The sequence below is a fragment of the Clostridium sp. 16K-1-R1 genome (assembly GCF_023921145.1).
In the GTDB taxonomy this organism is placed as follows: domain Bacteria; phylum Bacillota; class Clostridia; order Clostridiales; family Clostridiaceae; genus Sarcina; species Sarcina perfringens.
In genome coordinates this window covers 2,018,499-2,076,169 of sequence record NZ_CP046515.1, presented here as the reverse complement: position 1 = coordinate 2,076,169, position 57,671 = coordinate 2,018,499, and the positions used below count along the sequence as shown (strand labels likewise).

General features: G+C 27.6%; 50 protein-coding genes (1 of these 50 only partly in view). 44 read left to right on the top strand and 6 right to left on the bottom strand.

Annotated features, from left to right (window positions below):
• From GOM42_RS09025 to gshAB, 12 genes are all read left to right on the top strand, one after another.
• Positions 1-134, top strand: the end of a protein-coding gene (locus tag GOM42_RS09025; protein WP_003449529.1) for an ECF-type riboflavin transporter substrate-binding protein. Its footprint begins 424 nt before the window's first position; the window shows 134 of its 558 coding nt (coding positions 425-558); the start codon falls outside the window, past its left edge; it ends in the stop codon at positions 132-134.
• Positions 135-278: 144 nt separating this feature from the next.
• Positions 279-1,985, top strand: coding sequence for an ABC transporter ATP-binding protein (locus tag GOM42_RS09020; RefSeq protein WP_110016173.1), 1,707 nt, complete (start codon positions 279-281; stop codon positions 1,983-1,985).
• The gene (locus tag GOM42_RS09015; protein WP_110016174.1) at positions 1,985-2,815 is read left to right on the top strand and encodes an energy-coupling factor transporter transmembrane component T; all 831 of its coding nucleotides are present in this window, start codon (positions 1,985-1,987) and stop codon (positions 2,813-2,815) included. Before GOM42_RS09020 ends, GOM42_RS09015 begins: the two co-directional genes overlap by 1 nt.
• A 258-nt stretch (positions 2,816-3,073) precedes the next feature.
• Positions 3,074-3,895 carry an alpha/beta hydrolase gene (locus tag GOM42_RS09010; protein ID WP_025648312.1) on the top strand — a complete coding sequence of 274 codons (822 nt, stop codon included), beginning with the start codon at positions 3,074-3,076 and terminating at the stop codon, positions 3,893-3,895.
• A 554-nt stretch (positions 3,896-4,449) separates the two neighbouring features.
• Positions 4,450-5,562 (top strand): BMP family ABC transporter substrate-binding protein, encoded by a 1,113-nt coding sequence (locus GOM42_RS09005; RefSeq protein WP_003449596.1) that lies wholly within the window; start codon positions 4,450-4,452, stop codon positions 5,560-5,562.
• A 140-nt stretch (positions 5,563-5,702) separates the two neighbouring features.
• Positions 5,703-7,238, top strand: a complete 1,536-nt coding sequence (locus GOM42_RS09000) for an ABC transporter ATP-binding protein (protein ID WP_003449708.1) — start codon at positions 5,703-5,705, stop codon at positions 7,236-7,238.
• Positions 7,228-8,325, top strand: coding sequence for an ABC transporter permease (locus GOM42_RS08995; RefSeq protein ID WP_003449685.1), 1,098 nt, complete (start codon positions 7,228-7,230; stop codon positions 8,323-8,325). Before GOM42_RS09000 ends, GOM42_RS08995 begins: the two co-directional genes overlap by 11 nt.
• Positions 8,325-9,278, top strand: coding sequence for an ABC transporter permease (locus GOM42_RS08990; protein WP_003449510.1), 954 nt, complete (start codon positions 8,325-8,327; stop codon positions 9,276-9,278). The genes GOM42_RS08995 and GOM42_RS08990 overlap by 1 nt, the downstream gene beginning before the upstream one ends.
• A 201-nt stretch (positions 9,279-9,479) precedes the next feature.
• Positions 9,480-9,848, top strand: a complete 369-nt coding sequence (locus tag GOM42_RS08985) for a CoA-binding protein (RefSeq protein ID WP_003455912.1) — start codon at positions 9,480-9,482, stop codon at positions 9,846-9,848.
• 251 nt (positions 9,849-10,099) lie between these two features.
• A complete protein-coding gene (locus GOM42_RS08980) occupies positions 10,100-11,389 on the top strand; it encodes an NCS2 family permease (protein ID WP_025648311.1) in 1,290 nt (429 codons plus the stop codon).
• 146 nt (positions 11,390-11,535) lie between these two features.
• Positions 11,536-12,453 (top strand): patatin-like phospholipase family protein, encoded by a 918-nt coding sequence (locus tag GOM42_RS08975; protein ID WP_003449737.1) that lies wholly within the window; start codon positions 11,536-11,538, stop codon positions 12,451-12,453.
• A gap of 405 nt (positions 12,454-12,858) precedes the next feature.
• Complete coding sequence (gene gshAB, locus GOM42_RS08970) at positions 12,859-15,195, top strand: bifunctional glutamate--cysteine ligase GshA/glutathione synthetase GshB (protein WP_252597648.1); 2,337 nt, start codon at positions 12,859-12,861, stop codon at positions 15,193-15,195.
• A 243-nt stretch (positions 15,196-15,438) separates the two neighbouring features.
• Here gshAB and GOM42_RS08965 read toward each other — a convergent pair whose 3' ends face one another.
• Positions 15,439-16,104, bottom strand: a complete 666-nt coding sequence (locus tag GOM42_RS08965; protein WP_003464547.1) for a hypothetical protein — start codon at positions 16,102-16,104, stop codon at positions 15,439-15,441.
• A 147-nt stretch (positions 16,105-16,251) separates the two neighbouring features.
• Here GOM42_RS08965 and GOM42_RS08960 point away from each other — a divergent pair, with 147 nt between their 5' ends.
• The 13 genes from GOM42_RS08960 to GOM42_RS08900 all read left to right on the top strand — a co-directional run bounded on the left by GOM42_RS08960 (position 16,252) and on the right by GOM42_RS08900 (position 27,121).
• Positions 16,252-16,953, top strand: a complete 702-nt coding sequence (locus tag GOM42_RS08960; protein WP_003455926.1) for a hypothetical protein — start codon at positions 16,252-16,254, stop codon at positions 16,951-16,953.
• A gap of 85 nt (positions 16,954-17,038) precedes the next feature.
• Positions 17,039-17,752, top strand: a complete 714-nt coding sequence (locus GOM42_RS08955; RefSeq protein ID WP_110016176.1) for a PspA/IM30 family protein — start codon at positions 17,039-17,041, stop codon at positions 17,750-17,752.
• 295 nt (positions 17,753-18,047) lie between these two features.
• Positions 18,048-18,878, top strand: a complete 831-nt coding sequence (locus GOM42_RS08950; RefSeq protein WP_003455945.1) for a Cof-type HAD-IIB family hydrolase — start codon at positions 18,048-18,050, stop codon at positions 18,876-18,878.
• A gap of 116 nt (positions 18,879-18,994) precedes the next feature.
• Positions 18,995-19,399, top strand: a complete 405-nt coding sequence (locus tag GOM42_RS08945; RefSeq protein ID WP_025648309.1) for a DUF3785 family protein — start codon at positions 18,995-18,997, stop codon at positions 19,397-19,399.
• Positions 19,400-19,576: 177 nt separating this feature from the next.
• Entirely contained in the window at positions 19,577-20,209 is a 633-nt protein-coding gene (locus GOM42_RS08940; RefSeq protein ID WP_003455975.1) for a peptidylprolyl isomerase, read from the top strand.
• Between the two features lie 141 nt (positions 20,210-20,350).
• Complete coding sequence (dinB, locus tag GOM42_RS08935) at positions 20,351-21,430, top strand: DNA polymerase IV (RefSeq protein ID WP_252597647.1); 1,080 nt, start codon at positions 20,351-20,353, stop codon at positions 21,428-21,430.
• Positions 21,431-21,559: 129 nt separating this feature from the next.
• Positions 21,560-22,555, top strand: a complete 996-nt coding sequence (locus GOM42_RS08930; RefSeq protein WP_003476386.1) for a calcium/sodium antiporter — start codon at positions 21,560-21,562, stop codon at positions 22,553-22,555.
• A gap of 314 nt (positions 22,556-22,869) precedes the next feature.
• On the top strand, positions 22,870-23,373 hold the full coding sequence (locus tag GOM42_RS08925; protein WP_003455962.1) for a VTT domain-containing protein: 504 nt from the start codon (positions 22,870-22,872) through the stop codon (positions 23,371-23,373).
• Positions 23,374-23,524: 151 nt separating this feature from the next.
• Positions 23,525-24,091, top strand: coding sequence for a DUF5317 domain-containing protein (locus GOM42_RS08920; protein ID WP_003472492.1), 567 nt, complete (start codon positions 23,525-23,527; stop codon positions 24,089-24,091).
• A gap of 16 nt (positions 24,092-24,107) precedes the next feature.
• Entirely contained in the window at positions 24,108-24,569 is a 462-nt protein-coding gene (locus GOM42_RS08915; protein WP_110077279.1) for a hypothetical protein, read from the top strand.
• Position 24,570: 1 nt separating this feature from the next.
• Positions 24,571-25,215 carry an accessory gene regulator AgrB gene (locus GOM42_RS08910; RefSeq protein WP_003476387.1) on the top strand — a complete coding sequence of 215 codons (645 nt, stop codon included), beginning with the start codon at positions 24,571-24,573 and terminating at the stop codon, positions 25,213-25,215.
• Between the two features lie 20 nt (positions 25,216-25,235).
• Positions 25,236-25,370 carry a cyclic lactone autoinducer peptide gene (locus GOM42_RS08905; protein WP_003449588.1) on the top strand — a complete coding sequence of 45 codons (135 nt, stop codon included), beginning with the start codon at positions 25,236-25,238 and terminating at the stop codon, positions 25,368-25,370.
• A 59-nt stretch (positions 25,371-25,429) separates the two neighbouring features.
• Entirely contained in the window at positions 25,430-27,121 is a 1,692-nt protein-coding gene (locus GOM42_RS08900) for a diguanylate cyclase (protein ID WP_025648307.1), read from the top strand.
• Positions 27,122-27,152: 31 nt separating this feature from the next.
• On the opposite strand, the gene crtI is transcribed toward GOM42_RS08900, so the two are convergent.
• Both crtI and GOM42_RS08890 read right to left on the bottom strand, forming a co-directional pair.
• Positions 27,153-28,652, bottom strand: a complete 1,500-nt coding sequence (gene crtI / locus GOM42_RS08895; protein WP_003476382.1) for a phytoene desaturase family protein — start codon at positions 28,650-28,652, stop codon at positions 27,153-27,155.
• Between the two features lie 4 nt (positions 28,653-28,656).
• Positions 28,657-29,298 carry an undecaprenyl diphosphate synthase family protein gene (locus GOM42_RS08890; RefSeq protein WP_003476384.1) on the bottom strand — a complete coding sequence of 214 codons (642 nt, stop codon included), beginning with the start codon at positions 29,296-29,298 and terminating at the stop codon, positions 28,657-28,659.
• Positions 29,299-29,445: 147 nt separating this feature from the next.
• Here GOM42_RS08890 and GOM42_RS08885 point away from each other — a divergent pair, with 147 nt between their 5' ends.
• The 4 genes from GOM42_RS08885 (at position 29,446) to GOM42_RS08870 (ending at position 34,131) form a co-directional block, all read left to right on the top strand.
• Positions 29,446-30,396 carry an aromatic acid exporter family protein gene (locus GOM42_RS08885; protein WP_003449684.1) on the top strand — a complete coding sequence of 317 codons (951 nt, stop codon included), beginning with the start codon at positions 29,446-29,448 and terminating at the stop codon, positions 30,394-30,396.
• Between the two features lie 301 nt (positions 30,397-30,697).
• Positions 30,698-32,713 (top strand): LTA synthase family protein, encoded by a 2,016-nt coding sequence (locus GOM42_RS08880; RefSeq protein ID WP_110016177.1) that lies wholly within the window; start codon positions 30,698-30,700, stop codon positions 32,711-32,713.
• A 194-nt stretch (positions 32,714-32,907) separates the two neighbouring features.
• On the top strand, positions 32,908-33,177 hold the full coding sequence (locus GOM42_RS08875; protein ID WP_110016178.1) for an ATP cone domain-containing protein: 270 nt from the start codon (positions 32,908-32,910) through the stop codon (positions 33,175-33,177).
• Between the two features lie 108 nt (positions 33,178-33,285).
• Positions 33,286-34,131 (top strand): hypothetical protein, encoded by an 846-nt coding sequence (locus tag GOM42_RS08870; RefSeq protein ID WP_003455868.1) that lies wholly within the window; start codon positions 33,286-33,288, stop codon positions 34,129-34,131.
• 55 nt (positions 34,132-34,186) lie between these two features.
• On the opposite strand, the gene lepB is transcribed toward GOM42_RS08870, so the two are convergent.
• A complete protein-coding gene (gene lepB / locus GOM42_RS08865; RefSeq protein ID WP_003456000.1) occupies positions 34,187-34,723 on the bottom strand; it encodes a signal peptidase I in 537 nt (178 codons plus the stop codon).
• A 175-nt stretch (positions 34,724-34,898) separates the two neighbouring features.
• Between lepB and pulA the strand changes: the two genes are divergently transcribed.
• From pulA to GOM42_RS08850, 3 genes are all read left to right on the top strand, one after another.
• Positions 34,899-36,866, top strand: coding sequence for a type I pullulanase (gene pulA, locus GOM42_RS08860; protein ID WP_011010505.1), 1,968 nt, complete (start codon positions 34,899-34,901; stop codon positions 36,864-36,866).
• A 220-nt stretch (positions 36,867-37,086) separates the two neighbouring features.
• Positions 37,087-38,076: a polysaccharide deacetylase family protein gene (locus GOM42_RS08855; RefSeq protein WP_110016179.1), complete on the top strand. Its 990-nt coding sequence runs from the start codon at positions 37,087-37,089 to the stop codon at positions 38,074-38,076.
• Between the two features lie 210 nt (positions 38,077-38,286).
• Positions 38,287-39,348 (top strand): PRK06851 family protein, encoded by a 1,062-nt coding sequence (locus GOM42_RS08850; RefSeq protein WP_003468071.1) that lies wholly within the window; start codon positions 38,287-38,289, stop codon positions 39,346-39,348.
• A 49-nt stretch (positions 39,349-39,397) separates the two neighbouring features.
• Here GOM42_RS08850 and GOM42_RS08845 read toward each other — a convergent pair whose 3' ends face one another.
• Positions 39,398-40,492, bottom strand: a complete 1,095-nt coding sequence (locus GOM42_RS08845; RefSeq protein WP_003468084.1) for a ribose-phosphate pyrophosphokinase — start codon at positions 40,490-40,492, stop codon at positions 39,398-39,400.
• Positions 40,493-40,902: 410 nt separating this feature from the next.
• Between GOM42_RS08845 and GOM42_RS08840 the strand changes: the two genes are divergently transcribed.
• From GOM42_RS08840 to GOM42_RS08800, 9 genes are all read left to right on the top strand, one after another.
• A complete protein-coding gene (locus GOM42_RS08840; protein WP_011010502.1) occupies positions 40,903-42,891 on the top strand; it encodes a molybdopterin-dependent oxidoreductase in 1,989 nt (662 codons plus the stop codon).
• A gap of 90 nt (positions 42,892-42,981) precedes the next feature.
• Positions 42,982-46,383 (top strand): AAA family ATPase, encoded by a 3,402-nt coding sequence (locus tag GOM42_RS08835; RefSeq protein WP_057257562.1) that lies wholly within the window; start codon positions 42,982-42,984, stop codon positions 46,381-46,383.
• 355 nt (positions 46,384-46,738) lie between these two features.
• The gene (locus GOM42_RS08830; protein WP_003456048.1) at positions 46,739-47,830 is read left to right on the top strand and encodes a DUF1002 domain-containing protein; all 1,092 of its coding nucleotides are present in this window, start codon (positions 46,739-46,741) and stop codon (positions 47,828-47,830) included.
• A gap of 385 nt (positions 47,831-48,215) precedes the next feature.
• Positions 48,216-48,770 carry a biotin transporter BioY gene (locus tag GOM42_RS08825; RefSeq protein ID WP_003456046.1) on the top strand — a complete coding sequence of 185 codons (555 nt, stop codon included), beginning with the start codon at positions 48,216-48,218 and terminating at the stop codon, positions 48,768-48,770.
• Positions 48,771-48,788: 18 nt separating this feature from the next.
• A complete protein-coding gene (bioB, locus tag GOM42_RS08820; RefSeq protein ID WP_003456111.1) occupies positions 48,789-49,748 on the top strand; it encodes a biotin synthase BioB in 960 nt (319 codons plus the stop codon).
• Positions 49,749-49,750: 2 nt separating this feature from the next.
• Positions 49,751-50,437: a dethiobiotin synthase gene (gene bioD, locus GOM42_RS08815; RefSeq protein ID WP_003455985.1), complete on the top strand. Its 687-nt coding sequence runs from the start codon at positions 49,751-49,753 to the stop codon at positions 50,435-50,437.
• A 226-nt stretch (positions 50,438-50,663) separates the two neighbouring features.
• Positions 50,664-51,794, top strand: a complete 1,131-nt coding sequence (locus GOM42_RS08810) for an efflux RND transporter periplasmic adaptor subunit (RefSeq protein WP_003455896.1) — start codon at positions 50,664-50,666, stop codon at positions 51,792-51,794.
• A complete protein-coding gene (locus tag GOM42_RS08805) occupies positions 51,784-52,485 on the top strand; it encodes an ABC transporter ATP-binding protein (protein WP_011590885.1) in 702 nt (233 codons plus the stop codon). The genes GOM42_RS08810 and GOM42_RS08805 overlap by 11 nt, the downstream gene beginning before the upstream one ends.
• Positions 52,472-53,656: an ABC transporter permease gene (locus GOM42_RS08800; RefSeq protein ID WP_003481653.1), complete on the top strand. Its 1,185-nt coding sequence runs from the start codon at positions 52,472-52,474 to the stop codon at positions 53,654-53,656. Before GOM42_RS08805 ends, GOM42_RS08800 begins: the two co-directional genes overlap by 14 nt.
• Before the next feature lie 97 nt (positions 53,657-53,753).
• Here the strand turns inward: GOM42_RS08800 and GOM42_RS08795 are convergent, their stop codons facing one another.
• Entirely contained in the window at positions 53,754-54,164 is a 411-nt protein-coding gene (locus GOM42_RS08795; RefSeq protein WP_110016180.1) for a hypothetical protein, read from the bottom strand.
• A gap of 259 nt (positions 54,165-54,423) precedes the next feature.
• Between GOM42_RS08795 and asrA the strand changes: the two genes are divergently transcribed.
• Genes asrA through asrC form a run of 3 tightly spaced genes read left to right on the top strand, consistent with a single transcriptional unit; the run spans position 54,424 to position 57,306 of the window.
• Positions 54,424-55,455 (top strand): anaerobic sulfite reductase subunit AsrA, encoded by a 1,032-nt coding sequence (asrA, locus tag GOM42_RS08790; protein WP_003455904.1) that lies wholly within the window; start codon positions 54,424-54,426, stop codon positions 55,453-55,455.
• Positions 55,456-56,247, top strand: a complete 792-nt coding sequence (gene asrB, locus GOM42_RS08785) for an anaerobic sulfite reductase subunit AsrB (RefSeq protein WP_011590881.1) — start codon at positions 55,456-55,458, stop codon at positions 56,245-56,247.
• Between the two features lie 12 nt (positions 56,248-56,259).
• Positions 56,260-57,306: a sulfite reductase subunit C gene (gene asrC, locus GOM42_RS08780; protein WP_003455983.1), complete on the top strand. Its 1,047-nt coding sequence runs from the start codon at positions 56,260-56,262 to the stop codon at positions 57,304-57,306.
• The last annotated feature ends 365 nt before the right edge of the window (positions 57,307-57,671 follow it).

The window sequence follows — 57,671 nt, the reverse complement described above, 5'->3', positions numbered from 1 at the left end:
CAAATAAGGTTTATCTACAAGGGGTAATTGGTGGAATTTCTAATATGGTTACTGTTGGAGTTTTAGGAACTATTTTAATAGCTAATTATGCTAAGACAAGAATACAAAAAGGTAGCTTAAGAAAAGAATATTAGAAGTATATGAGGTTGTGGGAAAGATATTTTCAGACAACCTTTTTTTGAAGTTTAATTTAGGAGATGTATAAAACTTAAATATAGAGTTAAAAAATAATATATACAATTCCTTAACTTAAAATGATTATTTGAAAGGAAATTGATATGGAAAGAAAAGCAATAATAGAGTTTAAAGATTTTACTGCTCATTATACAGTTCAATCAAAGCCAACTTTAAATAACATAAATTTAACTATATATGAAGGAGAAAAAGTTCTTATAGCTGGGCCTTCAGGGTCAGGAAAAAGTACATTAGCTAACTGTATAAATGGATTAATACCATTTTCAACTGATATTGAAATTTCAGGAAGTCTTAAAATAAAGGGAAAAGAAACTAAAGATTTAAGCGTTTTTGAAATATCTAAAATGGTAGGAACTGTACTTCAAGATCCAGATAGTCAATTTATAGGATTAACTGTAGCTGAGGATATAGCTTTTAAACTAGAAAATAACTGTGTATCTCAAGAAGAGATGAAGAAAAAAGTTAATTATGTATCAAAAATAGTTGATATAGAAAATAGATTAGACTTAGCTCCATATAGTCTTTCAGGTGGACAAAAACAGAGGGTAACCTTAGCTGGAACTATTGTTGATGATGTTGATATACTTCTTTTTGATGAACCTTTAGCAAGCTTAGATCCAGCAGCAGGAAAAGCTTCTATAGAACTTATAGATAAAATACAAAAGGAAGAAAAAAAGACAGTAATAATAATAGAACATAGATTAGAAGAAGTTTTAAATTGTGATGTAGACAGAATAATACTTATGAATGAAGGAGAAATTATTGCTGATACAAATCCAAATGAAATATTAGCTTCTAATAAATTAAAAGAGTGTGGAATAAGAGAACCTTTATACATAACAGCTCTTAAGTATAGTGGATATGAATTAAATAAGGAAATGAACCTTGAGAATATAGACAAGTTAAAGCTTAGTGATGATGGAGAGAAATTAAAAACTTGGTATAAGAGTTTAAATTTTAATAAGAAAGAAAGAGAAGAAGACACACTATTAGAATTTAAAAATGTATCTTTTTCTTACGATAAGAAAAAAGATATATTAAGTGATATTAATTTTAAAATTAATAGGGGAGACATAGTAAGTGTAGTTGGGAAAAATGGTGCTGGTAAATCAACTATATCTAAGCTTATATGTGGTTTTTTCAAAGAATCAAAGGGAGATATAATATTTGAAGGGAAAAGTTTAGATGGAAAGACTATTAAGGAAAGAGGAGAAGAAATAGGAGTTGTTCTTCAAAATCCAAATCAAATGATATCTAAAACAATGATCTTTGATGAGGTTGCATTAGGCTTAAGAGTTAGAGGAATTGATGAAAAAGAAGTTAAGGAAAGAGTACTTGAAACCCTAAAGACCTGTGGTTTATATCCATATAGAAATTGGCCAGTTTCTGCACTTAGTTTTGGACAGAAAAAGAGGGTTACTATAGCTTCAATACTAGTTTTAAATCCTAAGGTTATAATACTTGATGAACCAACAGCAGGACAAGACTATAAACATTATAATGAAATAATGGAGTTTCTTCTAAAACTTAATAAAAAGGGAGTTACAATAATTTTAATAACTCACGATATGCATTTAATGCTTGAATATACAGACAAGGCTATTGTAATTTCAAATGGACGTAAAATAGCCGATACAACATCAGCAGAAATACTTACAGATAAAGAAGTAATAGAAAAGGCAAGCTTAAAAGAAACATCATTATATGATTTAGCCTTGAAATTTAAGGTGGAAGACCCTAAGGATTTTGTTTGTAAATTTATTGATTTTGACAGGGGGGCAAGAAATTAGTGGATGCAATGCTTACATATATAAAAAAGGATTCTCCTATTGATAAACTTACTGGAGCAACTAAGCTTATTTGCTTTATATTTTGGACATTAGCTGCCATGCTTACATATGATACAAGAGTATTAATTGGCATGCTTATATTTAGTTTAATTATATTTAAGGTCTCAAAAATAGATTTTAAAGAAGTTTCTTTTATAGTTTACTTTATATTATTCTTTTTACTTTTAAATGATTTAGCTATTTTTATATTTTCACCTTATGAAGGAGTTAATATATATGGAACAAGACATGATATATTTCATATAGTTGGGCCATACACACTAACATGGGAACAATTATTTTATGAGTTTAACGTTACATTAAAATATTTATCAGTTATACCTATGGCACTTTTATTTATACTTGCAACAAATCCAAGTGAGTTTGCTGCATCTTTAAATAAAATAGGTGTTAGTTACAAAATATCATATTCTGTATCAATAGCTTTAAGATACATACCAGATATTCAAAGGGAGTATCATGATATATCCTTTGCTCAACAAGCAAGAGGAATTGATATGTCTAAAAAAGAAAAGTTAGGAAAAAGAATAAAGAATATATCTTCAGTTTTAATGCCACTTATTTTTTCAAGTTTAGATAGAATAGAAAATATAAGTACAGCAATGGAGCTTAGAGCCTTTGGAAAGAATAAAAAAAGAACTTGGTATAACGAAAGAAAATTTTCTAAGGGTGATTACTTAGCTATTATTGTAGTCATATTAATATTTGTTTTATCATTATACTTTACATTTAATAATGGAAGTAGATTTTATAATCCTTTTATAAAATAGTAAATAAAAATATAATTTAATAGTTAATATAAAGTTTAAGTAAGGGCGTGTATCAAAATAACTTTTGATACAGCCCTTTTATTTTATTACAATCAAAAGCGTTCTTTGTTGATTATTTTAGGGTAATAGAAAAATAAAAGATGAAAATGAAATAAATATTAATAAATTTTAAACAAAGTGTTGAAATTGTTAATAAATATAAGGTATATTTGTATTTGAGAAATTTAAATGTAATTTTAAAGTTTAAGGAGATTATAAATGTATGATAGTCAGAAAGAAGAGAAAAAATTAAAGAGAAAATTGTTTTTTAAAATCTTTAACTACAATTTCTTAAAGGATAGAAATATAGAATATAAAGAGTTTAGATATGGTGATAATAAAAGAGATTACTATAGAGTATATAAAGGCTATGATAAAAGAAAGCCTACCATATTCTTTATATATAGTGGAGGTTTATGGAAGGGCAGCCCTAAAGGCTGTGCGGCTATAGGTAAGTTTTTCTATAAGTATGGTTTTACTGTAGTAATTCCATCCTATGAGTTAGCTCCAGAACATAAATATCCAGTGCAAATGGAAAATATATTTTCATCATTTAAGCATTATGTAGAAAATAATAACTTTAATAGAATAGTAGTTATGGGATATTCTTCAGGAGCAGATTTAGCTGCAAATTTAGTTTACAATGAAGACATGAAAGAAAAATTCAATATAGATACAAGCATAATATCTTCTTTTATAACACTAGGAGGAACCTTAGATTTTAGCCAATGTAATTCTAAAGAATATAAAAAGTATATAAAAAAATATTTATATGGAAAAGAACAGATTTTTGATGTTAATCCAATAAATTTACTAAAGGAAGATTCGCCTAAAATTCCAGTACTGTGCGTTCATGGAGCTAGGGATTCTATAGTAAGTTATGAAAATTCTAAAAGATTTGTAGAAAAGGTAAATAAATTTAAAGGAAATGGACAATTTTTAAAATTAGAAGGATATCAACATTTAGATTTGTTAAATTTATTTATAGGAGTAGGCAATGAAAAAACTGGAGATATAATGAGTTTTATTAATAGATTTTAATTTATTTAGATCATAGTAATTTTACTATGATCTTTTTTATTTAAGATTAAAAATTCTTTGAATATTAATTTAGACCAAGTACTAATGGAAAGTAAATTTAGGTCAACAGAATGAAAACCTTAACTACTTAATATATTAAAGTATAAAAAAAATAATGTTTAATTTGTGAAAGCGCTTTCCTGACTTTTTTTGAAAATATTAATAAATTTAAAATAAATTATATATAAAGTATTAATAATAAATGAATGAAAAAGAGAGAGAGAATCTAAAGGATAATACAGGATAAAAAAGAATAATTTATAAAGAGTAATTTTGTATAAAGTATAAATTATATAACTAATTACTATAAAATTGAAAATAAAATATTAAAATAAAAAAAACACATGGAAAGATAGCGCTTTCACGGTTTAATATTATGTTGTAAACTCGAATATTAAGTTAAAAATATCTTATGAATATTAGTTTATTACATTTGATTATTAATTTAATTTTAGTTTATTACATAATCTTTAAAGTAAGAATTATTTTAATAGGTATTAAGGAGGAATATTAAAATGAAAAAGAAATTTCTTTCTGCTGTGTTAGCAGTACTTACAACAGCTACTTTACTTGCAGGGTGTGGAGGTTCAAGTGATGGACAAGCATCATCAGGTGATACTGGTTCTAAGGGAGACAAAATGAAGGTTGGAATGGTTACTGATGCCGGAACAATAGATGATAAGTCATTTAACCAAGGAACTTGGGAAGGAATACAAAAAGCTGAAAAAGACTTAGGAGTAGAAGCTAAGTATTTAAAACCAAGTGGAACAACAGAAGCTGATTACTTAAAAGAAATAGGAAATCTTTACGATGCAGGATTCAAATTTATAGTAACTCCAGGATTTAAATTTGAGACAGCTATATATAAAGGACAAGAAAAATATAAAGATGCTAAATTTGTATTATTAGATGGTGCTCCTCATTCAGGTGCTAAGGATGCAAAGCCAGAAGTAGGTCCGAATACGGTTTCAATATTCTTTGCTGAAGAGCAAGCAGGTTTTATGGCAGGTGTTGCTACAGCATTACAACTTAAAGAAGGTCAATTAGGATTTATAGGTGGTATGGAAATTCCACCAGTACAAAAATTTAACTGGGGATTCCAACAAGGGGTAGCCTTTGCTAATGAAAAATTAGGAACTCACATGTCTCTTGAAGCAAAAAATGTTATATATCAAGGATCATTTGATGACTCAGCTGCAGGTGGACAAATAGCTGCTCAAATGTATGACAATGGAGTAAAAGCTATATTCTGTGCTGCTGGTGGTGTTGGTGTAGGAGCTATACAAGAAGCTAAAAATAGAGCTGCTTCAGGAAAAGAAGCTTGGATAATAGGTGTTGACGTTGACCAATACGACGATGGTATATATGAAGGAGATAAATCTGTAATACTTACTTCAGCAGTTAAGAGAATAGATCACGCTTCTTATGACATGATAAAGAAAGAATTAGATGGAACTTTCCCAGGTGGACAAACTTTATTATATGATGCAAAAAATGATGGTGTAGGTTTACCTGATAAGAATCCAAACTTAAGTGAAGAAACTATGACTGAAGTAAATAAAGTATTTGAACAGTTAAAAAATGGAGAAATAAAAGTTTCTAACGAGCAAGGAGACTTAATAAATTAATTCAAAATTCAAGGAAGTTTTTATTAAGGGGATGGAGCTTCCATCTCCTTTTATTATCTAATCCAATAATAAAATAAATTTATGATATAAAAATTAGAATTATAAGTAATATAGAATTTGAGTGTTAAGGAGGATAACTTATGGAATATGTAGTAGAAATGCTTAATATCCGTAAAGAATTTCCTGGTATAGTAGCAAATGATAATATAACTTTGCAACTTAGAAAAGGAGAGATACATGCTTTACTTGGAGAAAATGGAGCTGGTAAATCTACTTTAATGGGAATTCTTTTTGGAATGAACCAACCAGATAAAGGGGTTATAAAGGTTAGAGGTAAAGAAGTAAAAATTACTAATCCCAATGTTGCAAATGATCTTGGAATAGGAATGGTACACCAACATTTTAAATTAGTTGAAAATTTTACAGTAACTCAAAATATAGTTTTAGGATGCGAGCCTAAGATTCTTTTTGGATTAGGAATGGATTTAAACAAGGCAGCTAAAAGAATTGAAGAATTATCAAAGCAATATGGATTAAATGTTGACCCTAATGCAAAGATTGAAAATATATCTGTTGGTATGCAACAAAGGGTTGAAATATTAAAAATGCTTTATAGAGATGCTGACGTTCTTATATTAGATGAACCTACTGCAGTTTTAACCCCTCAAGAAATTGATGAACTTATAAAAATAATGAAAAATCTTATAAATGAGGGAAAATCAATAATAATTATAACTCATAAACTTAAGGAGATAAAAGCTGCTGCAGATAGATGTACAGTTATAAGAAGAGGTAGATACATTGGTACTGTAGATGTAAAAACTACTAGTGAAGCTGAAATGGCTAAAATGATGGTAGGAAGAGAAGTATCCTTTAAAGTTAATAAAAAGCCTGCTAAGCCTGGTGATGTAGTATTAGATATTAAAAATCTTTCAGTTAAGAATAATAAGAAAGTATTAGGATTAAAGGACTTTTCTATTGATGTTAGAGCAGGAGAAATAGTAGGTATAGCAGGGGTAGAAGGTAATGGTCAAAGTGAACTTATTGAGGCTATTACAGGACTTAGAAAAAGTGAAAGTGGAACTATAAACTTCAAAAACAAGGATATAACTAGAGAATCTATAAGAAATAGAATAAACTCAGGTATTGCACATATTCCAGAAGATAGACACAAGAGAGGACTAGTTTTAGATTACACAATTGAAGAGAATATGGTTCTAGAAGTATATGATAAAAAACCATTTTCAAATAAAGGTTTATTAAACAAAAAAGAAATAAAAAAATATGCAGAAAAAATAATAGATGAATTTGATGTAAGATCTGGAGAAGGGGCTGAATCTATAGCAAGATCTCTTTCAGGAGGAAATCAGCAAAAAGCAATTATAGGCCGTGAAATAGAATTAAATCCAGAACTTTTAATAGCAGCACAACCTACTAGAGGACTTGATGTAGGATCTATAGAGTATATTCATAAAAGACTTGTAGAGCAAAGAGATAGCGGAAAAGCAGTGCTTTTAGTTTCTCTTGAATTAGATGAAATCTTAAATGTTTCAGATAGAATTGCAATAATAAATAACGGAGAACTTATAGGTGTTGTAAATGCAGATGAAACTAATGAAAATGAAGTAGGTCTTATGATGGCTGGTATAAAAGGAGGAGAAAAGCATGAAGTTTAAACAGTTTATTATATCTTTAATGGCTATTATATTAGGACTTATTGCTGGTGCTATTTTAATGGCTATTATGGGACATAATCCAATAGATGGTTATTCTTTCTTATTCAAAGGTGGACTTATGAACATAGAAAGAATAGGAAATACTTTAGCTACGGCTACTCCTTTAATATTAACAGGACTTTCCTTAGCCTTTGCATTTAAAACTGGACTATTTAATATTGGTGCTCCAGGACAAATGCTTATGGGTGGATTTTTTGCTACAGCAGTAGGATTAACAGTGAAATTACCAGCTCCAGTCTTAATACCATTAATGATTCTTGCTGGTATTCTTGGAGGAGCTATATGGGCATTTATTCCTGGTGTTTTAAAGGCTAAGTTTAATGTTCATGAGGTTGTTTCAACAATAATGATGAACTGGATAGCATATTGGATAGTGTATTACATGGTTCCTATGTACTTTAAAGGAGAATTCTTAGAAACTGAATCAGCACAGCTTCCAGCGGCAGCTACTTTAAGAATACAAGCACTTACAGACTTTTTCCAAGGATCATTTATAAATATAGGAATATTAATTGCACTTATTTCTGTATTTGCAGTTTGGTTTATATTAAATAAAACAGTTTTAGGATATGAATTAAAGGCTGTTGGATTTAATAGAGATGCTGCAGAATATGCAGGTATTTCAGTAAATAGAAATATATTATTATCAATGATGATAGCTGGTGCTTTAGCAGGGCTTGCAGGTGTTGTTCAATACACAGGAAATGCTGTGAGCATACAAATAGGTGTTATGCCTACACAAGGATTTGATGGTATCGCAGTAGCTTTACTTGGTGCAAATACTCCTATAGGAGTTTTATTCTCAGCTTTATTCTTTGGTCTTCTATATACAGGAAAAGGATTTATGAATGCTATGACAAGCATACCTCCAGAAATAGCAGATACTATAATGGCTACAATAATATATTTCTCTGCTACAAGTGTAATAATGGAGAGAGTGCTTAATAAATTCCAAAAAAGAAAGAAAGATAAATTAAATAAAAATACTAATCAAGAAACAACTAAAGAAAGGGTGGTGAGCAAATAATGTGGGAAACAATTCAACAAATATTTCCTTATGCAATAGCTTTTACTATACCTCTTTTAATAACCGCATTAGGTGCTTTATTTTCTGAAAGAAGCGGTGTAGTAAATATAGGACTTGATGGTCTTATGATCGTAGGATCTTTTAGTGGGGCATTTACAGTATCAAAGCTTCAAGAGGCTATGCCAGGTAGCTCACTTCCTTTATGGATTGGTTTAGGAGTTGCAGTTTTAGTAGGAATATTATTCTCCTTATTACATGCATTTGCAAGTATAAATTTAAATGCAGATCAGGTAATAAGTGGTACAGCTATAAATATGATAGCTGGAGCTTTAACTGTATTCTTAGCTAGAAATATGACAGGTAGTGGTAATATAAGAATTATGCAAGGTTTTATACCGAAGGATGTTCCAGTATTATCTTCAATACCAATAATAGGAGATTTATTCTTTTCAAAAACTTATGCAACTACATGGTTAGTTATTTTAATACTTGCTATAAGTACATTCTTATTATATAAGACAAGTTTTGGATTAAGACTTAGAGCTTGTGGAGAACATCCTCAAGCTGCTGATGCTGCAGGTATAAATGTTTATAAAATGAGATATATAGGTGTTATGATATCAGGAGCATTTTCATCTCTTGGTGGAGCTATAATACTTGTAACTTACGGTGGAGAATTTACAGGAAGTGTTGCAGGACTTGGATTCCTAGCCTTAGCTGCTTTAATCTTTGGTCAATGGAAGCCATGGGGAGTATTAGGAGCAACATTCTTCTTTGGATTTGCTACAACTATAGCAAACGTATCTCAAATAATACCATCACTTTCAACTATACCTCCAGTATTACTTAAGATATTCCCATATGTGGTTACTTTAATCGCATTAATAGTATTCTCTAAAACATCTCAAGCGCCTAAGGCTGCTGGAGAGCCATATCAAAAGGATAAGAGATAGTAAATTTTAAAAACTTATCTCTGGATGGTATTTTATTATATCCAGAGGTAGGTTTTTTATTTTGAAATATATTTTTAGAGAGAATTAATTTAAAGATAAGATAAAATTGTAAAAACAAGATTAATTTATTTTATATACTTTATATTTTAAAGATAATTAGCCATAATAGAGTTAAATAAAGTTTAAATGGAGGAATGAATTATGTTAGCTAAAGACTTTTTGGATTTTAAAAATTGGTGTGTTGTTGGTGATGTAGGAAATGAAAAAAAGTATGCATATAGAATTTTAAATAAGCTTAAAGAAAATGGATATAATGCTTTTGGAGTTAGCTTAAAAGATGGAGAAAACATATTTAAAAGCTTAAAAGAAGTTCCTTGTAATATTGAGGTTATAGATCTATGTATAAACCCTATTAAGGGAATAGAATTTATTAAAGAGGCTAAAACTTTAGGAATAAATAAGGTTTTAATTCAACCAGGTGCTGAAAGCGAAGAAGTTTTAAATTTTTGTAAGGAGAATGGTATCTGTGCTATAGAAGGATGTGCACTAGTTGAACTAAGTAGAAGGTAATATTTAAAAAGTTCGCATGTTTAATAAAAAAGTATTTATTGAATAGGTTTAAATTATAAAAATATGTTTTTATGCGTATTATATAGAGATAAAAAGTCTTCAATGTACGTATTTATTTAAAGATAATTACAAAAAAACTTATTAATTTCACTTTTTCGACAAAAATATTCGTAAAAGTATTGATAAATATAAAAAATCTGATAATATATTAAAGGTGATTTAGAAAAACAAATGAAGGAAAGAGTGAGATTATGGAAAAGTTCTTTAAGCTTAAAGAAAATAACACTGATGCAAAAACAGAATTTATTGCTGGATTAACTACTTTTATGACAATGGCTTATATACTTATAGTAAATCCATCAATATTATCAGCAGCAGGAATGGATCAAGGAGCTGTATTTACAGCAACGGCTTTATCAGCAGTAATAGCAACTTTAATAATGGGACTTTACGCTAAGTTACCATTTGCACAAGCTCCAGGAATGGGACTAAATGCATTTTTTGCTTATACAATAGTTATTCAAATGGGATATTCATTTGAATTTGCTTTAACTGCAGTTTTATTAGAAGGAATAATATTTATACTTTTAACTATATTTAACGTACGTGAAGCAATAGTAGACTCAATACCAAAGGGAATAAAAAATGCTATATCAGTAGGTATAGGATTACTTATTGCCTTAATAGGATTAGAGGGTGCAGGAATCGTAGTACATACAGATGGAGGAACTATAGTTTCTTTAGGAAACATAGTTTCAGGATCAGGACTTTTAGCAATAATAGGTCTTTTAATAACAAGTGTTTTAATAGCTAAAAATGTTAAGGGAGCATTATTTATCGGTATGATTGTTACAGCAATAATAGGAATACCTATGGGAATAACTCCTATGCCAAGTAAGATTATTAGTATGCCACCTTCAATAGCGCCTACTTTCTTCAAGTTCGATTTCCATAACATATTCTCTTTAGATATGGTAATAGCATTATTTACATTATTATTCATGGATATGTTTGATACAATAGGAACTTTAGTTGGTGTTGCAACTAAGGCTAAAATGTTAGATAAGGATGGAAAAGTACCTAACATAAAGAAAGCTTTATTTTCTGATGCAGTAGGTACAACATTAGGAGCTTGTTTAGGAACAAGTACAGTAAGTACTTTCGTAGAGAGTGCTTCAGGAGTTGCAGAAGGAGGAAGAACTGGATTAACAGCAGTTTCAACTGCATTTATGTTCTTCTTAGCTTTATTCTTTGCTCCATTATTTGCAGTTATAACTCCAGCGGTTACAGCATCAGCTTTAGTTTTAGTTGGATTATTTATGATAGAACCAATAAAAGAAATAGACTTACATGATTTTACAGAAGCTATACCAGCTTTCTTAACAATAATCATGATGCCATTTGCTTACTCAATATCAGATGGTATAGTATTTGGAGTTATATCATACATAATATTAAAATTATTCACTGGAAAAAGAAAAGAGATAAGTTTAACTACTGTTATTTTAGGATTAGTATTTTTACTTAAGTTTTTAATATAATCATTAAGAAAATAGACTATGTGATTTATCATATAGTCTATTTTTATATAATTTATTATCAATTTTTTGCATAATGTAGTAAAATAATATAATGGATATCTTATTGGTATAAAACGATTCATTTAATAATGAATGGAGGAAATATTATGAAAGTTGGATTAGTTTTATCAGGTGGGGGAGGAAAAGGAGCATATGAACTAGGTGTTTGGAAAGCTTTAGTTGAAATGAAATTGGACAAGTACATAGAAGTTATATCAGGAACTTCTATTGGTGCATTTAATGCTGCCCTATTTGCTCAAGGGGATATGGACAATGCTCAAGCCTTATGGGATGAAGTTACTATGGAGAAATTAGTTCCTATGACTAAAATGGATTTGTTGAAAAAAGGTGTAGCTTTAGCCTTAGGGGTAAAAAGTATTAACTTTGTTAAAAAACATATGTCAGATAGATTAGAAAATGGAGATTTTCCTAAGGATGGAGCTTATGAAGTTGTAAATAAATTTATAGATATAAATAAGGTTAAAGAATCAGGGAAAATTTGTTATGCTGCCTGTACGGAATTACCAGATTGTAAGGTTAAATATTTTAGAATTAATGATTATGATGAAGAGGTAGGAAGAGAAATAATAATGGCCTCAGCATCACTTCCTTTAATATATGATAGTTCAGAGGTAGATGGTAAAAAGTATTTAGATGGAGGAATGGTTGATAATACACCAATTCAACCTGTTTATGGAGAAGGCTGTGATTTAATTATTGTAGTACATTTATCTAAAGAAGGAACTGTAGATAGAAGCCTTTATCCAAATGCTCAGATAATAGAAATAGTACCTAAGAGCTTAGATGATAGCATGATAAATGGAACATTAAATTTAGATATAGATGCAAAAAGATTAAGAGCACAGCAAGGTTATGAGGATACTATGAATCTTATGAGTCCTATAATGAGTTTAGCAAAAACTAGCTTTGAATTTGAAATGAATGAAAAAAATCCAATATTATATAGGTTGTTTAATAGTTTTAAAGAAATTAAAGAAAAATGTTCTAAAAGACACTATAGTTAAAAAGCTATGGTGTTTTTTTATTTATAAAATAAAAATTAAAGAAAAAGGTTACTATAAGAAATAAAAGATTTTTAATTATAAAAATAAAACGTATTAACTAATAGAGATTTTTAGAGTGTTTAGAAATATGGAGAAAAAGAAAGTAATTTTGAAAAAATAAAAGAAATAAATACAATAAATACAATAACACCTTTGACTATATAAGGAATTTCTTATATATTTATAATAAAGCCTAGAATTCCTATAAGAATTAAGGTGATTAATAAATATTATATTATTTTTATCGATTAATATAATTTAAAAGAAAAATAGGTTAGTTCATAAATAATACATAAGTAGATGTTTTATTATAAATGGTTAAATAGAACTGGTTAGTATAGATAAGAGAATTCCAGGAGGAGAGAAATGGTGAATTTAGATAAAGGTTTATTAAAAATTATAAAAGATGAAAGTTTAGAAGATTACTTTATAAAGGCTAATTTTGGTTTAGAAAAAGAAAATGTTAGGGTTACAGAAAGCGGAAACTTAGCTTTAACACTTCATCCAAAGGCCTTTGGAGATAGGGAAAAGAATCCATATATAAAAACAGATTTTTCTGAGAGTCAGTTAGAAATGGTAACACCTGTCTGTAATACTTTAGAGGAAGTTTATAGTTTTATATGTAATTTAAATAAGGTTGTATCTTTAGAGATTATGAAAAATGGAGAGTTTTTATGGCCACAGAGTAATCCTCCTATATTACCAAGGGAAGAAGAGATTCCAATTGCTAAGCTTTCTAATAGAGAAGATGAATTATATAGAGAAAATCTTAGTTATAAATACGGCAAAAAGAAACAAGTTATAAGTGGAATACATTATAATTTTTCATTTAAAGAGGAATTTATTAAGTTACTTTATAAAGAACTTAAAGTGGAAAAGGATTTTAGAGAATTTAAAGATGATATTTATCTTAGAATGGCTAGAAACTTTCAAAAATATCATTGGTTATTAATATACTTAACTGGAGCAAGTCCTGTTTTCCATGAAAGTTATATAGAGGAAATTAAAGAAGAGGGTGAAATTTTAGGGGAGGATTCTTATTATATAAAAGATGATACTTCTTTAAGAAATAGTTCTTATGGATATAAAAATAAAAAGGACTATTATGTTTCATATAATAGTATAGGAGAATATGCTAGTGATATAAAGAATTTAGTTAAGGATAAGGAAATACAAAGTATAAAAGAATATTATAATCCTATAAGGTTAAAATCACTAGGAAGCGAAGATATGCTTGAAAGCTTACTTCACAAGGGGATTGATTACTTAGAGGTAAGACTTTTAGACTTAGATCCTTTAAGTATTCAAGGAGTGAGTAAAGAAACACTTTATCTATTGCATTTATTTATGATTTATACTTTATTAAAAGAGAACAAGGAAATAACATATAAAGATCAAGAAGAATTTTTCAAAAATCATGATATGGTTGCTTTAAAGGGTAGAAATGAAGAGGCCGTTATATATGAAAATGGAGTTCCTGTTTTATTAAAAGACAAAGGAAGAGAAATACTAAGTGAAATGGATGAAATTGTAGAGATCTTATTTTCAAATAATGAGGAATTTAAAAATGTTATCAAAAGAGCATTAGAAAAAATTAATAATCCTCATGATACAATTTCAGAGAAACTTATTAAGGATATAAAAGAAGAGGGATATATTAATTTCCACATGAGATTAGCTAAGGAGTACTTAAATAACTTTAAAAATAAAGAATTTAATTTAGTTGGTTATGAAGATTTAGAATTATCAACACAAATATTAATATTAGATGCTATTAAAAGAGGAATAGAGTTTAATATTATGGATAGATTAGAGAACTTTATTTATCTTAGTGATGAAGAAAAGGTTGAATATGTTAAGCAAGCAACAAAAACTTCTAAGGATTCATATATAACTGCCTTAATAATGGAAAATAAATTAGTTACTAAGGATATTTTAAGGGAAAATAATATAAGGGTTCCTAAGGGGAAAGATTATGACAATATAGATGAGGCAAAGAAAGATTTTAGATTATTTAAGGATGAGAAAATAGTTATAAAACCTAAGTCTACTAATTTTGGTTTAGGAATTAGTATATTTCCTGGAGAATATTCAAGGGAAGACTATGATAAAGCTGTTGAAATAGCTTTTAGAGAGGATAGTTCAATCCTTATAGAAGAATTTATGACAGGAAAGGAATATAGATTTCTTGTAATAGGGGAAGAGGTAGTAGGAATACTTCATAGAGAACCTGCTAATGTAATTGGTAATGGAGAAAGTACCATAGAAGAGCTTGTTTCTGAAAAAAATAAAGATCCATTAAGAGGAAAGGGATATAAGACTCCTTTAGAAAAAATAAAATTAGGAGAGATAGAAGAAATGTTTTTGAAAAATCAAGGACTAAGCTTTAAGTCTATTCCTAAAAATGGAGAAAAAATCTATTTAAGAGAAAACTCTAATATAAGCACAGGAGGAGACAGCATAGACTTTACTGACAAAATACATCCTAGTTATAAAGAGGTGGCATTAAAGTCTGCTAAGGCTGTTAAAGCCCTTATATGCGGAGTAGATATGGTAATAGATAATATAGAGGAAGAGGCAAAGGAAAAAAATCATGGCATAATAGAATTGAATTTTAACCCAGCAATACATATTCATTGTTTCCCTTATAAAGGAGAGAATAGAAAAGCTGGTGAAAAGATATTAGATTTATTGTTTAATTAAATTAGATATAAAACTTGTAGAAATAAGATAATACTAAGTAAAAAGTAGATATAAAATAAGATTTTAATGGCTTTATCAAAATATAAAAGAAAAACTTACAAAGATAGTTTGAGAATTACTAGATTTATCTAAGAATTATTTAAATTCTAAAGATGATGTAGATATTCTCTTGCTATTTGTAAGTTTTATAAGAAGTTATTTTGATACATGCAATTATTAAGTATTTGAATATCTTCTTTTTATTTATATCTTATTACTTTCATAAATATCTATTATTTCATTAAATAGGTCTACATCCTCAATTGAATTATATAAATCTCCATCTTTTATATTGTAGACATACTCAAGTACAAGTTGTTCACCACTTAAAACTTCTTTAATTATTCTAAAACGCTTGTCCATATCTAACATTTCCACTTCACAAAGAATTTCAAGAGGTTCATTTTCATTAGTTTCATTATTGTATTGTTGTTTTATAAAGTTTTTAAATACTATAAGATTAGTATTTTCTTTATCACAATAATTAACTTTTCCAGTTTTGTTACATGATAAACATGGGTTAAAGCCACATTCTCTTATGCATTTTACACACATGCATTTAGAACATACAAATATTTTATCAAGAGAATCTTTATAAGTTTTTTTGAAATCTTCACATTCTTTTATAATTTCATTTTCTTTAGATTTATTTAAAAATGACAGGAAAGATTTTTTTTCTGGAACTTCTCTAGATAACTTATCTAGTAAATCATTATATTTTTTTAATATTTTAATGTTTTTGTAGTATGCTCTTTCCTTTAAAGTAGAATCTTCGCTTAAATCTTCAATATCATCTAAAACAAAAATTAGCTCACTGTAAAGATTACCATAAGTAGTTTTTTCTTTATCTAAAAATTCCTTTGCATTCATTTGCTATACTCCTTCACCATATAAATAATATATATATTTATGATATCATATATTATCAAATAATTATGAATTTAGACTATTAAAATATACAAAATTTAATAATTAATTTATAATGATGATATATAACATATTTAAGGAGGGGAAGAGGTGAAAAAACATAAGAGGTTTGGTCAGTTAGTCCTATTTTTTATAGCTTTTTTCTTTTTAGTTGGATGTTTTAATATTTCTCCAATTAAAAAAGTTAAGGCAGAAACCTTTGGTATAGAAAATACTATTGCTAAAGGTGGAAGATCCTCAGGTGGGGGCTCTAGAAGTAGCTCAAGGAGTTCAGGAAGTTCTTCTAGAAGTTCAAGTAAGAGTAGTTCTTATAATTCTAGTAAAAAGTATTCTAAGCCTAGTAGTTCATCTAGTGAAAAGAAAAAAAGCCAAGGAAATAGTAATTATTCCACTACGGATAAGTTTAATAAACCTTCATCAGGAAGTAATTCAAGCTCTGATAAAGTAGAAAGTGGAAAAGATTCTAGTAACTCAGATAAAGGTAGTACACAAGGAAATAATAATTATTCAACTACAGATAAGTTTAATAGCAAAGCCCCTAATAATCAAGAAGGAAGTTCTAAAGAAAATAATAAGTATGAAAATAATGATAAGTCCAGTGGAAGTTCAAATAAAAGCTATAGAAGTAGCAATTCAGGAGGATTTAGCTTTTTTGATATGCTTATGTTAAATAATATACTTAATATGTTTGGAAATATGTTTAGTTTTATGTTCATAAGAAGACCTTTTATAGGTATTGGAACTATTTTATTAATAGCTTTAATAATATTTGCAATTAGAAAAAGAAGATAGTTAAAATTAATAATTATGACATGAATTTGTAAAAAAGAGAGAGTATAATAAATCTAAATAAAAAGTCGGTAAAGGTGGTAATAAAATGGGAATATTTAATAGAATATCAAATATGATTAAGGCTAAGACTAACTCAGCTTTAGATGAAATGGAGAATCCAGTAGAATTATTAGATCAGAAAATAAGAGATATGGAGAAATCTTTTAATGAAGCTAAAAGATCATCAGCTCAAATTTTTGGTAACTTAAAAGATACTGAAAAGAAAATGAATGAAGCTAAGGAAGAGTCAGCTCAGTATGATGAAAAAGTAAGATTAGCAATGAGCAAAGGAAATGAAGAGTTAGCTAAGAAAGCTTTAAAACTTAAATTAGATAATGACAAGAAATTTGAGTCTTTAAAGGCAAGCTATGAAGGACAAAGAGCTAAAGCTGATGTTTTAAAAGCAAAATTAGTGGAATTAGAAAAAGAATTAGATAAAACAAGAAGTTATAGAGATGAAGCAGTAGCTAGACTTAATAATGCTGAAGCTTCAAAACAAATAAATGAAGTTATTGCAAATGTTCAAAGTAAGAGTAATTCAATTAATATTGATGATATAGAAAGAAGTATTTCAAGAAAAGAGAGTTATGCTGCTGGATTAGAAGAATTAAAAGGTGAAAGCTTAGATGATGAATTTGCTAAATTAGAAGAATTAAGTTTAGACGATGAATTAAATAAGTATAGAACACAAAATACACAAGAAGATAAAACTTCAGATTCAGAGGTAGATTTAGAATTAGAGAAATATAAAAATAAATAATATGAATTTTAAAGGGTTATACTAAAATAGCTCGTAAATAAAACTTATAAATATTGGGAAGAGAATATTTGAATGAACTTAAATTTTTAGTGGAATTCAGAGGTTCTCAGAAGATATTTATAAGTTTTTTATTTTAGAAGATAACTTTATAAGTCTTTAGAAAAATATTATATAGGATTTATAACAAATAGAATTTTAAGTTATAACATAGCTACTTTTATTTAAGGGATATATATTAAATCTTGATTAAAAAAGAAAGTCTATATAAAATTTAATTTAGAAAGGGGAGAATTAAATGAATTATAAATTAGTTTGTATAGATATGGATGGTACGCTTTTAGATTCTCATCACAAAGTTAGTGAAAGAAATAAAGAGGCTTTAAAGAAAGCCATTGAAAAAGGAGTACATATTGCCATATCAACAGGAAGGGTTTTTCCGTCAGCTAGAATATATGGGAATATAATAGGAGTAAATGCACCGTTAATCTGTTCAAATGGTTCATATATAAAGGATAAAAATACTGATGAGGTAATATTTAAATCTACACTAGACAGAGAAACTTACTTTAAAATATGTGATATTATAAACAAATATAAGTTTTTAGCTTATGTAGACTCTACAGATGGACTAATAGCAGATACAGATATTCCAGAGGATGATAGTCATAGGCTTATGAATAGCTGGGTAGATGAAGAAGAAAAAATAAAATTCTACAAGTATGATGATTTAAGAGATGCTTATGATGAACATGGAGAAGATATATTAAAGTTCATAATAATAAAACAAGAAGGTGGACCTAATATAGAAGAAGCTAAGGAGGAATTTGAAGCTTTAGAAGGAGTAGATTTAGTTTATGCTTCTTGGGGTGGATGTATAGAGATCATGAAAAAAGGAACTTCAAAGGGAAGTGCAGTTAAAGCCCTTGCAGATAAATTAGGAATAAGCCTAGAAGAGGTAATATGCATTGGTGATAGCGGAAATGATGTATCTATGCTAGAAGAGGCAGGATTATCTGTAGTAATGGGAAATGCACCAGACTTTATTAAGGAATATGGAGATTATATAACAGATACAAATGAAAATGATGGCGTTGCTAAGGCTATAGAGAAGTTTATATTAGAGTAATATAAATAAAGAGTTTAATAAAAGAGAAATTTAGTTTGACATATTGTCTTTAAAGTTATTAAATATGTTTAGAGATAATAATAAAATGTGAATTGTTCATAGAAAGGGATGATTAAATGTTTAGTTTCACTTTTGATGAAAAAGAATATACTTTATCAGAGGATAAATTGCTTTATTTCTTTAATGAAGATGTTGAAGGTTTTGATATAGATAAGCTTTTTGAAATATTAAATAGTAGTGAGGGGATTAGCTTTGGAAAAGCTTATTATGATGGCCCTTGTGAAGAGTGTAAATTTGGATTAGAGGAAAAAAAGAAGAGCTTCCCATTTTTAGAGTTTAATATGTTTATTTATTCTAAGAATGGAAAGTTTGTAATAAGCAATATAGAAAAAGCTTATGAAGGTCTTACTTACAATAAATTATTAAGAGATAAAAAAGTAGACAAGAGCTATTTAGTTAATATAAATGTTTGTAAAAATTGTGGGAACTTCGCAGTTGAAGTTGAAGAACTTGAAGTATAATAAAAAAGTTTTTGGTATGTATTCTTATAATACAAAAAAGAATACATACCTTTTTTTGTTTTAGGAAAATTTAATTATATAGAAACAAATTAATAGCTTATATGACATAAATTTAAATGGTTTAGATGATATAATTTAAAACATATTAGTAATAAATTCTAAGAAAGGGGAATAAAAATGAGTTTATTAAAGAAAGTTAGCAAAATAGTAGTAGGAGTTACAATGGCATCTTTACTTTTAATAGGATGTGGAGGGACAGGTAAAAAGGCAAAGGAAAATATACCAGAGGATAAATTACCTGTAGCTACTATTGAAGTTAAGAATTTTGGAACTATAGAAGCAGAGTTATATCCAAACAAAGCTCCAAATACCGTTGATAACTTTATAAGCTTAGCTAATAGTGGATTTTATGATGGCTTAACTATTCATAGAATAGTTAAAGGGTTTGTGCTTCAAGGTGGAGATCCAAAGGGAACAGGTACAGGTGGACCAGGATATATGATAAAGGGTGAATTTTCTTCTAATGGAGTAGAAAATGATATTAAGCATGAAGAGGGAATATTATCAATGGCAAGGTCTCAAAATCCTGATAGTGCAGGAAGTCAATTTTTTATTGTTACAAAAGAAGCACCACATTTAGATGGTCAATATGCAGCATTTGGAAAAGTTACTAAGGGATTAGATGTTGTTCACGAAATAGAAAAGGTTTCAGTAGGGGCAAATGATAAACCAGTTGAGGATGTTGTTATAGAATCAATTAAGGTGGATACAAAGGGAATAGAGTATAAGGAGCCTGAAAAGGTTAAATAAAGGAATTTTAAATTATTAATTATAATATTTTAAGATAAGTTTTAAATAGATTTATTGTTTAAAACTTATCTTTTATAATATTGGAATTTAAAAAGTCTTAGTGTAAAATTAAAAATGAACATATGTTTGCATGGAGGCTTTATGAAAGAGAATAGAAAGATAATTCATATAGATATGGACGCTTTTTATGCATCCATTGAACAGAGAGATAATCCTAAGTATAAAGGAAAGCCGTTGATTGTTGGCGGGGACCCAAATAGAAGAGGAGTAGTTGCAACTTGTTCTTATGAGGCAAGGAAATACGGAATACATTCAGCTATGCCCTCTTTAATTGCATATAAATTATGTCCGAAAGCTATTTTTATAAGACCTAGAATGGAGGTTTATAAAAAAGTTTCTAGACAGGTTATGAATATATTAAATGAATACTCTAATCTTGTGGAACCCTTGTCCTTAGATGAGGCTTTTGTTGACGTAAGTAAAAGCAAAAGATGCAAAGGTTCTGCAACCTTAATGGCCCTTGAAATAAAGGAGAGAATATTTAAAGAACTAGGTCTTACTGCTTCAGCAGGAGTTTCTTTTAATAAATTTTTAGCAAAGATGGCATCAGATTTTAGAAAACCAGATGGTATAACAGTAATAACAGAGGAGAATTCAAAGGATTTTATAAGAAATTTACCTATAGGAAAATTTTTTGGCGTTGGAAGAGTAACTAAAAATAAGTTAAATAATATAGGGGTATTTAAGGGAGAGGATTTACTTAAATTTTCTGAAGAAGAACTTATAGATATTTTTAGTGACAGGGGCAAGATATTATATGAGTTTGCTAGGGGACTAGATAATAGACCAGTAAATCCATACAGGATTAGAAAGTCTATAGGTAAAGAAATTACCTTAAGAGAAGACATAGAAGATATAGAGGAAATGATAGAGGTTTTAGATAAAATAGCAGAAAGAGTTAGTGAGAGTTTATGTTTATTAAATAAAAAAGGAAAGACTGTAACCTTAAAGGTGAAGTTTAACGATTTTAAACATATAACAAGAAGTATTACTTTAGAACACTTTTTAAAAGAAAAGAAGGAAATAATGGGATGCGTAAAAGATCTTATAAGCATAGTTGATTTTAAAAATAAAAAGGTAAGATTATTAGGAATAACAATATCATCTTTAGAAGAAAATATAATAACAGAAGAAAGAGAGAAGTTAAGCTTTGATGTTTAGACAAATTATTAACTAGATGAAAACAAATTTCGATATTATAGAAATTATTTAAATAAATAGTATAATTATACTTATGATTTGTAAAAAATATTTATATTTAATAAAGTTACTTGAAATGGATAGGAATTAATGAACTACATATTTCTAATAATAGGGTTCCTTTTACTTATTAAAGGAGCAGATCTTTTTGTTGATGGGGCTTCAGGAATAGCTAAAAAGCTAGGAGTTCCAGCTGTTATAATTGGACTTACTATTGTATCCTTAGGAACTAGTGCACCAGAGCTTGCAGTAAGTATATCAGCTTCACTAAAAGGTAGCAATGATATTACCATGGGAAATGTTTTAGGATCAAATTTATTTAATCTTTTAGCAGCTTTAGGATGTACAGCCATTGTGGCTCCTTTAGTCATAAAGAAGCACATAATAAAAAATGATTTTATAGTGAATTTAATTGCAACTTTTATTTTATATGTTTTTACTTTTACTGGACTAATAGGAAGTAAAAATTCTTTATCTAGAATAGATGGAGCAGTATTAGTCTTAATGTGCATAACATATATAATATATTTAATATATACAGTTAAGAGAAGCAATAAAAAAGAAGATGAAGTAGCGTTAACTGCAGAATTTGAAGATTTTGAAGAGCAAAACATAAAGTCACCTAATAGCACAGTTAAAAATATAATTTTATCAATAGTTGGAGTTATAGGAATAATATTAGGTGGAAAAATAGTTGTTGATTCAGCCTCTGCAATTGCCTTAGGCTTAGGACTGAGTGAAAAATTAGTTGGTCTTACAATTGTGGCAATAGGTACTTCTCTTCCAGAACTTGTTACTTCCTTAGTTGCGGCTAAAAAGGGTGAAAATGATATAGCTCTTGGAAATATATTAGGGTCTAATACCTTTAATATATTATTAATATTAGGTTTATCATCCGTAATAAGCCCTATAACAATAGCTGCAAGTTTATCAATAGATTTAATATTCCTTATAATTGTTACTTTAATAATAGGTGCTTTAATTTTCTTAAATAAGAAAAAAGAAAAAGTACTTACTAGATATGAAGGGGTATTTCTTTTAGCTCTTTATATTGGATATACAGTATATATAATAATGAGAAATTAATCTTTTATAACTGTCTTAAATTAAGACAGTTATTTTTTATGTGAAATTTAGCATATAGTGTAGACCTTTATTTCAAATATTATATCTAAAAATAAAAAAGTTTTATTAATTAAATAGGAAATTGAATATAAGATTGTGCTAGATAGAAATAAATAATATTACTATTAGGTAAAATATGTTGAAACTTTGGCAGTTTGGAGGATATACTTAAAATGATAATTAATAGCCTTAATATGTAAGTAGAGGAGGAGAAAAATATAAATAGTTTAATAAATATTTTTAATCAATATAGTGAGTTAGCTATATTTATAAGTTTGTTTATAAGTGTAATTATAGCATTACTTGGGATAGTTCCCTCTGTATTTGTTACAGGAGCTAATATAGTATTCTTTGGTCCTATAAATGGATTTTTAATTTCTTTATTAGGTGAAGTTATAGGGGGATGGATAAGTTTTAAAGTATATAGAAAAGGTATAAATAAATTTGCAGGAAATATTGAAGGGAAGTATGAATTAATAGATAAAATTGTAAAGAGTGAAGGGAGAAATGTTGGGATTTTAATTTTTGAAGGAAGATTAATACCCTTTATTCCATCAGGTTTAGTAACCTTAGCTGCTGCTATGAGCAGGGTTAATAGTTTTACATTTATAATATCTACATTCTTAGGGAAAATACCTTCTATTTTATTAGAAGTTTTAGCTAGTTATGGGGTGATAATGGCTTCTCAAAAAAATTTAAAACTTGTTATTGGAGTTTTAAGTTTAATTTTATTTTTATTAACATTAAAAAAATTAAAAGATAAAACAAACAAAAAATGAGAAATTTATCATTAAAAACAAAAAAAGCTCAATTTTTTTTGTAAAAAATGGGTGTTTATTATTGATTTAATATGAATTATATGATTTAATTTAAATGGATAAAGTTTTAATAATTTGTTAAAGCTTTACAATTAGTTAAAGGAGTAAAATAATGATCGAAGCAGTGATTATAGCATTAATAATTTCAAAAATAAAAGGATATAGTTTAAAACCTTTCTTTAAAAGTTGGACAATCTATCCTATTTTGATTTTTGAAGCTATTTATATAGTCTTTCAGGTAAGTATATTTATGGGTAACTATGATGTTGTAAAATGGGCACCTTGGTTTAAAAGTATATATATGTACTTGTTTTTAATACCTATCTTTTGGTACAAAGAGTATGTAAGTGCTTTAATTGGATCGTTATTTATTTTAGCAGGAACTTTTTTAAATCATATTGTAATGGCTGCTAATGGTGGGGAAATGCCTGTTTTCCCAAGTTTATCATATTTAACAGGGTATCTTAAGCCTAATACTATTTCAAAGGTGAATGATATACATATGATAGGAACAAGTACAGTAAAATATAAGTATTTAAGTGACATAATAGATATAGGATATAGTGTTTTAAGTATTGGTGATATACTTATAAGAGTTTTTGTAGTCATAATAATATATGTTACAGTTAAAAAAACTAATGAGAAAAATGAATATAAGCAAAGGAATATATTTGCTTAGTGACAGCGGAGGAAGAATGTTAAAAGTAACTTTATTTGAAACTTTAGTAAGGGGAATACCAGAAGCTCTTACGATGATGTTAGCCATGTATGCTTTCGCTAATAAAAAGTTAGAAAAGAAGGAATATTTAATTTCAAGTTTGATATTGGTATTAGTAGTTTATTTAATTAGATTATTACCTATAAATTATGGTATTCATACAATATTGAACATATTTGTTTTAATATTTTTAGCATTCAATGTTAATAAAATAGATTTAATAGTAAGTATAAAAGCATCAATATCAATATTAATGATTTTATTTTTATGTGAAGGTTTAAACTTATTATTTATAGAGAAATTTTTCAATGAAAATATTGATTATTTATTTGAAAATGTATTTACAAAAACAATATTAGGTATTCCATCTACTATAATGTTTATGGTTATTGTTACTTATTATTATTTAATAGCATCAAAAAAAGGAAAGTTGAGATAAAATGATTGAGAATATATCGAAGTTAATAGCTGAAAAAGTTTCTAGTGAATTAAATTATGATAATGAAAGAAAAGAAATTATTCAGTATGGAACTTATGCTCTAATACAAACATTAATATCAATAATTTCAGTATTTATACTGGGATTAGTGTTTAATATAGCTTTAGAAGCTTTGATATTTTTATTTACAGCAAGCATACTTAGAAAATACTCTGGAGGAGCACATTCAGAATCCTCTAATGTATGTACTTTATTAGGCATAATAATTTCAATATGTATTGGTTTTTTAATAAAAAGTAGTTTTTTTGCAAAAATGAACTTTGAGCTTGTAGTGTTTATTGGAATAGTTATTTTTGTTTTTGGATATTTTATAGTTTTTAAATTTGCTCCAGTAGATACTAAAAATAAACCAATAAAAACCGAAAAGAAGAAAAAACGCATGAAAAAAGGATCTTTAAAGATTTTAACTATATATTTATTTATTGAAGTATTAAGTATAATTTTATATTATAATTCAGGATGGAGTTTAGCTAAGCCTGTTATGTTAAGTATAATCTTTGGAGTAGCATGGCAATGTATGACTCTAACCTACATAGGAAATATATTGTTAAAAACTATAGATTCTTTTACAAATAAATTATTATAAATCTTGAGGGGATGAGTTAAATGAAAAAATTAAACAAAAACTTATTAACATTATTTGCTGCATTAACAACAGTAGTTGCAACAACAGTTGCTACTTCAGCATGTCTTTGGTTTACACACCAACCAGAGGAACCAAAATCTTTAAGAGATGAATAATTTACCTAAAGGTCGGTTTTAAACCGGCCTTATTTTATACTAGATTAGAGAGGGAGAATATGATTAGGGATGTAAATGATAATAAAAAGAAAAAAGTTGATGAAATATTATCAATAGTAAAAGTATCATCATTATTATTTTCAGCTATGGCTTTTTTACAATACACCTTTAATCTTACAAAGTATAACAATAAATTTTTAGCGTATTACAGTATATTATCAATTTTAATAAGTATATTCTTATTATCAACGATTTACATACTTTGGAGTTTAGCTAGTTTAAACAAATATAAAGATCATATAAATAAGATACAATTAATAGAAATAATTTTATTTATGATTATATTTATAATGGCTATATTAGTTTCAGGAGGGAATTCTAGTAATAATAAATTTTTATTTTTATTTATTATAATAACATCTACAATACAGGGGGGCATGCATAGAGGATGTGTGGTTTCTGTAGTGTCATCAGCTATTATTTTAGCTATAGATTTGATTTTTTCAGGGAATGCTGATGTAAATATTTATTTTCAAAATGATTTAATATTAGCAGGAGTATTTGTTTTAACAGCTTGGACATTAGGTTTTTATGTAAAAACTGAAAATGATCACATAAAGGAATTACAAACCTTGGTTAACGAAGATGGATTAACAGGGGTTTATAATCATAGATATTTTTATGATAAATTAAGAGAGAAAATGCATATTAGTGAGGTGGAAAATCAGAAACTTTCATTAATATTTATGGATATAGATTATTTTAAGCATTATAATGATTTGTATGGACATCAAAAAGGCGATGAGGCATTAAAAAAAATAGGAAAAATTCTAAAAAACATATCTAGAGAAAATGATTTAGTAGCTAGGTATGGAGGAGAAGAGTTTGCAATAATTTTACCTAATACTTCAGAAGAGGAAGCAACTAAAATTGCAGAAAGAATTAGAAATAAAGTAGAAAAAACATATTTTGAAGGACAAGAAAATCAACCTAATGCTAATTTTACAGTATCTGTTGGTATAGCTGTATTCCCAGATAAAGCTAAAAGTGAGCTAGAATTAGTTAAATGTGCTGATGATGCATTATATAGAGCTAAATTTTTCCATAAAAATAGAGTTGAAACTTATGTATCTGTTTTAGATGAATTAAAACGAGATTTAAATGAAGAGGAAAATGCTCTTGTAGCATCTATAAAAACTTTAATAAGTATTATAAATGCAAAGGATAAATATACATATAGCCATGTAGAAAGAGTAGTTATTTATAGTAGACTTATGGCTAAAAAATTAGGATTGTCAGAAGATGAGAAAAAGCAGTTAATATATGGAGCTTATATGCATGATATAGGTAAAATAAATATACCTAATGAAATATTAACTAAAAAGATGAGACTTACTAAAGAGGAATGGGAGATTTTAAAGCAACATCCTAAAGATGGAGTAGAAATAATAAAATCAGTAAATTCCTTAAAGAATGTTGTGCCTCTTATTTTATATCATCATGAGAGATATGATGGCTTTGGATATCCAGTAGGATTAAAGGAGAAAGAAATACCATACTTAGCAAGGGTCTTAACTGTAATAGATAGTTTTGATGCTATGACTTCAAGTAGGCCTTATAATAAAAGAAAAACTTATGATGAAGGATTAATAGAACTAGAAAGATGTAGTGGAACTCAATTTGATCCAGAAATAGTTGGTATTTTTAGTGAAGTGGTTAAGGAAAATATAAATGAAATACAAGATTTTTAAAGAGATGTATCATAATACACCTCTTTTTATTTTAGCTAAAATCTGATATTATTTTTTCACAGCATAGCTTAGCTGAGATTAAAGACATTGATATTCCAGAGCCAGGATGTACTGAATCACCTACAAAATATATATTCTTTAGTTTTTTTATTTTTGCCTGAGGTCTAAAAATAGTTGTTTGTAATAAATTATGATTAAGACCAAAAGCTGCACCAAAAAAGCAATTAAAATCATTTTTTAAGGTCAGAGGTGTTGTATAGCTTTCGTAAATTATATTTTCTTTTATATCTTCTAAACCTTTAATTTTACTTAGGTCATATAAGATTTTGTTTCTCAAAGAAACAATTGTAGATTCATTCCATTTTGATTTATATTTTTTTAAGTTTGGAACACGTACTGTTATATTAATGCATTCACAATCCGGAGGAGTTAATGAAGTATCTATTGAGCTTGGGCAATAGATATAATATATATATTCCTTTGGCAAGGGCCCATCTATAAAGGGAGCTAATAAAACTTCTTTCTTATTTAAATTAAGTACTATATTATGTACATGTAAATTTTTATATTTTTTCTTAAGAAATAAATGTAGTATAAATGTAGAGCAAGAAAAGGATAAATTATTTTGTTTTCGCTTAGAAATTTTATTTTTAAATGTACTTCTAGGAAGTAAATTTTGTATGGTATAAGTAAAATCTGAATTACAAACAATTAAATCAGAAAATATATTTTCATGGTTTATTTTTGCTCCAATTGCTACATTCTTTTCCATAAGTATATTAGTTACATTTGAGTTAAGATGTATTTTACCGCCAAGTTCTAGGATTAATTTTTCTAAAGCCTTCACATAAGAGTACATTCCACCTTTAATATAATATAATCCATATATTTGAGTGGTTGATGGAATTAAATTAAAAACATTAGAACTTTTAAGGGGAGACTCCCCAATATACATGCATTGAAAAGCTAATAAGGTTTTTAAATATTCATTACTTATATATTCTTCAATGGTTTTATAACAATTTTTAAAAGGATGTATTTTAATTAGTTCAGGTAAAGATTTAAAATATCTCCAATAATTTAAGGTGAAAAAACTCCTATTTAAAAAGTATTTTTCTACTAAAAGATATCTTCTATAGGAGTCAGATATATATTTATAATAATTTGAACTTTCATCATTAAATACCTTTTCTAAGGACTCTGTAGTTTTTAGAAAGTCTGAATAAATATTAAAACTATCTCCTATATCATTAAACACTTTATATAAAGTATTTAATTCTACAAGCTCTATATAGTCTTTAGGGTCTTTTTTTGCATATTTAAATACTTCTAAATAGGGTTTAGGGAGCATAAATATTGAAGCAGAAGAATCTATCTTAAAATCTTTGTATTCAATTAAATTTACTTTTCCACCTATCTTAGAGTTTTTTTCAAAAATATCTACTTCAAAATTATTAATAAGAAGGCGAACAGCAGTAGCTAATCCACCTATTCCAGCTCCAACTATTATAGCTTTTTTATTTGGACTCATTTAATTAACCACCTAGGGTAATATCTTGATCTTTATACCATTCAAGAGCATTAAAGAAATGATCTTTATTAAAATTAGGCCATAAATCATCAATTATGTATATATCAGAATAAACTGATTGAACTGGCAAAAATCCGCTTAATCTACGTCTACCGCCCCATCTTATTAATAAATCTATTCTTGAAATATCCTTTGATTGAATATTATCATAGATATTTTTACTCTTAATGTCACAGGCTTTTAGAAGGTTTAAATCCCATTCCCAACCATAGTTAACAAGGAAGTTAACGCGTATGCCACCTTTGCCCATTGTAGTTCTTTTAGTATATTTTTTTAACTCTTCAGGAAAAACTGGAGAATCATCATTCCCTATAACAAGCAATTCACAATCTTCATTTGCAATTAATTCTACTGATTTTATGCAGGCATCTATGAATGCCTTTTTTTGATATGATGGTCTTTTGGTATTGTCTGTAGTAAAACCATAATAAGTTATTTCTTTAATATCTAGTTTTTGACAAAGTTTAAAAAGTTCAAGTCCAGGTTCAATTCCATGTAAATATCCTTGATCTTTTTCAAGTCCATTTTCTACAGCCCAACGTCTATTGCCATCTGGGATAACCCCTATATGTTTTGGAATTCTCATAATATGTCTCAACCCTTTCTTAAAAATAGATTCAAATGAAAGTATTCCCATTTTAATAAATAAAATGCATAAATTTGATTATTTTAAATTTTAATTATATTATTATTTTATGGAAAAATTTAATGTTAATTATACGGAGTTGAAAAAATGAGATTTATAGGTGTTAGAACTTGGAAAACAGGAATAGGCGCTGTAATAGCTATGATAATAGCAAAGGAATTAGGGCTAAGTTACTGGGTTTCAGCAGGAATTATAACCATACTTAGCATACAGAGTACAAAAAGAGAATCATTAAAGATAGCTATAAAGAGAATAGAATCTGTTATTATAGCCTTAATAGTGTCTTCAGTTTTATTCTTAGCATTAGGGTTTAACTCAGTTGTTTTTGGATTATATCTTTTAGTCTTTATACCTTTAACAGTAAAACTAAAAGTGACAGATGGAATTGTTGTAAGTTCTGTTTTAGTAACTCATTTATTAGTTGAGAAACAGGTGAATTCATATTGGATAATAAATGAACTAGGCCTTATGCTAGTTGGGGTTTTAGTTGCATTAATATTAAATAGTTATATGCCTAAGAATGAGGAAAAGATAAAAGAAGATATAGATTATATATCTGAAAAAATAAAAGAGATATTTATGGATATGGCATATTCTTTAAGAACACATAGTGTTTCAATAAAGGAACAAAGACTTTTTGATGAACTTGAAAATAGAATAGAGTTAGCTAAAAAAAGAGCCAATGATAATTTTAATAACTATTTGTTTTCAGATGTTAAGTACTATGTGCATTACATAGATATGAGAGAAGTTCAATTTCAAATGTTAAAGTACATGAGAGAACACTTTTCAAGAATATCTATTACTGTAAAACAAACTGAACTAGTTGCTAATTTTACAGAAGAGGTAGCCTCTGTAATAGGTAAAGAAGTTAATGTAAATATTCTTATTAATAGATTAAATAGATTAAAAAAAGAGTTAAGTGAACAAGAACTTCCAGTAACCAGAGAAGAGTTTGAAAATAGAGCTATGTTATTTCAATTTATTAATGATTTAGAAATCTTTATAAAAACAAAAAATCAATGTTATATAAAATAAAAAATTATAATTTAAATATAAATATTAAGATAAAAATATTTAGATAAACTTACATGTTTTACTATTAATAAGGTTAAAAATATAAAGTTTGGCTATAATTATGATGAAATAAAATACAATAAATAAAATTATATGCAAAATATATTATATTAGTAAATATGATTAATATTCATTTAACGATTATTAACAAAATTAAAATAGCATAAAATTCTTAAATAAGTTAGAATAATCAATATAGATTTATAAATTTAATTCTTAATTAAGTCTTGTTTTGTTACATTCGTTCTAAGGGAGGCATAAAATGAACAAAAAGTACTTTAAAGAGGTTTTAGGAAATAAAAAAACTTTGAAGAATTTGGGGATTAACGTATTTATTTGGATTACTCTATCTTTTCTATTAGTATTTTTAGGGGAGTCATTTCATAGAGGATCTATTGAAAATGGAAAGGATTTTTTAGATAATCAAACAACAGTATTTCTATTAAACTATCTAATATTTTTGGTGATTACTTCAATAGCTTTTTTCTTTAAGAAGACTAGAATGGTTTATGGAATAATAAGCACTATTCTTATGGGCTTTTATATGGCAAGTGGAGTAATACTAGGCTTTAGAGGAACACCACTTATATGGGCAGATATGTTTTCTTTTAAAGAAGGTTTAGCTATAGCAGGAAATTATTTAAACTTAAATATTTTAAAATATGCTGTTATAGCCTTAGTAATTATAATTGCAATATTAGTATTGTTATGGTTTAGTGAAAGATATAAAAGTAGAAATAAAGTTATTAATCTATATGGCTTTATAATCTTACCATTATCTATTTTGGCTGTAGGAGCTTTTTATGGAAATGCAAAAGGGAGTATAGAAGTATATAGATGGGATTTGCCAGTTTCCTATGAGAGAAATGGGTTTATGTACTCATTTTTAGATACTGCAGCAGGATTTAAGGTTAAAGAGCCAAGTGATTACAATAAGGCATCTATTGAGAAAATAAAGAATGATATAATTGAAGAAGCACAATTAGCTAGTAATGATACTAAAATGGCATCTGCTATGCCAGCAGAATTTCCTAATATAATAATTGTTCAATTAGAATCATTTATGGATTTAGATAGAATAAATGGATTAACTTTTACAGAGGACCCTATACCAACCTTTAGAAAAATAGCTAGTGAATCAACAAATGGCTTTTTAAAGGTGCCTACTTATGGAGGGGGAACTGTTAGAAGTGAATTTGAAGTACTAACTGGATTAAGTACTGATTACTTACCAGTAGGTGAAATACCTAACAATAATATACTTAAAAAACAGCCAGTTGAAAGTTTAGCTTATATATTACATGATTATGGGTATGGAACAAATGTTATACATAATTACGAAGGAAATTTTTATAATAGAGACACAGTGTATCCTAACTTAGGATTTGATAAATATATATCTATGGAGTATATGGACAAACCTACTAATGCTGATTGGCAATATCCAGAGGATGTTTTAAACATAGAACCTATAGAAGATATAATATCTAATAATGAAAAGCCTCAGTTTATTTATAATGTAACTGTAGAAAGTCATGGAGGATATTCTTCTTCAGATTTTGAAAATTATACAGTGGATGGAGATTTAGATCAAGAAGAAAAAAATGAACTTCAATGTTACATAGATAAATTAAGAGGGGTTGATGAATACATAAAAGAACTTTTAGATTATGTAGAATCTTCAGGAGAGCCTACAGTAATCGCTATGTTTGGAGATCATCTACCTTCATTAAAGATAATAAATGATGATGAGAGTGTATTAAAAGATGGAAATAAATATTTAGCTGACTTCTTTATATGGGATAACATTGGCTTACCAAAGGAAAATGTAAATATGGAAGCAGAGGAGTTTACAACATATATATTAGAAAAGCTTAATATGGTGGCAGGAGTTATGCCTACTTTCCATAATGCATGTAAGGATGATGAGAATTATAAAGAAGATTTTGAACTTCTTCAATATGACATGCTATTTGGAAATAAATATATCCTAAATGAAAATAAAAATAAATATGAAAAAACCAATATGAAGATGGGATTAAAGGAAATAACTCTAAATAATTATGATATAAAAGATGATATATTAACTGTAACTGGTGATAATTTTAATTATAAGAGCAAAATTATTATAAATGGAAAGATTAAAGAAACTAATTTTATAGATGAAAATACATTAACAACTACTGAAATTCCTTCAAATATTAAAAATATTTCAGTTGGTCAAATAGGAAAGTATGATAAAATACTAAGTAGTAGCAATTCATTAGAAATAAAATAGTAGTTTAGTTCATATAAAAGGCTATTCAAAAATTATATGGTTTTAATTAAATTCATAACATATAATTTTAAAATTTTAAGAATAGCCTTTTATTTATTAGCTCTTAGCATAAATTTATCTTTTAAGAATAAAATGTAAATGTTATACTTAATTTAAGAATTACTAAATTATACTAATTTAACAGGAGGATATTTATGAACATAATAAAAAAAGATGGAAGAATTGAAGAATTTAAAATTGAAAAATTATCAACAAGCTTATCTAATGCAGCAAATGATTTAAATTTTACACTTAATAAATCAGATATAAATATAATTGCAAAAGATGTTGAGGAAACACTAAAATCAATAAGAAAAGATAATGGAGAAACTTCAAGTTATGAAGTTATTGGGGTTGTAATTGATACATTGAAAAATGAGAAGTTTAGTGATGTTTTAAGAGCATATGTAAAATATAGAAAATAATTAAAAGGGGCTGTATCAAATATAACAAATAAAACTTATTTTGATACATGCCCTTTATTTGTAAAGAGTATATTTTATTAATGGTAAATAGGGGAGAGAAGTGAAAATATGATAAAAAAAATAGTTGTAGCTGTAGGTTTAGCATTTAGTTTAAGTTTTTTGGTTGGGTGTGGAAATAAAAGTTTAGTAGAACAAGGTAAAGCTGCCATAAAACAAGGAAATTATGAAGAAGCTACAGCAATTTTTAAAGCGGCCAGTGAAGAGGATTCAAAGGATAAAGAAGAAGCTGAAAGCTTATATGATTTAACATATAATTATGTAATATCTAATAAAGCATATAATGAGTTTAAGTTAGATGTGGCTTTAGATAGTTTAAAGAAAGTAGAAGAAAATAAAAATAAAGAATTAATGAAAGAAGATATTACTAGTTTAAAAGAAGAAATAAGTAAAGATAAGAGTGTACTAGATGACTTTTACTCAAGTATGGAAAAGGTTAATGATTTAGAGAGTGAAGGTAAGATATCAGAAGCAAGGGATTTGTTAAATAAATCTCTTAAAAATATTTCTTATTTAGGAGAAAATGTTAAGGAACTAATTGCAAGTGGAAATTCTAAATTAAAGAATTTAGATGAAAAGCTTGATAAAAAGGAAATAGTTAAAGAAGATAATAATAAAGAAGAAAAAACTGATTTCTCTGAAAAAAATAATAAAGAATTAGCAAATAAAGCTTTAGAAACTGTAAAAAATCTTGGTGTAGTAAAAAAAGATCAATATTTGGAGTTAAAATCTGATGAAGTATATGATTTAGGTGATGGAAGTTACGGTTTTATAGTAAATAAATACTATTATCCAGAAGGAAAGCCAGAGCCTGCATTTATATGTCAGTATTTAGTAGATAAAGAATCATGGAAAGTTAAAGAGGTTAAAGAGGGAATTAAAAAAGAATTAAATTAAAAATTTATGACAAACTAGAGTGATATTTTATTCTCTCTAGTTTGTTTAATTTAAATTAAAAGAGTTTAAATTTATGATTCTTATAGCAATATTTAAATATTGCCTTACCTTGAATATCAGTACTTTTTACTAGTCCAAAATATCTAGAATCTAAACTTATATTCCTATTATCACCCATAACAAAGAATTTATCTTTAGGTATTTTTAATTTTAAATAATAAGGAAGATTCATTTCTTCTTTTATATATGATTCATAAATTTTATCACCATTTACATATACTTCAGAATTATTTATTTCAATTGTATCACCAGGAAGACCTATGATTCTTTTAACTAGAAAATTATCATATTTACAAGGGGCATAAATATTTACTATATCATACCTTTTAGGAGAAGAAGTGGAATAGGATTTTTTATTTATAATTAATACATCACCGTGATGAATAGTATCTTCCATTGAAGAGCCATCAACAACAGCTATGAATATATTGTTTAAGAAGAAACCTAAAATTAGAATTAAGGATATTAATATGGTTATTATAATCTTAAAAAAGCTATCAGGTAGATCTAAAATATAATTAAAGCATTTCATGAATTATTACCTCATGTATATTAAGAATATATTATTAGATTATTTTTTATGGATTCAAATAAGAACTAATAATTAACTTTAAGTTGAAATTTAATTACTACTTTAATATAATTAAGTTAGTTGTAATTTATATACAGTTAGTTGGAAACGTTACCGAAATTGGGGAGAGGATTTTATGAGAAGAAATTTTAATTCTAAAGAGTTTAATGATAAGTATTATTATGATGGAGAACTTGGAGCTATTTATAATAAAGAAGAGACTATTTTTAGGGTATGGTCACCAGAAGCTAAGAGTTTAGAATTATTACTTTACAGAGATGGGAATACAGAGAGTTTAATAGAAAGAGATTTGCTTCATAAAAAAAGTAATGGACTTTGGGAAATAGTAAAAAAGGGAGATTTAAATGGAGTTTATTATAAGTACCATATTGTAGGAGAAGATTTTGAGCATGATTTTGTTGATCCTTACTGCAAAGCCTTAGGAGTTAATGGGTATAGAGCTATGGTTATTGACTTGAAGAAAACTAATCCTAAGGGATGGGAAAATGAAAAGAAACCATCACTTGAAAATCCCTTAGATTCAATTTTATATGAAATGCATATAAGAGATTTTTCGATTGATAAGAGTTCAGGGGTTTCTTTAGAAAATAGAGGAAAGTTTTTAGGAATAATTGAAGAAAATACAAAAGTTCCTGGTACAGAAGTAAAAACAACCTTAGATCATTTAAAGGAATTAGGAATAACCCATGTACATCTTTTACCTTCCTTTGATTTTGGAACAGTTGATGAGGAGAGATTAGATGAAGAGCAGTATAATTGGGGATATGACCCTGTAAATTATAATGTACCAGAAGGATCATATTCTAAAAATCCATATAAAGGTGAAGTTAGAATTAAAGAGTTTAAGGAAATGGTACTTAAACTTCATAGAGCAGGAATAAGAGTTATAATGGATGTTGTGTATAATCACACTTATTCAGGAGAAAACTCTAATTTAAATTTATCTTACCCAGGATATTATCATAGACAAGATGACTTTGGTAATTTTTCTAATGGTTCTGGATGTGGTAATGAATTAGCATCAGAAAGACTTATGGTAAGAAAATATATGGTTGATTCATTAAAGTATTGGGCAAAAGAATATCACATAGATGGATTTAGATTTGATTTAATGGCATTACATGATATTGAAACCTTAAAGGAAATAAGAGAAGAATTAAATAAAATAGATCCTTCAATATTAATATATGGAGAAGGATGGAATGGAGGAGACTCTCCACTGCCTAAAGAAGAAGCTTGTTTTAAATGTAATATAAGTAAATTTGATAAATTACAAATAGCAGCTTTTAGTGATGATATGAGAGATGGGATAAAAGGACATGTAGCACATCTTAAAGAAGGAGGCTTCGTAAATGGAGGAGAAGACTTTGAAGAGAGTATAAAGTTTGGAATAGTAGCTTCTACTTATCATGAAGGAGTAGATTATAATAAAGTAAATTATTCAGATTCTCCTTGGGCAAATGAACCTTATCAGACAGTAAATTATTGCTCAGCCCATGATAACAATACATTACACGATAAGCTTAAAATTGTATGTGAAAATGCTTCTGAAGAAGAGATAATAGAAATGAATAAGTTAAGTGCTGCTATTTTCTTAACATCTCAAGGAATACCCTTTATTCATTCAGGAGAGGAGTTTTTAAGAACTAAGACTAATGAAAAAGGAGAATTTATTGAAAATAGTTATAATTCTAATGACTTTGTAAACAAGATTGATTGGACTAGAAAAGTAAAGTATATGGATTTATTTAAATACTATAAGGGATTAATTGAATTAAGAAAGGAATATCCTTTATTTAGGTTAGAAAGTAACAAAGAAATAAGAGAAAAAATTTCATTTATAGAGAGTGAGTTAGGAATAAAGAAAAAGGGTATAGTTGCTTATAGATTAAAAGATCATAATAATGAATTCATAGTAGTTTTTAATAGTAATAATAATGAAGTTAAAATAAACCTTCCTAAGGGTCTTTGGGGAGTTATGGTTAATAATAAATTTTCAGGAAAAGAAATAAGGGATGAAGCTAGAGATTTTTATGATATAATAAGAAAGTCAGCATGTGTTCTTAAAAAATTAAGTGATTAAATAGAATTATAAAGTTTATAGGTTGCAATAAAATAACTTTTGATACAGATACTTGTTTAAAATAGAGCTGATTATGAAATTTTCATATAGCTCTATTTTTCTTATTTAATTTAATATGAATTAAATTTAAACAATTTGTAACAAAAATATTTTTGTAAAGTTTTATTATAAGTAATGAGAGGTTAATAATTTAATTTATATAGACATGGAGATGAATTTTGTGAGTAACAAAGTAAGAAATGGAAAACATAATAAGTATTTAAAAAGAAGAATAGCAGTTGCTGTAGCTGGTATTGTAGTAATTGCAGGAGTAGGTTTTGGAATTAAATCACTAATTAGCAATAAAGCTAATAAGGAGGCTTTAGCATCAGCTAAGGAAGAGGAAACTAAAAAAGAAGAGGAAAAACCAAAACCAACAGACATAATGCCAAATGGAAATATAATTTATGCTGCAGATTCTTATGCAGTTAGTGCAGATGAAGTTGAAAAAATGCTTGAAGGAAAAGCTTCAAATAATGATAAAGAAATATTTTTAACTTTTGATGATGGTCCAAGTGAAAATACAAGGGAAATATTAAAGATTTTAAATGAAGAAGATGTACATGCTACATTTTTTGATATAGGATCTGCCTTAAAGGATAATAAAGAAAATCAAGAGTTATTAAAACAAGAAATTGATCAAGGAAATGCAGTAGCTGGTCATAGTTTTTCACATAATTATAAAACATTGTATCCAGGAAATTCAGTTGATGTAAATAAATTTATGAGCGAATTAAATGAAACTAATGAAATAATGAAAAGTGTATTAGGAAAAAACTTTAATGCTAGAGTAATTAGAATGCCAGGTGGATATATGTCTAGAAGATATTATAGAGATCCTAACTTAAAAGCTTTAGATGAGGCTTTTGCAAAGGATAATATAGTTAGTATAGATTGGGATGCAGAAACTGGTGATGCAACTGGAAGACATTATACAGTAGAGCAATATGTTGAAAACTCAGCTAAAAATATTAATACTTTAAATCATGTAATTTTATTAATGCATGATGCAGCAGCTAAGAAAGAAACTGTACAAGCATTACCTGCAATAATTAAATTCTATAAAGAACATGGGTATGCATTTAAAGTAATAAAAAATACACCTGTAGGTGAAAATAATTCTTCAGATGCAACTAATAGTTCACAAAATACTGACAATAAAACAAAGTAAAGATAAATTATTAGTAATAAACATACATTAAATTTTAAAATATTAATACTTAATTAAATATATAAGAAGGATTTAAGAAAAGATTGTTTAATATAAAGAAGAGAGTTGATTTTATAAAAATAAGATCAGCTCTCTTCTTTGCTGTAACTTATTTACAAATTTAAAAATATAATAAGTTAAGAGCTATATATTGATATTAAGGAGAAGAAAATGAAAAATGTAGTTTATTATTATGGAGCAGGAAACACAGCAAAAGGATTTAGACCACTTTATAATTCTATATTTCAAGGAGTCAAGAAAATTTATTCACTAAATGGAGGTAGCAATATATTTAAAACTGCCATTATAAAGGAACTTATAGATGAATATAGTGATACTTTAAGTTTAGAAGGAATAGTTAGCACTATAGACAATAATGAAATGGAAGGGGTAATACTAAGAGAAAAAGAAATTGCAGTAATAAATGGAACACCTCTTCATGGATTTATGAATTTAGCTATTGATAATATTGAAGTTATAGATTTAGATGTATTTTTAGACAAAGATGAAATAGAAAAAAATGAAGAGACTATAAAATTTTTAAAGGAACAATTTAAAGAGTGTATGGAAAATGCCCATAAAGAATACGAAAAGGCTTTGAAGATACATGATTATTGGGAAGATATTTATTTCCCTTACTTAAATATTGAAAAGGCAAATAAATTTACTGAGCATGTTATTTCTTTACTAACTGATGGTGCAGTTAAGAAAGAGTCAAAGGGTAAGTGTGTTGAAAGATATTTAGGTGGAGCAACACCAAGTGGCCCTAAGGATTCTGTTCCTAGCATAACTGAAGGGGTAAAAAGATACTTTTTAAAAGGAAGAGCTGGAACAGGAAAGTCAACTATGTTAAAGAAAATAGCTAAGGCAGTAATGGAATTAGGGTATGATGTGGAAGTTTATAATTGTGGCTTTGATCCAGATAGTAAGGATATGGTTATAAGTAGAGAGCTAAACTTTGCAATTTTTGATAGCACAGCTCCCCATGAATATTTCCCAAGTAGGGAAGATGATGAAATAATAGATGTTTATACAACATATATTGATGGAGATGTTGATAAAATTCACAAAGAAGAGATTAAAAAGATTGCTTTAAATTACAAAAATCAAGTGGCAAAGGGAACGGCTTTTTTATTAAAAGGAGAAGAAGTAAAAAATAAGCTAGATGATATTTATAATAATGCATTTAATCATAAGGAAGCAAAAGGTGTTTTAGAATTTTTATTTGAATAGACTAAAAAAGTGCTCTGCAAAAAAGCAGAGCACTTTTAAATTAAGCATATTATTTTTCGTCTAATAATCTTTGGATTATGTTAGTAGCGTCCATATATGATGCTACAGATTTATCATAGTTTAATCTGTTTATTATTCTTGCGATAAAATCAGATAAATCAACAGCTTTAAACCAAGGAGCAGCCTTTAATTCCTCAGGTATATAAGTTAAATTTGTTGAGTAAACGCTCTTAATTATTCCATCATTGAAGAATTTGTTGAATTTTTCTAAACCTTCAGTAAAGAATGAGAAAGTAGTAGCAACATATACATTTCTAGCATTTCTTCCTTTAAGTTCTTTAGCAATATCAAGTACAGATTCTCCAGAAGCTATCATATCATCAACGATTAAGACATCTTTTCCATCAACGTCTCTTCCCATGTATTCATGTTTAACTATTGGGTTTTTACCATTAACTATACGTGAATGGTCTCTTCTTTTGTAGAATAAACCAACATCAACACCTAGTACGCTTGAATAGTAGATTGCTCTATCCATGGCACCAGTATCAGGACTTATTACAAGTAATTTTTCCTTATCAAGCTCTAAATCTTTTTCATTGTGAATTAAAGATTTAACTATATCATAAGTTGGGTAGAAGTTTTCAAAGGACATTAGTGGGATAGCATTTTGAACGTTAGGGTCGTGAACGTCAAAAGTTAAAACTTCATCAACGCCTAATCTTTCTAGTTCTTGAAGTGCTAAAGCACAATCTAGAGATTCTCTTCCTTTACGTCTATGTTGTCTTGATTCATATAAAAGAGGCATTATTACAGTTATTCTTCTAGCTTTTCCTCTTATAGCAGAAACTGTTCTTTTTATGTCTTGGAAATGTTCATCTGGTCCCTTATGATTTTCAAAACCAAACATTTTATATGTACAACTATAGTTACCTATATCACAAAGAATGTATATATCTCTTCCTCTTACAGATTGAGGTATTTTTACTTTTCCTTCACCGTTAGAGAATCTTATCTCATCAGTTTTTATTAAAAAAGATTCCTCACAATTTCTTTTCTCTTGTATAAGCTTGTCTATAGCATTACCAAGTTCTGTGCAACTTTCTAAAGCTATAATACCTAATCCATGATTTTGTTCGTTCATTCGTCTATCTCCTTTTTTTAATGCTTATTTAAAATATTTTACAATCGTAAATACTAAAGATATCGTCATTTATATTATATACGAATAATTTACTTTTAAAAATAGAAATTTATCATAATTTTTCACTAAATTTAATAAAAAACTTGAAATTTTGTTGTCAGATAATTTAGATTTTTTAGAAAATATGAATATTATTCTAAATTTAATTACTAAAAAATTTATTTTTTTATAGTTAAATTTAAATTAATAGAGGATAAAAAGGTTATATTATGATTCTAATTATTTCTACTTTGTAATAGTAATTTTTGATTTTATAGTTGTTAAAGAAGGAACATTCATATAAAATTAGACTAAATTAGAAATAGAGGAATTTTATTATGTATGTCATTTAAAGAGAAGGGGGAGTTATTATGGAAGTATTAAGTCATGGGTGTACATTAGATTGCTTTGATTGTTGTAAATTTAATGTTTATAAAGAAGGAAGTGAAATTCTAAAAATAGAAGGTGACAAAGAGCATCCATTTACAAAGGGACTCATATGTAAAAAAGGAGTAGCTCACTTAAACAGATTGAATCATAAAGATAGAATATATACTCCTCTTTTAAAGAATAATGGAGTATGGGAAGAGATTTCCTTTGAAGATGCCTTAGAAATAATGAAAGAGAAACTTGAATATACAAAAGAGAAATATTCTTCTAAGTCAATATTATATTATAGCCAATATGGAAGTGGAGGAGTACTAAAGGGAATAGAGGATATATTCTTTAATTTTTATGGTGGTGTAAGTAAAGCTACAGGAGGTCCTTGTTGGAGTGCTGGAATGAGAGCTCAAAAATATGATTTTGGAGATTCTGTATCAAATTCCTTAGAGGATATGATAAATAGTAAAAACATATTTTTATGGGGTAAAAATCCTGCAAATACAACCATACATACTATGGCGATTTTAAATAAGGCAAAGAAAAACGGGAGCAGAATAATAGTTATAGATCCAATAAATACTCAAAGTGCAAAGCTTGGAGATATTCATGTGAAAATTAAACCAGGGACAGATGGAGCTTTAGCTATGGCTATGGCAAAAATAATAATTTCTAAAGGTCTTCAAGATAAGGATTTTATAAATAAATATGTTTTAGGATTCCAAGAATATAAAGATCATTTAGAGAATTTTGATTTGGATTATTTAAGTGATGAATGTGGAATAGAAATAGAGGATATAGAAAAGCTAACTAAATACTATTGTGAAAAAAATTCTAGCATATATTTGGGATATGGAATGCAAAAATATAAGAATGGTGGAAATACCATAAGAGCTATTGATGCCTTAGGTGCTTTAACTGGTCAAATTGGAGTTAAAGGCGGTGGAGTAAATTACGCAAATAAGGTATTAAGTAGGATTTTAGATTCAGATCCCTTTAAAAGTGGAGAAGTTGGAGAAAATAGAGAATTTTATGTCTCTAATATAAATGAGTTTATAGAAGAACCTAAAAAATATTCTTTAAGTGTAGAAGATTCTAATGCACCTATAAAAATCATGGTAATAGCTAATAGCAATCTCATGAATCAACTTCCAAACTTAAATAGATTAAATAATAGTATAGATAAAGTTGAGTTTAAAGTTTGTTTTGATATGTTTATGACAGATACTGCTTCGAAGTGTGACCTATTCATTCCTTGTACCAATACCTTAGAAAGCGAGGATATGGTTTTTAGTTCAATGACTAATCCATATTTAATATATAATGAAAAGATAATAGAACCTAGAGAAAAACTTATGGATGAATACTACTTTTTTAGAGAGTTAGCTAAAAGAATGAATTTAAAAGGATATCCAAGCCTATCTAAAAAAGATTATTTAAGTAAGGTTATTGAACCTTTAATGAGCTATAATAAAGATATAACCTTAGATTATTTAAAAAATAATCCTTTTACAGTTTATGATGATGTAGCTTGGGAAAATAAAAAGTTTAAAACACCTTCTGGCAAATTTGAACTTGCATCTAAAAGAGCTTTAAAAGAGTGCGGAAGCTTAACACCAACATACTTAAGTCCTAGAATAAAAGAAAACTGTTTTAGATTGCTTACTAATCATTCTAAAGATTCATTATCAAGTCAGCATTATATAGATGTAGATGAAAAGGCAAAAGTATATTTAAATGAGAATATGATAAGAAAGTTTTCCTTAATTTGCGGAGAAAAGGTTAAATTAAAATCAAGGACTGGAGAGATTACAGCAATTTGTTCCTTGGATAATGGGGTTCAAGATTATGTGGCTTTAATGTATGTTGGTTGGTGGAAAAAACATGGGAATCCAAACTTTTTAACTGAATCAGGAATCTCTGATATGGGTGGACAAATAACATATAATGAAACCTTTATAGAGATTGAAAATATATAAAAATCAAAAGAGAAAGGTTGTATTTAAAGAGAATAAACATTAAAGAAAAAGGAGGATGCTTCAAAAAAATATTTTGTGGAGCGAAAAGATATGGTGAATAAAGAGATTATAGAAAATGGATTTTTTAAAATAGAAAAAAAGCTAAATGAAGAATTTATAGGACAAAAAACTTTCAATAAGGAGTTATGTGATTACTTTAAAGAAAAAATAGAGGAAGATAGCAAAGGTATATTGCTTATAGTAGAGGAAAGAGACATATTTAAAAATAGTGTACTAAAATACTTTTTCGAAGAACTTAATTATTATAAGTTTGTTAAGAATAGTAAAATTGATGAGATTGATTTAGCTGCATATAAGTTTAATTTAGGGTACAATGCCTTTTTAACAGATTTATATGAAAAATTAAATAATGACTCTCAATGTTTAGTATTTAAAAATACAGATAAAGCAAGTGAAGATATATTAAATGTTCTTTCAGGAATAAGCCCTAATTCTTGTATAATGCTAAAAGATAATTATGTAATAAAAAATAAATTTTTAGTTGAAGCTGAAGAAATTGATGAGGATATTGTAAATAAAATTATTTGTAATAATAAATTCTTCATATTCCTTTATAACAAGGATAAAGGTGAAGAACTTGAAATAATAGATAATGAATTCCTAATAAATAAAGACAAAACCTTATATAGAAAAGCCTTAAGCGAAAAGGACAAAAATAAAGTAATAAAGAAAAAGCTATTAAAAGAAATAAATAAGGTTAAGGAGCTTTTTGATATTGACATAATAATAGGAGTAGATGAAAATCCAGATGTAGAAGAAAAATCAGGGGTTTGTACTTATATAGAAGATAACTTTAGGGAAAAAGGAAGTTTAAGCCTAGATCAATACATATCATATAAGATTTGCAAACCTATAATCAATATAATTAGAAAAGAAGCTATTGAAGCAAATAGTAGATTACTTATATATGTAGAAGATGATGAAATCTTTTGTAAATCAAATGATGAGGTTTATGATTTAAGCAAGTATAGTAATCCAACCTTAGAAGAGGTTAGATATAAATTAGAATCTATAATTGGTATGAAAGAGCTTAAGGAGTTTATAGATAAGATTGAAAATAACTTTAAGGTTCAAAAAATAAGAGAGAAACTTGGATTAAAGACTACACAAATTTCATTAAATATGATATTTGCTGGAAATGCTGGTACTGGTAAAACTAATGCAGCAAGAATAACCTTTGAGTATTTATACGCCTTAGGTATGATAAAAGAAAATATATTTAAAGAGGTTAGTAAAGCAGATTTTATAGGAGAAGGAATTAGTAATACAGCAAGAAGAACTAATGAAATAATAGAATCAGCTTTAGGTGGAGTATTATTTATAGATGAGGCCTATTCCTTATGTACAGATGAAAATGATAAGGCAGGCCGTGAAATAGTAGATGCTTTATTAAAAGGAATAGAAGATAACAGAGATAACATAACTGTTATTTTAGCAGGGTATGAGAAGGATATGGAAACTTTCCTAAGTTTTAACCAAGGATTAAAATCTAGATTTCCAAATGTAATTAAGTTTGAAGACTATAATCCTTCAGAAATGTATGAAATAGCAGTTAATATTGCTAAGTCAAAGGGATATAGAATAGCTAAAAGTGCAAAGGCTGGACTTATTGAATTATTTACTAAAAACCAAATGGTTGGGAAAAGTGATTTAGGAAATGCAAGATTTGTTAGAAATATTGTAGAAAATGCAATAATGGATGCATCTAAGAAGTATTTAGTAAATAAGGAGAGAGCTATTGATCTCCTAGAAAAAGATAATTTTAACTTTAAGGTAAGTGCAAAATTTGATTTAGAAGAAAAGTTAAAAGAAATAATAGGCCTTGAAGAGGTTAAGGAATTTTTAAGAAGCCAATATAAGCTTATAGTAGCTCAAGAAAAGAGAAAATCTGTTGGAGTAAATACAAAAATAGAGCAAAATTTAAATATGATATTTGCAGGTAACCCTGGAACAGGAAAGACTAGCATAGCTAGATTAGTAGCTGAAATGTTAAACAGCATGGGCCTTTTAAAGGTTGGACAATTAGTTGAAACAGATAGATCAAGTTTTGTTTCAGATATTCCTGGAGAAACTTCAAAGAAAACTGAAGAAAAATTTAAAGAAGCCTTAGGTGGAGTTTTATTTATTGATGAAGCTTATACTTTAGCTAATGATTCCATAGGTAGAGAAGCTATAGAGACACTTCTTAAATTAATAGAGGACTATTCAAGAGAAGTAATAGTTATTTTAGCAGGATATGAAGAAGAAATGGAGAATTTCTTTGATGTTAACATAGGATTAAGATCAAGATTCCCACTTTGGACTAAATTTGAAGACTACAATCCTAATGAACTTTTAGAAATGGCAATAAAATTAGTAGAAGCTAAGGGATTTAAACTTTCTAAAAATGGATATTCAGAGCTTAAAAAGAATTTCGTTGAGATATATGAAAATGCAGATGCTCAATCAGGAAATGGAAGAATGGTAAGAAACTATGTTGAGCAACTTATAAGAAATCAAAGTATTAGAATTGCAGAAAGTGATATAAGTGTTTATGAAATGAACCTTATAAACACAAAGGATATAAAGGCTATGAATGCAATAAAATATGATAATCACTTTGATTTAGAGAAAAAGTTAAATGATTTGATTGGAAATGAAGAGCTTAAGGATTTTCTTAGAGGACAATATAAACTTATGAAAATCAGAGAAAAGAGAAAGAAACTTGGTTTTCAAGTTGATTTAAATAAGTATATGAATATGGTCTTTACTGGAGAAAGTGGAACAGGGAAAAAGACAGTTTTAAATATATATTCAGAAATGCTATATAGTATGGGTATAATCAAGGCAAAAAATATAGTTCAAATAGATAAATATGAATTTATGGCAATGATTAATTCAGGTATGAAAGTTGAAGATATATTAAATAAACATGTTGGAAAAATATTATATATAGATAAATGGAATACCTTCTTTGGAGAAGAAAGATACAATGAAATAGTATCTGATCTTATAAAATTCATAGATAACAATAGCAATAGAATAGTTATTGTTCTTGGTGGAATAAGAGGCAAGATGAAAGACCTTATTTTAACTAATGAGGGATTAAATTATAGATTCCCTATTTGGGTTGACTTTGGAAACTACAATGAAAGGGAATTATATGACATAGCTTCAAGCACTTTAGTTAAGAAAGGTTTTACTTTAGATGAAGAAGCTGAAACTGCTTTAGAAAATGCTATTGGAGATATACAAAAGAGAATGGGAGAGCTAGCACTTAAAAATGGTCTTATGATTAAGCAATTTTTAGATAGCTTAGTAAGAGTACAAAGCATTAGAGTTTGTGATGAAGATTTTGATATAAATACAATAAATAGAATTATATCAGAGGATATATTAAAGAGTACTGAAATCTTTTTAAAGAAAAATACAACTCAAAATGGAAGTTTTTAAAGAATTAAATTTATAAATTAAATACTTTTAAGTTAGTTATACATTCTATTTGAAAAAGCATTAAATTTACCTAAATTACTAAGGTCCTAGTACAATTAATATTGTGCTAGGGCTTTATTTATATAAATTACTTTTTTCTTAAGATACACTAACGTAATTAAATTTTAATTTTTACTCATATTTGCCATGATATAATTTGAAAACAGATGATTAATTAAGCAGAGTTTTAACTTTAAAGCTTAAGTTTCTCATAATAATTATTTTAGGAGGTGAGGTTGTTAGTAATAGGAAAATAGTTAAAAGTATATTAGCTATTACTTACAACAAATAGAGTATGATAAAGAAAAAGAGTATTATGAAAGTTCTTTGTGGAGCAATAGTTAGTACATTCATGTTTGGAATGGCTACTCCAGTATTTGCACAAAGTGAAAAAACTGAGGCTGTAGTAACTTTAGGAGCTAATTTAACAAAGTCAGAAAGATTACAAATGTTAGATGCTTTTGGAGTAAAAGCTAATGAGGTTAAAATAATAGATGTAACTAATCAAGATATAAGAGAACAATTAGGTTTAGATACAAGTAAACCAATACCTGCTAGCAGTCAATCAATATCAAGTTCTTACGTGGTGGTTAAGGACAAAGGTGGAATAAATGTAACTACTAACAATTTAACAGAGGTAACAGGAAGTATGCTTGCTAATGCCCTTCTTACTTCAGGGGTAAATAATGCTGATGTAAAGGCTGATGCTCCATTTAAGGTTACAGGAACAGCTGCCTTAGCTGGTATTTTAAAAGGATTTGAAGATGCATCAGGGGAGGAGTTATCTCTTCCAAAGAAAGAGGCTGCAAGAGAGGAAATTTCTTTAACTAATAATTTAAGTAATGCTAAAACTAAAGATGGACAAACGCTAGGAAAAGATGAAGCCGCTGTAGTAGTAAATGATATTAAAACTGATGTAATTAAAGATAAACCTAAAAATGATGAGGAAATAGGTAAGATAGTAAACAATGTTACAAATAACTATAATATACTTTTAACACAAGGGCAACAAGAACAAACAATAAAATTCATGTCTAAAATAAATGATTTAGATTATAACTATGGTGCTATGAAAGAATCCTTAAATCAAATGAATGATAAGCTTCAACAGATATTAAAAGACACAGGAAAACAATTAGAAGAAAGTGGTCTTTTAGAAAAAGCATTAAATGGTATAAAAAATGTTTTAGTTGATATTAAGGATTTTCTAGTAAATATGTTTAGCTCAGCTAGTGAAAAAGTTAAAGATGGAATAACTTACGATGAAAATGGTAATATAGTTATAAAAACAGGAAATAATTCTGATGAATCAAAGAATGAAGAAAGTATCCAAGATAAGCCACAAACTCAGTCAAATGATAATAATCAAAATCAAGAAAATGAACAAGGACAAAATCAAACAAAATAATTAGTATTGAAAAAAAGAATTATAAGAGCATGTATTAAAATAAAATTTAATAAAACTTACAAAGATATTTATATTGTAAGTTTTATTATTAGATTTTGATACATGCTCATTTTTTATTTTTAGGGTTTAAAATTCACTTAATAATACTATTAGATATAAAGCAATAGATTAGCTTGAAATACAAGGGAGTTTTATTATATTTAATTAAAAATAAATGAAATTTTGAAATAGGGTTTAGGGTAAACTAATGAAAGTTTATTGTAAACCTAAAATTATAAAATAGTTGACAATTATGAATTATAAGGTTATTATATGGAATATACTTTGATAATCAAGATAAATTTATTTTGAAAGTAGTATTTATAAGATTAAAGGAGAGTTAACTATGAAAATGAAAACAAGAGATTTAACACTGATACCTATTTTTGCAGCACTTACAGCTATTGGGGCTTTCATTAAGATACCAATACCAATAGTGCCTTTTACACTTCAATATTTCTTTTGTGCCTTAGGAGCAATTTTACTTGGTGCTAAAAGAGGAGCCTTAGCTCAAATAATCTATGTATTAGTAGGACTCCTTGGAATTCCTGTATTTACTCAAGGAGGAGGACCATCATATGTATTTCAACCTACCTTTGGATATTTAATTGGTTTTATTTTTGGAGCTTATATAATTGGAAAAATAACAGAAAATCTAAAAACTATAAATATTAAAAATTTATTTTTAGCTGGAATTTTAGGACTTTTAGTAATCTATTTATTTGGAGTTTCATATATGTATGTAATTTATAATTTTTATCTAGGGGATGCAATGAGCTTATTATCAGCAGTGAGCATTGGAGCTATAGCGTGTTTACCAAGTGATTTATTATTGACATTTATAATTTCATTAGTAGGATCTAAGGTTTGTCCAAGGTTAAAAAGATTTGATTACATCTAATGAGTGGAGTTGATTTTTATGGATTTTATTTTAAAAATGAAGGATAAGTCTTTAAAAAATATAAAATTAACTAGAGAAGAAGGGTTAAGGCTTTTTAATAGTAATCTAGAGGAATTGATTAAAGAAGCTAACAACATAAGAAAAGAGATTCATGGTGATGGTATTGATTTATGTTCAATAATTAATGGGAAAAGTGGAAGGTGTGGAGAGGATTGTGCTTTTTGTGCCCAATCTAAGTATCATAAGACTAATATAAGTGAATACCCTCTTCTTGATTATGAAAAGATAAAAAAAGTTGCTAAGGAAAATGAAGATGAAGGAGTTCATAGATTTTCTATAGTTACCTCAGGAAGAGGACTTTATGGTGAGGAGTTTGAGAGAGTAATTACTTATTATTCAAATTTAAATAAAGAGCTTAAAATAAATCTTTGTGCTTCCCATGGAATAATAAATAAAGAGTCTTTAATAAAATTAAAGAAAGCTGGAGTAAAAAGATATCATCATAATTTAGAGACATCTAGAAACTACTATGACAAAATATGCAAAACTCATTCTTATGAGGAAAGAGTAAAGACTATAAAAAATGCTAAGGAAGCTGGTTTAGAAGTATGCTCAGGAGGAATAATTGGCCTTGGAGAAACAATTTTAGATAGAATAGATTTAGCTATTACCCTTAGAGAATTAGAAATAAAATCAATTCCAATAAATGTTTTAAGTGCTATTAAGGGAACTAAGCTTCAGCATATGATTCCTTTAAATGAAGAAGAAATTCTTAGGACAATAGCTGTTTTTAGATTTATAAATCCAGAAGCTAAAATAAGATTGGCAGGAGGGAGGTATTTGCTTAAAAACTTTGGTGAAAATGCTTTTAAAGCAGGAGCAAATGCTACTATAACAGGGAATTTATTAACTACATGTGGAAATAAGATAAAAGACGATAAAAGATTAATAGAGAATATTGGGATGAGGATTTTTTAGTTATGGAAAAGGGAGTATATATAATAGGAACTAATACTGATATTGGTAAAACCTTTATTAGTGGACTAATTTTAAAAAAGTTAAGAGAAGAGGGAAGAAATGCAGGGTATTACAAGGCAGTTTTAAGTGGAGCTATAAAAGAGAAAAATGGATTAATACCTTTAGATTGTGAAGAAGTTATGAAGATTTCTGGACTTAAGGAATCCTATGAAAATATGGTTTCTTACATACTAGAAAATCCATATTCTCCTCATTTAGCAAGTGAAGTAGAAGAAGTTTCTATAAGTATGGAAAAGATAAAAAAAGATTATAAGAGTGTTAGAGATAAATATGACTTTATTCTTTGTGAAGGAAGTGGAGGAATAGTGTGTCCCATAAGTTTTTCAGAGAAAAAGCTTATGCTAGAAGATATAATTAAAGAGTTTAACCTTCAAATAATACTAGTATCTAATAGTGGATTAGGTGCTATTAATTACACTGTTTTAACAGTAAGTTATTTAAGAAACTTAGGGCTAAAAGTAAAAGGAATAATACTTAATAAATTTAATAAAAGTGATATTATACACAGAGATAATAAGAAGATAATCAAAGAACTAACAGGAGTAAATAATATTTCAACTGTGCCAAAGATAGAAGATATAGAAAAGTATGATTTAAATGAACTTAATGAGGTGCTTTATGGAATTTAAAGAGGATTTAATTTAGAGGAATATATTAAATTTATGCTTTAATTAACTAAAAATGTATAGAAAATCTTTTAGGAGAATAAGATAGTTTTGCTATCTTATTTTTTTATTAATAAAATATGAAAATTTGGATTTAAGGTTTATTTAAGGTTTAGAATATTCAAAAATTATACATAATTTTTAAAAATATGATATTATTAGGATAAATAATTCGTAAGGGAGGATATTCATGAAAAAGAAATACATAATAGCAATAGTAACAGTAGTAATACTTGCAGGGGTAGGAGTTGGAAGTTATTTTTTAAAACAAAGTATGAATAAGGAATCAGTGGCAACTATGGAAATATACACTGTTCCCTCTACAGATAAAGTTTTTGTAAATGGGAAAATAGAACCAGAAAAAGTTGAAAATATATTTTTAGATGCTACAAAGGGTACTGTAGATAAAGTAGAAGTTGAAAATGGAGATGTTGTTGAAAAAGGAGATACTTTATTTACATATAAAAATGACCAAGTTCAAAGTCAGGTAGAACAGTTAGAATTACAATTAAATTCTGCTAAAAGTCAAAAAGAAGAAATTAATAAACAAAATGCAGAAGCAAAAAAACAATTAGAGGATTTAAAGAAAGCAGGATTAGAAAATCAAATGTCTCAAGGAGGTCAAATGCCTAATTTAGGACAAAATGCAGGTGGAGAGATATCAACTGGAAGTGTAGATGAGCAAATAAAACTTCTAGAAAAGCAAATAAAAGCATTAAAAGATAAGGAATATTATAAAGTAACTGCGCCTATAGGTGGAAAGGTAATTTTGGCAGAATCAAGTACAAATCCTACACAACCATATATTACTGTTGAATCAGGTGATTATTATATTAGTGGAAGTGTAAATGAAAAAGATCAACCTAAGATAAAGGAAGGACAAGAAGTTCAGATAACTATTCTTTCAACAAATAAAAATATAAATGGTAAAATATCCTCTGTTGGAAACACTCCTATAGACAATGGAGCTTCTTTAGCGGCACAAACAGGTGCACAGGGAGGCGCAGGTGGAAATATGTCTTATTATGAAGTTAAGATAACACCAGATTCTCAGGAAGATTTAACTAATGGATTCCATGTTCAAGCATCTGTTAATTTAGATAAAAAGCCAATAGAAATTCCTAAGGAAGCGATTTTAAGTGTGGATAATGAAGAATTTGTATTTAAAAATGTAGATGGAAAGCTTGTTAAGCAAGTTATAACATATTCACCTAAAGAAGGAAGTGAAGATGAAGTTATAGTAAGCAGTGGATTAAATGAAGAAGATAAAATAGTTTCTAATCCTACTCCTAACATGAAAGAGGGGATGAATGTTGAGTAATATAGTAGAGGTTATTAAGTTAAATAAATACTATAGCTTAGGTAAAGAGAAATTTCATGCTTTAAAGGATGTTAATTTGGAAATAGAACAAGGGGATTTTGTCATGATAATGGGGAAATCAGGTAGTGGTAAAACAACTCTAATGAACTTACTAGGATTATTAGATAGCTTTGAAGATGGAACATATAAGTTTAATAATATTGATGTTAGTAAATTAAAAGAAGATCAGAAAGCTGACATAAGAAATAAATATATGGGATTTATATTTCAACAATTCCATTTAATAAACTCTATGACCATAGGAAGTAATGTTGAGCTTCCTCTATTATATAATGAAAAAAGCATACCTCGTAAGAAAAGAGAAGAACTTATAGATAAATACTTAGAAATGGTAGGGTTATCAGAAAAGAAGAATCAACTTCCTCTAGAGTTATCAGGAGGTCAGCAACAAAGGGTAGCTATTGCAAGAGCTCTTATAAATAATCCTTATGTTATTTTTGCTGATGAACCAACAGGAGCTTTAGATAGTAATACTAGTACAGAAATAATGGAGATTTTAAAAAAATTAAATGAGGATAATAAGACAATAATCATGGTAACACATGATGAAGACTTAACTAAATACGCAAATAAGATAATAAGAGTTAAGGATGGGGTTATAACAAAGGGGGAAGATTATGTCAGCAATTAATTTAATAAAAACAGCCATTGCTAGTTTAAAGTTTCATAAGTTAAGAACTTTTCTAACAATGATTGGTATTATTATTGGCATAAGCTCTGTAGTTACAATACTTTCAGTTGGAGATGGATTAAAAGCTTATGTTTTAGAATCTTCTCAAGAAACTAATGCTAATAAGATAAACATAACATTTAAACCAGATAATTTTGATGCTAATATGAGTCTTTTAGAACCTTTTACAAAATCAGATATGAATGGAATAAAAGGAATAAAGGGAGTTAAAGATGTGAAGCCATCTCAAGGTTTTATGGGCATAATGAGCTTTTCAAGTAGTCAGCTTCAGTATTTTGATAAAAATCAATTTGCTATGCTTGGATCCTATGATGGAAAAAATGAGAAAGTTGAATATGGAAGATGGTTTGAAGATGGAGATAAGGATAAGTCTGTAATTGTATTAGATAATAATGTTGCAAAAGAACTATTTAATCCAATAGAAAGTGGTATTGGTAAGGCTGTAACTATGAATGGAATGAATTTTGAGGTTATAGGTATTTTACCACATGTTGATATTATGAGTTTTGGAGGAAATACAAGTTATGTTCCAAAGAAAGCTATAGACAATATGAATAGCAATGAAGTAATAACTTCCTTAGATGTATCACTTAATGCAGGTGTTGATAAAAAAGAAGTATATAAGGACATAGAAAAATATTTAATGGCTAACCATCCTAATATTGGAGGGAAATATGAGATGCAAGACCCAGAGGAAGTTACAAAAGCCTTTGAAAAGATAATTGGTGGATTAACAAAATTCATAGCATTTATTACAGGAATTTCACTTTTAGTAGGTGGAATTGGAGTTATGAATATAATGTATGTTTCAGTTTCTGAAAGAAAAAGAGAAATTGGTATAAGAAGAGCTATTGGGGCAAAGCCTAAGAGCATATTACTTCAATTCTTATTTGAAGCTGTATTAGTAACTTTAATAGGTGGATTAATTGGAATATTATTAGGATACTTAATATCCAAAGTAGCTGGAGCCTTTTTACCATTTAAGCCAATACTTACAATGAGTACCTTTGTAGGAGCTACATTAGTTTCAATAATAGAAGGAGTAGTATTTGGAATAATACCAGCTTACAATGCTTGTAAGTTAGATCCTATAAAAGCTATTTATAGATAGAGAAGATAAATAGTAATTAATATATAAATTAATCATAAAATATAAAGAAAAAAGATGGAAATTACAAATTAATTTCCATCTTTTTTTATTAATATGCTTATTTGCTTAATCCAAAAAGCTCCTTTTTTCTATAAACAAAGAATGTCATTAATATTGGTAAAATTAATGAGCCTATTAATGATGATATCATAAATCCATTCATTATAATTGAATAAATTATATTAGCAGCAGTTACTAATAAATATATATATAGGCCAATAGCTTTTTTTCTTAATATTAGTATTATTCCTAAAAGAATTAATATTATTGAAACTAATCCAATGATAATACTAGTATTGTCTATACCTAATTTGTCTAATGGTGCTCCAGTAATTGTAGCTAAGTTTTCTTGAAAGCTTGGTATTAATAAAATGATTGATCCAAAAAGAGCAAAAGCTGAAAAAATTATTTGTATTACAGAAATGGTTATTATTCCAGCTCCTAATTTATTTTGTTTTTGGTTTTCCATAATATAGTCCCCCTTTAAAAGTTATTTATTACAATATACCATAAAAGTAAATAAAATGTAAAAGAAATATCAAGAAAATGTTAATTATTAAGGAAAATTTAAGAAAAATACTTCATATTTATATAAGTAAATACTTATAATTTGAATAAAAAATATGAATTTAACTTATCTATAAAAATAGAGTATTATAAATGTGTAAGGAGTTTGTTAAAAAATAAACTATCAAAAGATGAATGGTTTAAATTTTGGAGGTGTTTGAATGGGATACAAATTAAATTTAAAAGAAGTAAATGATTTATTTAATGAGCTTAAAAAAGAGTATATAATTTATGCTCCAAAAAGATTTGAGAAGCAAGGAAGATACTCAGACACAGATATTATAAAATATGATGTTATAAATAATGTGGAAGAAATAGTACATAATGAAAAGTCAACTTATCCAGTAAAAGAAGTAATAACTCCAATTTCTCAAACTTTATATTATTTCATAGAAAATGAGTTTAGAGAAAGTAAAATGGATAGTCAAAAGAAGATTCTTATATTTGCAAGACCATGTGATATAAATGCACAAAGAAGACAAGATACTATATATCTTAAAAATGGAAATTTTGAAGATACATTCTATAAAAGAATGAGAGATAGAGTTAAGTTTATTTGCATGGAATGTACAGAGGGATGGGATACTTGTTTCTGTACAACAATGAATAGCAATAAAACTGATGATTATAGTTTAGCAGTAAGATTTAATGAGGATAATTTACTTTTTAATGTTAAAGAAGAAGAATTTGATAAATACTTTGAAGGAAAAGAAGAAGAGGAATTTGAACTTAAGTTTATTGAAGAAAATATAGCTAAGGTTGAATTGCCAGAAATAGAGAGTGTTGAAGTTTTAAATAAATTAAAGGATCATAAAATGTGGGAAGAATACAATAAAAGATGTATTCAATGTGGAAGCTGTACTCTAGCTTGTAGTACATGTACATGCTTTACAACAAGGGATATAGTTCATGATTCAAAGCATAACATAGGTGAAAGAAAGAGAATACAAGCATCTTGTCATGTAGATGGATTTGATGAAATGGCTGGTGGACATGTATTTAGAAAAACTGCTGGCGATAAAATGAGATATAAAGTTATGCATAAAATTCATGATTATAAAGCTCAATTTGGAGAAGAGCATATGTGTGTAGGATGTGGAAGATGTACAGATAGATGTCCAGAACATATATCAATTACAGCTACTATTAATAAGGTTTCAAAAGCAGTAAAAGAGATAATGGAGGAGATGTAAATGGAAAATATTTTAACACCTAAATCATGTGAAATAATAGACATAGTTAAGGAAACTGACAAAGAATGGACTTTTAGAATAGCTTCTGATGTCGTTCCAGAACATGGTCAGTTTTTAGAATTATCTCTTCCTAAGGTTGGAGAAGCACCTATTTCTGTTAGTGGATTTGGACCAGGATACTTAGATTTTACAATAAGAGCAGTAGGTAAAGTTACTGATGAAATATTTAAACTAAAGCCAGGAGATAAGATTTCTTTAAGAGGAGCTTATGGAAAAGGTTGGCCTGTAGAACAATTTAAAAATAAAAATGTAATAATAGTAGCTGGGGGTACAGGAGTAGCACCAGTTAGAAGTTTAATAAATAAATTTTATGATGAACCAAACTATGTTGAAACTTTAAGCCTAGTATTTGGATTTAAAAATTCAGAAGGAATACTTTTTAAAAATGACTTAGATAGATGGAATGAAAAATTCAATACTATTTATACTTTAGATAATGATACAAAAGAAGGATGGGAAACTGGACTTGTAACAGTTCATTTAAATAAATTACCTCTAGAAAGCTTTGGAGATAATTATGAGGTTATTATAGTTGGACCTCCTGTAATGATGCATTTTACAGCTTTAGAATTCTTAAAACTTGGAGTTCCAGAAGATAAGATATGGGTTTCATTTGAAAGAAAAATGTCATGTGCAGTAGGAAAATGTGGACATTGTAGAATAAATGAAACATATGTATGTCTTGAAGGACCTGTGTTTAACTATACAAAAGCAAAGACATTATTAGATTAGGAGGAATTATTTATGAATCATGATATAGATATTAAAAAAGTTAGATTAAATTGTTTTCGTCAATCAAAGGTTCCAGGAGAGTTTATGCTTCAAATGCGTATTCCAGGAGGAATAGTAGATGCTAAGTATTTATCACAAATACAAGAAATAGCAGAAACTTGGGGAAATGGAACATTTCATATGGGGATGAGACAAACCTTTAATATTCCAGGAATTAAATATGAAAATATTCCAGCAGTAAATAAATTTATAGAGAATTATTTACAAGAAGTTGAAGTTGATAGATGTAATTGTAATATGAAAGTTGATGAAAATGGATATCCAACAATAGGTGCTAGAAATGTTATGGCATGTATCGGAAATTCACATTGTATAAAAGCAAATGTTGATACTAAGGATATGGCTAATAAAATAGAAAAATTAGTATTCCCATCACACTATCATATAAAAGTATCTGTAGCTGGATGTCCAAATGACTGTGCTAAAGGGCATTTCCAAGACTTTGGTGTTATAGGACAAGCTAGAATGGAATATCACGAAGAAAGATGTATAGGTTGTGGAGCTTGTGTAAGAGCTTGTGAACATCATGCTACAAGAGTTTTAAGTTTAAATGATAAAGGATTAGTTGATAAGGATCCATGTTGTTGCGTTGGATGTGGAGAATGTGTATTAGCATGTCCAGCAAGTGCTTGGACTAGAAAGCCAGAAAAATACTATAGAATAGTTATAGGAGGAAGAACAGGAAAACAAACTCCTAGAATGGGTAAAACATTTATAAACTTTGCAACAGAAGAAGTTGTTCTTGGTATCTTTGCTAACTGGCAAAAATTCTCTGCTTGGGCTTTAGATTATAAACCAGAATATCTACATGGTGGTCACTTAATTGATAGAGCGGGATATCATAAATTTAAAGAAATAATTTTAGATGGAGTAGAGTTAAATCCAGAAGCTTTAGTTGCAGATAATATATTCTGGGCTGAAACAGAGTATAGATCAAACTTTAATGTTAAGCCAATAAAGATGCATAAAACTATAGAATCTAATAGACCTTTAAGATAATTATTTAATGTGAGAAAAATAAATTTTATCATATTAGTATTGAGCTTAATTTTATAGTAATAAAAATTTATGTTTTAAAAGATTATATGATTTGTAAAGTTTTAATTTTTAGGGAAGGGGTACACTCTTTAAATTAAATATAATAAGTTTACTATCATATCAAGAATTAAGAAATGAATTTATTTAAAAATTACATAGATTAGGAATTTTTATAATCTATGTAATTTTTTTATATAAGCAAAAAATACAAGGAATTAGCAAATTAATATTAATAAAATATAAATAAGTTAACAGATTATTAATAAAATGAAGTGGTATTTTAAATCTTTATTTTTTTAATACTTTGATTGTATTATTATTTAAAT

Bases quoted from the DNA above. Each gene is read 5' to 3' on its own strand.
- GOM42_RS09020 (WP_110016173.1), top strand. From the start codon at position 279: ATGGAAAGAAAAGCAATAATAGAGTTTAAAGATTTTACTGCTCATTAT.
- GOM42_RS09010 (WP_025648312.1), top strand. From the start codon at position 3,074: ATGTATGATAGTCAGAAAGAAGAGAAAAAATTAAAGAGAAAATTGTTT.
- GOM42_RS09005 (WP_003449596.1), top strand. From the start codon at position 4,450: ATGAAAAAGAAATTTCTTTCTGCTGTGTTAGCAGTACTTACAACAGCT.
- GOM42_RS09000 (WP_003449708.1), top strand. From the start codon at position 5,703: ATGGAATATGTAGTAGAAATGCTTAATATCCGTAAAGAATTTCCTGGT.
- GOM42_RS08995 (WP_003449685.1), top strand. From the start codon at position 7,228: ATGAAGTTTAAACAGTTTATTATATCTTTAATGGCTATTATATTAGGA.
- GOM42_RS08990 (WP_003449510.1), top strand. From the start codon at position 8,325: ATGTGGGAAACAATTCAACAAATATTTCCTTATGCAATAGCTTTTACT.
- GOM42_RS08985 (WP_003455912.1), top strand. From the start codon at position 9,480: ATGTTAGCTAAAGACTTTTTGGATTTTAAAAATTGGTGTGTTGTTGGT.
- GOM42_RS08980 (WP_025648311.1), top strand. From the start codon at position 10,100: ATGGAAAAGTTCTTTAAGCTTAAAGAAAATAACACTGATGCAAAAACA.
- GOM42_RS08975 (WP_003449737.1), top strand. From the start codon at position 11,536: ATGAAAGTTGGATTAGTTTTATCAGGTGGGGGAGGAAAAGGAGCATAT.
- gshAB (WP_252597648.1), top strand. From the start codon at position 12,859: ATGGTGAATTTAGATAAAGGTTTATTAAAAATTATAAAAGATGAAAGT.
- GOM42_RS08965 (WP_003464547.1), bottom strand. From the start codon at position 16,104: ATGAATGCAAAGGAATTTTTAGATAAAGAAAAAACTACTTATGGTAAT.
- GOM42_RS08955 (WP_110016176.1), top strand. From the start codon at position 17,039: ATGGGAATATTTAATAGAATATCAAATATGATTAAGGCTAAGACTAAC.
- GOM42_RS08950 (WP_003455945.1), top strand. From the start codon at position 18,048: ATGAATTATAAATTAGTTTGTATAGATATGGATGGTACGCTTTTAGAT.
- GOM42_RS08945 (WP_025648309.1), top strand. From the start codon at position 18,995: ATGTTTAGTTTCACTTTTGATGAAAAAGAATATACTTTATCAGAGGAT.
- GOM42_RS08940 (WP_003455975.1), top strand. From the start codon at position 19,577: ATGAGTTTATTAAAGAAAGTTAGCAAAATAGTAGTAGGAGTTACAATG.
- dinB (WP_252597647.1), top strand. From the start codon at position 20,351: ATGAAAGAGAATAGAAAGATAATTCATATAGATATGGACGCTTTTTAT.
- GOM42_RS08930 (WP_003476386.1), top strand. From the start codon at position 21,560: ATGAACTACATATTTCTAATAATAGGGTTCCTTTTACTTATTAAAGGA.
- GOM42_RS08920 (WP_003472492.1), top strand. From the start codon at position 23,525: ATGATCGAAGCAGTGATTATAGCATTAATAATTTCAAAAATAAAAGGA.
- GOM42_RS08915 (WP_110077279.1), top strand. From the start codon at position 24,108: ATGTTAAAAGTAACTTTATTTGAAACTTTAGTAAGGGGAATACCAGAA.
- GOM42_RS08910 (WP_003476387.1), top strand. From the start codon at position 24,571: ATGATTGAGAATATATCGAAGTTAATAGCTGAAAAAGTTTCTAGTGAA.
- GOM42_RS08905 (WP_003449588.1), top strand. From the start codon at position 25,236: ATGAAAAAATTAAACAAAAACTTATTAACATTATTTGCTGCATTAACA.
- GOM42_RS08900 (WP_025648307.1), top strand. From the start codon at position 25,430: ATGATTAGGGATGTAAATGATAATAAAAAGAAAAAAGTTGATGAAATA.
- crtI (WP_003476382.1), bottom strand. From the start codon at position 28,652: ATGAGTCCAAATAAAAAAGCTATAATAGTTGGAGCTGGAATAGGTGGA.
- GOM42_RS08890 (WP_003476384.1), bottom strand. From the start codon at position 29,298: ATGAGAATTCCAAAACATATAGGGGTTATCCCAGATGGCAATAGACGT.
- GOM42_RS08885 (WP_003449684.1), top strand. From the start codon at position 29,446: ATGAGATTTATAGGTGTTAGAACTTGGAAAACAGGAATAGGCGCTGTA.
- GOM42_RS08880 (WP_110016177.1), top strand. From the start codon at position 30,698: ATGAACAAAAAGTACTTTAAAGAGGTTTTAGGAAATAAAAAAACTTTG.
- GOM42_RS08875 (WP_110016178.1), top strand. From the start codon at position 32,908: ATGAACATAATAAAAAAAGATGGAAGAATTGAAGAATTTAAAATTGAA.
- GOM42_RS08870 (WP_003455868.1), top strand. From the start codon at position 33,286: ATGATAAAAAAAATAGTTGTAGCTGTAGGTTTAGCATTTAGTTTAAGT.
- lepB (WP_003456000.1), bottom strand. From the start codon at position 34,723: ATGAAATGCTTTAATTATATTTTAGATCTACCTGATAGCTTTTTTAAG.
- pulA (WP_011010505.1), top strand. From the start codon at position 34,899: ATGAGAAGAAATTTTAATTCTAAAGAGTTTAATGATAAGTATTATTAT.
- GOM42_RS08850 (WP_003468071.1), top strand. From the start codon at position 38,287: ATGAAAAATGTAGTTTATTATTATGGAGCAGGAAACACAGCAAAAGGA.
- GOM42_RS08845 (WP_003468084.1), bottom strand. From the start codon at position 40,492: ATGAACGAACAAAATCATGGATTAGGTATTATAGCTTTAGAAAGTTGC.
- GOM42_RS08840 (WP_011010502.1), top strand. From the start codon at position 40,903: ATGGAAGTATTAAGTCATGGGTGTACATTAGATTGCTTTGATTGTTGT.
- GOM42_RS08835 (WP_057257562.1), top strand. From the start codon at position 42,982: ATGGTGAATAAAGAGATTATAGAAAATGGATTTTTTAAAATAGAAAAA.
- GOM42_RS08830 (WP_003456048.1), top strand. From the start codon at position 46,739: ATGAAAGTTCTTTGTGGAGCAATAGTTAGTACATTCATGTTTGGAATG.
- GOM42_RS08825 (WP_003456046.1), top strand. From the start codon at position 48,216: ATGAAAATGAAAACAAGAGATTTAACACTGATACCTATTTTTGCAGCA.
- bioB (WP_003456111.1), top strand. From the start codon at position 48,789: ATGGATTTTATTTTAAAAATGAAGGATAAGTCTTTAAAAAATATAAAA.
- bioD (WP_003455985.1), top strand. From the start codon at position 49,751: ATGGAAAAGGGAGTATATATAATAGGAACTAATACTGATATTGGTAAA.
- GOM42_RS08810 (WP_003455896.1), top strand. From the start codon at position 50,664: ATGAAAAAGAAATACATAATAGCAATAGTAACAGTAGTAATACTTGCA.
- GOM42_RS08805 (WP_011590885.1), top strand. From the start codon at position 51,784: ATGTTGAGTAATATAGTAGAGGTTATTAAGTTAAATAAATACTATAGC.
- GOM42_RS08800 (WP_003481653.1), top strand. From the start codon at position 52,472: ATGTCAGCAATTAATTTAATAAAAACAGCCATTGCTAGTTTAAAGTTT.
- GOM42_RS08795 (WP_110016180.1), bottom strand. From the start codon at position 54,164: ATGGAAAACCAAAAACAAAATAAATTAGGAGCTGGAATAATAACCATT.
- asrA (WP_003455904.1), top strand. From the start codon at position 54,424: ATGGGATACAAATTAAATTTAAAAGAAGTAAATGATTTATTTAATGAG.
- asrB (WP_011590881.1), top strand. From the start codon at position 55,456: ATGGAAAATATTTTAACACCTAAATCATGTGAAATAATAGACATAGTT.
- asrC (WP_003455983.1), top strand. From the start codon at position 56,260: ATGAATCATGATATAGATATTAAAAAAGTTAGATTAAATTGTTTTCGT.